Annotated in this window: 48 protein-coding genes (2 of these 48 cut by a window edge); 33 read left to right on the top strand and 15 right to left on the bottom strand. The window is 71.4% G+C overall.

Features of this window, described 5'->3' with window-relative positions; all coding sequences use genetic code 11:
• Positions 1-124: the start of a hypothetical protein gene (locus tag PPSIR1_RS06120; RefSeq protein ID WP_006970130.1), read on the bottom strand. Its footprint begins 641 nt before the window's first position; only the first 124 of its 765 coding nucleotides appear in the window; the start codon lies at positions 122-124; its stop codon lies beyond the left edge, outside the window.
• A gap of 421 nt (positions 125-545) precedes the next feature.
• Here PPSIR1_RS06120 and PPSIR1_RS06115 point away from each other — a divergent pair, with 421 nt between their 5' ends.
• The 6 genes from PPSIR1_RS06115 to PPSIR1_RS06090 are packed head-to-tail and all read left to right on the top strand — an operon-like array spanning position 546 to position 7344.
• Complete coding sequence (locus PPSIR1_RS06115) at positions 546-2276, top strand: alanine/glycine:cation symporter family protein (RefSeq protein ID WP_006970129.1); 1731 nt, start codon at positions 546-548, stop codon at positions 2274-2276.
• Between the two features lie 3 nt (positions 2277-2279).
• Complete coding sequence (locus PPSIR1_RS06110; RefSeq protein WP_006970128.1) at positions 2280-3308, top strand: Glu/Leu/Phe/Val dehydrogenase dimerization domain-containing protein; 1029 nt, start codon at positions 2280-2282, stop codon at positions 3306-3308.
• A gap of 3 nt (positions 3309-3311) precedes the next feature.
• A complete protein-coding gene (locus PPSIR1_RS06105) occupies positions 3312-4724 on the top strand; it encodes a M24 family metallopeptidase (protein ID WP_006970127.1) in 1413 nt (470 codons plus the stop codon).
• 19 nt (positions 4725-4743) lie between these two features.
• Complete coding sequence (locus tag PPSIR1_RS06100) at positions 4744-5763, top strand: ABC transporter ATP-binding protein (protein WP_006970126.1); 1020 nt, start codon at positions 4744-4746, stop codon at positions 5761-5763.
• Positions 5760-6554 (top strand): ABC transporter permease, encoded by a 795-nt coding sequence (locus tag PPSIR1_RS06095; protein WP_006970125.1) that lies wholly within the window; start codon positions 5760-5762, stop codon positions 6552-6554. The genes PPSIR1_RS06100 and PPSIR1_RS06095 overlap by 4 nt, the downstream gene beginning before the upstream one ends.
• Entirely contained in the window at positions 6547-7344 is a 798-nt protein-coding gene (locus PPSIR1_RS06090; protein ID WP_006970124.1) for an ABC transporter permease, read from the top strand. Before PPSIR1_RS06095 ends, PPSIR1_RS06090 begins: the two co-directional genes overlap by 8 nt.
• On the opposite strand, the gene PPSIR1_RS06085 is transcribed toward PPSIR1_RS06090, so the two are convergent.
• Entirely contained in the window at positions 7341-8954 is a 1614-nt protein-coding gene (locus tag PPSIR1_RS06085; RefSeq protein WP_006970123.1) for a tetratricopeptide repeat protein, read from the bottom strand. The two genes, PPSIR1_RS06090 and PPSIR1_RS06085, sit on opposite strands and share 4 nt — an antisense overlap.
• A gap of 82 nt (positions 8955-9036) precedes the next feature.
• Between PPSIR1_RS06085 and PPSIR1_RS06080 the strand changes: the two genes are divergently transcribed.
• The 3 genes from PPSIR1_RS06080 (at position 9037) to PPSIR1_RS06070 (ending at position 12897) form a co-directional block, all read left to right on the top strand.
• Entirely contained in the window at positions 9037-9795 is a 759-nt protein-coding gene (locus PPSIR1_RS06080; RefSeq protein WP_006970122.1) for a hypothetical protein, read from the top strand.
• A gap of 97 nt (positions 9796-9892) precedes the next feature.
• Complete coding sequence (locus tag PPSIR1_RS41945) at positions 9893-11707, top strand: serine/threonine-protein kinase (RefSeq protein WP_006970121.1); 1815 nt, start codon at positions 9893-9895, stop codon at positions 11705-11707.
• A 92-nt stretch (positions 11708-11799) separates the two neighbouring features.
• Complete coding sequence (locus PPSIR1_RS06070) at positions 11800-12897, top strand: hypothetical protein (protein WP_006970120.1); 1098 nt, start codon at positions 11800-11802, stop codon at positions 12895-12897.
• On the opposite strand, the gene PPSIR1_RS06065 is transcribed toward PPSIR1_RS06070, so the two are convergent.
• Positions 12898-13515 carry a hypothetical protein gene (locus PPSIR1_RS06065; protein ID WP_045115462.1) on the bottom strand — a complete coding sequence of 206 codons (618 nt, stop codon included), beginning with the start codon at positions 13513-13515 and terminating at the stop codon, positions 12898-12900.
• 230 nt (positions 13516-13745) lie between these two features.
• Here PPSIR1_RS06065 and PPSIR1_RS41940 point away from each other — a divergent pair, with 230 nt between their 5' ends.
• Positions 13746-14948, top strand: coding sequence for a M23 family metallopeptidase (locus PPSIR1_RS41940; protein ID WP_006970118.1), 1203 nt, complete (start codon positions 13746-13748; stop codon positions 14946-14948).
• 216 nt (positions 14949-15164) lie between these two features.
• Here PPSIR1_RS41940 and PPSIR1_RS49165 read toward each other — a convergent pair whose 3' ends face one another.
• The gene (locus tag PPSIR1_RS49165; RefSeq protein WP_006970117.1) at positions 15165-16478 is read right to left on the bottom strand and encodes a Glu/Leu/Phe/Val dehydrogenase dimerization domain-containing protein; all 1314 of its coding nucleotides are present in this window, start codon (positions 16476-16478) and stop codon (positions 15165-15167) included.
• A 72-nt stretch (positions 16479-16550) separates the two neighbouring features.
• Here PPSIR1_RS49165 and PPSIR1_RS49160 point away from each other — a divergent pair, with 72 nt between their 5' ends.
• Positions 16551-17768 (top strand): hypothetical protein, encoded by a 1218-nt coding sequence (locus tag PPSIR1_RS49160; protein ID WP_198154469.1) that lies wholly within the window; start codon positions 16551-16553, stop codon positions 17766-17768.
• Between the two features lie 7 nt (positions 17769-17775).
• Here PPSIR1_RS49160 and PPSIR1_RS06045 read toward each other — a convergent pair whose 3' ends face one another.
• From PPSIR1_RS06045 to PPSIR1_RS06030, 4 genes are all read right to left on the bottom strand, one after another.
• Positions 17776-18762, bottom strand: coding sequence for a hypothetical protein (locus PPSIR1_RS06045; protein ID WP_006970115.1), 987 nt, complete (start codon positions 18760-18762; stop codon positions 17776-17778).
• 123 nt (positions 18763-18885) lie between these two features.
• A complete protein-coding gene (locus PPSIR1_RS06040; protein ID WP_006970114.1) occupies positions 18886-21591 on the bottom strand; it encodes a carboxypeptidase-like regulatory domain-containing protein in 2706 nt (901 codons plus the stop codon).
• Between the two features lie 47 nt (positions 21592-21638).
• On the bottom strand, positions 21639-22028 hold the full coding sequence (locus PPSIR1_RS06035) for a DUF3127 domain-containing protein (RefSeq protein WP_006970113.1): 390 nt from the start codon (positions 22026-22028) through the stop codon (positions 21639-21641).
• Positions 22029-22198: 170 nt separating this feature from the next.
• A complete protein-coding gene (locus tag PPSIR1_RS06030; protein WP_006970112.1) occupies positions 22199-23452 on the bottom strand; it encodes an LIC_10091 family protein in 1254 nt (417 codons plus the stop codon).
• A 326-nt stretch (positions 23453-23778) separates the two neighbouring features.
• Here PPSIR1_RS06030 and PPSIR1_RS06025 point away from each other — a divergent pair, with 326 nt between their 5' ends.
• From PPSIR1_RS06025 to PPSIR1_RS06005, 5 genes are all read left to right on the top strand, one after another.
• On the top strand, positions 23779-24525 hold the full coding sequence (locus tag PPSIR1_RS06025; RefSeq protein WP_006970111.1) for an ABC transporter ATP-binding protein: 747 nt from the start codon (positions 23779-23781) through the stop codon (positions 24523-24525).
• Positions 24525-25379 (top strand): ABC transporter permease, encoded by an 855-nt coding sequence (locus PPSIR1_RS06020; RefSeq protein ID WP_006970110.1) that lies wholly within the window; start codon positions 24525-24527, stop codon positions 25377-25379. The genes PPSIR1_RS06025 and PPSIR1_RS06020 overlap by 1 nt, the downstream gene beginning before the upstream one ends.
• Before the next feature lie 2 nt (positions 25380-25381).
• Positions 25382-27385 carry a GldG family protein gene (locus PPSIR1_RS06015; RefSeq protein ID WP_006970109.1) on the top strand — a complete coding sequence of 668 codons (2004 nt, stop codon included), beginning with the start codon at positions 25382-25384 and terminating at the stop codon, positions 27383-27385.
• Between the two features lie 50 nt (positions 27386-27435).
• Positions 27436-28872 carry a DUF4340 domain-containing protein gene (locus PPSIR1_RS06010; RefSeq protein ID WP_006970108.1) on the top strand — a complete coding sequence of 479 codons (1437 nt, stop codon included), beginning with the start codon at positions 27436-27438 and terminating at the stop codon, positions 28870-28872.
• A 70-nt stretch (positions 28873-28942) separates the two neighbouring features.
• A complete protein-coding gene (locus PPSIR1_RS06005; RefSeq protein WP_157595241.1) occupies positions 28943-29749 on the top strand; it encodes a hypothetical protein in 807 nt (268 codons plus the stop codon).
• A 61-nt stretch (positions 29750-29810) separates the two neighbouring features.
• On the opposite strand, the gene PPSIR1_RS41935 is transcribed toward PPSIR1_RS06005, so the two are convergent.
• From PPSIR1_RS41935 to PPSIR1_RS05980, 5 genes are read right to left on the bottom strand one after another with little or no spacing between them, the layout of a single operon-like run.
• Positions 29811-33983, bottom strand: coding sequence for a S8 family serine peptidase (locus PPSIR1_RS41935; RefSeq protein WP_086001047.1), 4173 nt, complete (start codon positions 33981-33983; stop codon positions 29811-29813).
• Between the two features lie 43 nt (positions 33984-34026).
• Positions 34027-34476 carry a PASTA domain-containing protein gene (locus tag PPSIR1_RS05995; protein WP_006970105.1) on the bottom strand — a complete coding sequence of 150 codons (450 nt, stop codon included), beginning with the start codon at positions 34474-34476 and terminating at the stop codon, positions 34027-34029.
• Entirely contained in the window at positions 34473-35003 is a 531-nt protein-coding gene (locus tag PPSIR1_RS05990; RefSeq protein ID WP_157595240.1) for a hypothetical protein, read from the bottom strand. The genes PPSIR1_RS05995 and PPSIR1_RS05990 overlap by 4 nt, the downstream gene beginning before the upstream one ends.
• Before the next feature lie 23 nt (positions 35004-35026).
• Positions 35027-35476, bottom strand: a complete 450-nt coding sequence (locus tag PPSIR1_RS05985) for a hypothetical protein (protein ID WP_157595239.1) — start codon at positions 35474-35476, stop codon at positions 35027-35029.
• Complete coding sequence (locus PPSIR1_RS05980) at positions 35473-36144, bottom strand: hypothetical protein (RefSeq protein ID WP_006970102.1); 672 nt, start codon at positions 36142-36144, stop codon at positions 35473-35475. The genes PPSIR1_RS05985 and PPSIR1_RS05980 overlap by 4 nt, the downstream gene beginning before the upstream one ends.
• A gap of 371 nt (positions 36145-36515) precedes the next feature.
• Between PPSIR1_RS05980 and PPSIR1_RS05975 the strand changes: the two genes are divergently transcribed.
• The 10 genes from PPSIR1_RS05975 to PPSIR1_RS05930 all read left to right on the top strand — a co-directional run bounded on the left by PPSIR1_RS05975 (position 36516) and on the right by PPSIR1_RS05930 (position 49841).
• Positions 36516-37658, top strand: coding sequence for a TMEM43 family protein (locus PPSIR1_RS05975; RefSeq protein WP_157595238.1), 1143 nt, complete (start codon positions 36516-36518; stop codon positions 37656-37658).
• A gap of 94 nt (positions 37659-37752) precedes the next feature.
• Positions 37753-38643 carry a hypothetical protein gene (locus PPSIR1_RS49155; RefSeq protein ID WP_198154468.1) on the top strand — a complete coding sequence of 297 codons (891 nt, stop codon included), beginning with the start codon at positions 37753-37755 and terminating at the stop codon, positions 38641-38643.
• Positions 38644-38762: 119 nt separating this feature from the next.
• The gene (locus PPSIR1_RS05965) at positions 38763-41057 is read left to right on the top strand and encodes an amino acid permease (protein ID WP_006970099.1); all 2295 of its coding nucleotides are present in this window, start codon (positions 38763-38765) and stop codon (positions 41055-41057) included.
• Positions 41058-41070: 13 nt separating this feature from the next.
• Entirely contained in the window at positions 41071-41994 is a 924-nt protein-coding gene (locus PPSIR1_RS05960; RefSeq protein ID WP_006970098.1) for an NAD(P)-dependent oxidoreductase, read from the top strand.
• A gap of 36 nt (positions 41995-42030) precedes the next feature.
• Complete coding sequence (locus PPSIR1_RS05955) at positions 42031-43071, top strand: tyrosine recombinase XerC (RefSeq protein ID WP_006970097.1); 1041 nt, start codon at positions 42031-42033, stop codon at positions 43069-43071.
• 87 nt (positions 43072-43158) lie between these two features.
• Entirely contained in the window at positions 43159-44835 is a 1677-nt protein-coding gene (locus tag PPSIR1_RS05950; RefSeq protein WP_006970096.1) for a hypothetical protein, read from the top strand.
• 182 nt (positions 44836-45017) lie between these two features.
• The gene (gene dnaK / locus PPSIR1_RS05945) at positions 45018-46847 is read left to right on the top strand and encodes a molecular chaperone DnaK (RefSeq protein ID WP_006970095.1); all 1830 of its coding nucleotides are present in this window, start codon (positions 45018-45020) and stop codon (positions 46845-46847) included.
• Between the two features lie 98 nt (positions 46848-46945).
• Positions 46946-47920, top strand: a complete 975-nt coding sequence (locus PPSIR1_RS05940; protein ID WP_045115460.1) for a hypothetical protein — start codon at positions 46946-46948, stop codon at positions 47918-47920.
• On the top strand, positions 47869-49176 hold the full coding sequence (locus PPSIR1_RS05935) for a hypothetical protein (RefSeq protein ID WP_006970093.1): 1308 nt from the start codon (positions 47869-47871) through the stop codon (positions 49174-49176). Before PPSIR1_RS05940 ends, PPSIR1_RS05935 begins: the two co-directional genes overlap by 52 nt.
• A gap of 8 nt (positions 49177-49184) precedes the next feature.
• Positions 49185-49841 carry a glutathione S-transferase family protein gene (locus tag PPSIR1_RS05930; protein ID WP_006970092.1) on the top strand — a complete coding sequence of 219 codons (657 nt, stop codon included), beginning with the start codon at positions 49185-49187 and terminating at the stop codon, positions 49839-49841.
• 5 nt (positions 49842-49846) lie between these two features.
• Here PPSIR1_RS05930 and PPSIR1_RS05925 read toward each other — a convergent pair whose 3' ends face one another.
• Together PPSIR1_RS05925 and coaE are read right to left on the bottom strand one after the other, a co-directional pair.
• Positions 49847-50992, bottom strand: coding sequence for a CaiB/BaiF CoA transferase family protein (locus PPSIR1_RS05925; RefSeq protein ID WP_006970091.1), 1146 nt, complete (start codon positions 50990-50992; stop codon positions 49847-49849).
• A complete protein-coding gene (gene coaE, locus PPSIR1_RS41925) occupies positions 50989-52155 on the bottom strand; it encodes a dephospho-CoA kinase (RefSeq protein WP_006970090.1) in 1167 nt (388 codons plus the stop codon). The genes PPSIR1_RS05925 and coaE overlap by 4 nt, the downstream gene beginning before the upstream one ends.
• Before the next feature lie 70 nt (positions 52156-52225).
• Between coaE and yihA the strand changes: the two genes are divergently transcribed.
• The 7 genes from yihA to asd all read left to right on the top strand — a co-directional run.
• Positions 52226-53020, top strand: a complete 795-nt coding sequence (yihA, locus tag PPSIR1_RS05915; protein WP_006970089.1) for a ribosome biogenesis GTP-binding protein YihA/YsxC — start codon at positions 52226-52228, stop codon at positions 53018-53020.
• Positions 53017-53514, top strand: a complete 498-nt coding sequence (locus tag PPSIR1_RS05910) for a GNAT family N-acetyltransferase (RefSeq protein WP_006970088.1) — start codon at positions 53017-53019, stop codon at positions 53512-53514. The genes yihA and PPSIR1_RS05910 overlap by 4 nt, the downstream gene beginning before the upstream one ends.
• Before the next feature lie 130 nt (positions 53515-53644).
• A complete protein-coding gene (locus PPSIR1_RS05905; RefSeq protein WP_198154467.1) occupies positions 53645-54427 on the top strand; it encodes a dihydroorotate dehydrogenase electron transfer subunit in 783 nt (260 codons plus the stop codon).
• Entirely contained in the window at positions 54424-55428 is a 1005-nt protein-coding gene (locus PPSIR1_RS05900; RefSeq protein ID WP_006970086.1) for a dihydroorotate dehydrogenase, read from the top strand. Before PPSIR1_RS05905 ends, PPSIR1_RS05900 begins: the two co-directional genes overlap by 4 nt.
• A 17-nt stretch (positions 55429-55445) precedes the next feature.
• A complete protein-coding gene (locus PPSIR1_RS05895; RefSeq protein ID WP_045115478.1) occupies positions 55446-55784 on the top strand; it encodes a P-II family nitrogen regulator in 339 nt (112 codons plus the stop codon).
• Positions 55785-55866: 82 nt separating this feature from the next.
• Entirely contained in the window at positions 55867-57288 is a 1422-nt protein-coding gene (glnA, locus tag PPSIR1_RS05890; RefSeq protein WP_006970083.1) for a type I glutamate--ammonia ligase, read from the top strand.
• Positions 57289-57430: 142 nt separating this feature from the next.
• On the top strand, positions 57431-57671 hold the beginning of the coding sequence (gene asd / locus PPSIR1_RS05885) for an archaetidylserine decarboxylase (RefSeq protein WP_157595237.1). The gene runs 659 nt beyond the window's last position; the window shows 241 of its 900 coding nt (coding positions 1-241); it begins with the start codon at positions 57431-57433; the stop codon falls past the right edge of the window.

The following is a 57671-nucleotide window of genomic DNA, read 5'->3' as shown; positions in this document are numbered from 1 at the left end:
TGAACACGCTGACCGTGGAGGTCGTGCGCCCGTTGAACAGGTCCTCGAGGCCGCAGCCTGAGGTCATCATCGCCGACAGGCAGAGGGTCGAGGCGAGGAGCGTGGGTCGGCGCGCGTGCAGCATTGGGGGCGCCGGAAAACTAACAGGCCGAACACGGCGACACAACGGTCTCGAGGTGGGGAAACTGGTCTTCGTGCCAGGAGCAAATTGCAGAATTGCGCCGAATTCGCACGGTTTCGACGGCGCGCGCAATTTTGATTCATCCACTTTCTGTAATCCAGCACCACACCAGTGAGCCTTGGTGAGTGGTCTTCGAAGCGGCGGGCACAGAGCAGCCGATCTGAAGCCGAGGACACGCTTTTTGCTCTGGTAGAGTCCGCCGGTGTCGAAGACGCTGACGGTTTCAGAGTCCAGCGTGGCCCCGCGCCCGCGTCGGTCCTGGGAGGGGGTCTGGGGCCGCCTGTGCGCGCTGCTCCTCGCCCTCACTTGTGCCCTGAGCCCGCTGCAGGCGAGGGCGGCCCCACCTGCAGAAGAGGAGGAGGGCATGGGCTTCGAGGAGGCCGTGGACGCCGGCTTTGGGGTCGTCGTCAATTTCCTCGGCACGGTGCTGTTCTTCCCGCTGTTCGCGGACTCGGAGACCGCGAGCACCGACGAGGTCCTCGACGAGGTCGCGGACCTGCCCAAGCTCGAGGCCCTCGTCGACGAGCTCGAGCAGCAGGGCCTGGCCGTGCCCAACGCGAGCCTGACCGTGACCCTGCCCGCAGACGCGGTCGCCGAGGAAGAGCTCGAGGCGCTGACGAAGGCCTTTCAGGAGGGGCTGGTGCCGAGCGCTCCGGTGGGCACGCGGACCTTCACCCTCGTGCTCGACGAAGAGGCCACGGGCACGACGATCACCGGCAACACCGGCGGCGTGCCCTTCATCGCCCTGTGGCTGCTGCTCGGCGCGATCTTCTTCACGCTGCGCATGGGCTTCATCAACATCCGAGCCTTCCGCCACGCCATCGACGTGGTCCGCGGCATCTACGACAACCCCGAGGACGAGGGCGAGGTGTCCCACTTCCAGGCCTTGGCCTCGGCGCTGTCGGCCACGGTCGGCCTCGGCAACATCGCGGGCGTGGCCATCGCGGTGGCCATGGGCGGGCCCGGTGCGATCTTCTGGATGATCGTCGCCGGCTTCCTGGGCATGTCCTCGAAGTTCGTCGAGTGCACCCTCGCCCAGATCTACCGGACCAAGCGCGACGACGGCCGGGTGCTCGGCGGGCCCATGGCCTACCTCGACGCCGGCCTGACCGAAAAGGGCATGAAGCCCCTGGGCAAGGTGCTCGCGGTGATGTTCGCGGTGATGTGCATCGGCGGCTCCCTGGGCGGCGGCAACACCTTCCAGGTCAGCCAGTCCCTGGGCATCCTGCGCACGCAGTTCCCGGTGTTCGACAGCCACCCGTGGATCTACGGCGTGGTCATGGCCGTCGCCGTGGCCATCGTGATCCTCGGCGGCATCCAGCGCATCGCCTCGACGGCCGAGAAGATCGTCCCGCTGATGTGCGGCATCTACGTCGTCGCCTGCCTGTTCATCCTGATCATGAACGCCTCGGCCATCCCCGGCGCCTTCGGCCGGATCTTCGCCGAGGCCTTCACGCCCATGGCCGGCTTCGGCGGCTTCGTCGGCGTGCTGGTCACGGGCATCCGCCGGGCGGTGTTCTCCAACGAGGCCGGCGTGGGCTCGGCGTCCATCGCCCACTCGGCGGCGAAGACCGAGTACCCCGTGCGCGAGGGCGTCGTCGCCCTGCTCGAGCCCTTCATCGACACCATCGTGGTCTGCACCATGACCGGCCTGGTCATCGTGATCACCGGCGCCTTCGAGGACGCCGCCAACCACGACGTGATCGCGGCCTCCGAGGGCGCGGCGCTCACGGCCCGGGCCATGGGCGGCGAGATCAGCTGGTTCCCGTGGGTGCTGACCATCGCCGTGGTCCTGTTCGCCTACTCGACCATGATCTCGTGGTCCTACTACGGCGAGCGCTGCTTCGTATACCTGTTCGGCGACGGCTCCTCGACGGCCTACAAGATCATCTACGTCGTGTTCGTGTTCCTGGGCTCGGTCATCACCGCGACCAACATCCTCAACTTCGGCGACTTGATGATCCTGTCCATGGGCTTCCCCAACATCCTCGGCCTGGTGCTGCTGAGCGGGAAGGTCCGCGGCCAGCTCGATGAGTACATGGACAAGCTGCGCTCGGGGAAGATGAAGCGCTACGAGCCAGCGAAGGAGGGGTGAGCCGTGCTCTTTGGCCAGGGAGAGGGGCCCGAGTGGAGCCGCGTGTTCGCGGTCCACGACGCGGCCAGCGGGCTGCGGGCGATGATCGTGATCCACTCGACCGCGCGGGGCCCCGCGCTCGGGGGGATTCGACGCATGCGCTACGCCAGCGAGGACGAGGCCCTGCTCGACGCGCGCCGGCTGGCCGAGGCCATGAGCCTCAAGTGCGCCCTGGCCGAGCTGCCGGCGGGCGGGGCCAAGGCGGTGATCCTCGATCACGAGGGCCTCGACCACGACGCCGCGTACGCGGCCCTCGGTCGCGCCGTCGAGGAGCTCGGCGGGCGCTACGTGTGTGGCCCCGACGTGGGCACGAGCGCGGCGGCCCTGGACCTCGTCCGCCAGCACACGCGCTGGGTCAACCCGGCGGGCAACGACGCGGGCGCGTCGACGGCCGCGGGGGTGCTCGCGGGTCTGCGCGGGGTCTGTCGGGTGGCCTTCGGCGACGCCTCGCTCGGGGGGCGGCGCTACGTGATTCAGGGCCTCGGCTCCGTGGGGGGGGGCCTGGCGGCCGCGCTCGTCGAGGCCGGGGGCGAGGTCGCGGGCTGGGACCCCGACGCGGCCGCGCGGGCTCAGGCCCAGGCCCTGGGCGTCGAGATCCTCGAGCCCGGTGATTGGCCGCTCGAGCGCGAGCCCTGCGACGTGTTCATGCCCTGCGCCCTCGGCCAGACCCTCGACCGCGAGACCTGCGAGGCGGCCTCGTGGCGGGCGGTGTGCGGCTCGGCCAACAACCAGCTCGTCGACGCCGAGGCCGGGGCCATCCTCCACCGCCGCGGCATCGCGTGGGCGCCAGACTTCGTCGTCAACGCGGGGGCGGTGATCGAGGGGGCGGAGACCCTGCTGGGGGAGGCCGAGGGCTGCCGCGAGCGCGCGGCCCAGGCCATCGCCGCCATCGAGGGGCGCTGCGCGTCGATCCTCGAGGCGAGCCGGAGTCAGGACGCGCCGCCGGCCGAGGTCGCCATGGCGCGCGCTCGAGCGCTGCTGAGGGAGGGCTGAGCCGTGGCGCGTGGACCAGGGAGTGGACTGGGCCGGCGAGGCTTTCTGAGCGCCTGCGCGGGCGCGGGGGCCCTCGGGGTCGCGGCCGCGACGGGCTGCGCTCGGTCGCGCTGCGAGGCGGTCGAGGTCCCGGAGCTGGAGAGGGTCGAGGGGCCAAAGACAGACGCGTCGACGCCCGCTCCCGAGGTCGCTCCCTACGCCGAGCTCGAGGGTTTTTGCGAGGGACTCGAGCCCGTCACCGTGGCCGAGTACGAGGGCCGCATCGAGGCCCTGCGCCGACGCATGCGCGCGGCCGGGCTCGCGGGCGTGGTGCTCGAGAGCGGCGCCGACATGCGCTACCTCGGGGGCCCGCGCTGGCGCCGGAGCGAGCGACCGCTGCTCCTCGCCGTCGGCCTCGAGGGACCGCCCGCGCTGATCGGCTCGGCCTTCGAGCGCCACACCTACGCCGGCCACCCCAGCCCCCTCGCGCTCGAGCTGCGCACCTGGGAAGAAAACGAGGACCCCTACGCCCGGGCCCTGGATGCTCTAGTCGCCCTGGGCGCGGGCCGAGGCAGCGCCCAGGTGGCCGTGACGCCCGACACCCGCGGCTTCGTGATCGCCGGGCTGCAGGCCGCCGGCAAGGGAAAGGTCGAGGTCCAGCTCGACAGCGCCGTGGTCGAGGCGGGGCGCCGGGTCAAGAGCCCCACGGAGCTCGCGCTGCTGCGCCGGGCCAACGAGGCGACCAAGGCGGCCATCGCCGCGGCCGCCCAGACCCTGCACGTCGGCGTGACCGAGGCCGAGTTCGCGGCCCAGATCCGCGCGGCCCAGCGAGCCGCCGGCCTGAGCACGCCCTGGGTGCTCGCGCTGTTCGGCCCCAACGCGGCCTACCCCCACGGCAACCCCCACGGCGAGGGCGAGCGGGGCGCTCGTCCCCTGGCCGAGGGCGAGCTGGTGCTCGTCGACACCGGCGGCTTCCTGCACGGCTACGCCAGCGACATCTCCCGGACCTTCGCCTTCCCCGAGCCCTCGGTCATCGACGCCGATCGACGCCGCGCCTGGGACACGGTCCGCGCCGCGCAGCAGGCCGCCTTCGAGGCCATCCGCCCCGGGGTGACCTGCGGCCAGGTCGACGCCGCGGCCCGGGCCGTGATCGCCAAGGCCGGCTACGCCGAGGGCTACGGCGACTTCACCCACCGCCTCGGCCACGGCATCGGGCTCGAGGTCCACGAGCCGCCTTACCTCGTCGACGGGGCCTCGCGCGGCCCCGGGCGGGCGGGCCCCGAGCGCGTGCTCGAGGCCGGCAACACCATGTCCAACGAGCCCGGCATCTACCGCGTCGGGGCCTTCGGGGTGCGCATCGAGGACATCGTCGCCGTGACCGAGACCGGGGCCGAGGTGTTCGGGCCGTGGTCGGCCTCCCTCGACGAGCCCTTTTGAGCGGCGGAGGGGTTGAGCCATGTCTGCGCCCGAGCCCGCCATCGTCCTCGACGGCCTGAGCAAGCGCTTTCGGGTCAACCAGCGCGACCCGGGCCTGCGCTCGGCGATCGCGGCGCTGTTTCGCCGGGAGTACGTCGAGGTCGACGCGGTCCGCGAGCTCAGCTTTTGCATCGACGCCGGGGAGCGCGTGGGCTTTTTGGGCCCCAACGGCGCGGGCAAGACCACGACCCTCAAGATGCTCGCGGGCCTGCTGCACCCCACGGGCGGCCGCGCCCAGGTGCTCGGCCACGTGCCCGCCCGGCGCGAGCCCGAGTTCTTGCGGCGCGTGGCCCTGGTCATGGGCCAAAAGCGCCAGCTGAGCTGGGACCTGCCGGCGCTGGACACCTTCGAGCTCAACCGGGTGGTCTACGAGGTCGAGCGCGGGACCTACGACGCGCGCCTGGCCGAGATGCGCGAGCTCCTCGACATCGACGCGGTCGTGCGCAAGCCCGTGCGGACCCTGTCACTGGGCGAGCGGATGAAGTGCGAGCTGGTCGCGGCCCTGCTCCACGGGCCCGAGGTGCTGTTCCTCGACGAGCCGACCATCGGCATGGACGTCGCCATGCAGCTGGCGATGCGGGAGTTCGTGCGCGAGTACAACCGCCGCCACGGGGCGACGATCGTGCTGACCAGCCACTACATGGAGGACGTGGCCGCGCTGTGCGATCGCATCCTGGTCATCGACGAGGGGCGGCTGCGCTTCGACGGCTCCATCGACGCCCTGGTCCGGCGGATTCGACCGCTGCGCCGGGTCAGCGTGCGCGCCGCGGTGTCCGAGGCTCTCGACGTTCTGGACGCCCTCGGTGAGCGAGTCGAGGCGCAGGTCGGCAGCGTGGCCTACGACGTCCACCCCGACCGGGTCCCCGAGGCCGTCGCGGCCCTGCTCGCCCTGCCCGGCGCCCGGGACCTGCGAGTCCGCGACGCGCCCCTCGAGGAGGTGATGCGCGAGCTGTTCAGCCGCAACGAGCGCCTTGGCCTCGACGAAGAGGAGGGCGGGTGAGCCTCGGCCCCAAGCTCGGCGCGCTGTGGCGATTGGGCGTCGCCGAGGCCACGGCCTACCGGGCCTCGCTGCTGGTCTGGGTGCTGACCACGGCGCTCCCGCTCGTCAGCTTGGTGCTGTGGCACGCCCTCGCGGCCGACGGGCCCATCGCCGACTACGACCAGCGCGCCTTCGACAGCTACTTCGTCGCGGCCTTCTTGGTCCGCCAGCTGACCGCGACCTGGATCGTCTGGGACCTCGACCGGCAGATCCGCACGGGCGAGCTCAACGCCCTGCTGATGCGCCCGGTCAGCCCCGTGCTCCACCACGCGATGTTCAACCTCGCGGCCATGCCCCTGCGCGCGGGCCTGGCCGCGCCCGTGGCCGCGCTCGTGCTGATCGCCACGGGCGGCATGAGCCTGGCCGACTCGGCGTCGAGCTGGCTCTTGTTCGTGCCGGCGCTGATCCTCGCGTGGCTGCTGGCCTTCTCGATCCAGCTGTGCATCGCCTGTTTGGCCTTTTGGCTGACCCGGGCGAGCGACCTCTACGACCTGTGGATCAGCGCCTACATCGTGCTCGCGGGCTACCTCGTCCCGACCAGCCTGTTCCCCTCGGGCTTCGGCGAGGTCGCCCGGGCGCTGCCCTTCCACGCGACCCTGGGCTTCCCCGTGGAGCTGCTCATCGGCCGCCTCGACACCGCCGAGGCCTTGACCGGCATCGGCATCCAGCTGGCCTGGCTGGCGCTGTTCATGACCCTCGGGGCCTGGCTGTGGCGCCGAGGCCTGCGCGCCTACGGAGCCTTCGGTGCCTGAGCTGGGAAGGAACCTGCGCTACGTCGCGGCCGCGCTGCGGGTCTCGGTGCTCGCCGCCCTCGAGTACCGCGTGGGCTTTTGGACCGAGGCCGTGCTCGGGGTGATCTGGAGCCTCGCGGGGGCGGCCCCGCTGGTCGTCGCCCTCGAGCACCGCCCGGACATCGCCGGCTGGACCCCCTGGGAGGTCGTGCTGCTGTCGGGCTTCTATCTGATCTTCGCGGGGGCCTTCGGCGCGCTCATCGAGCCGCCGCTGTTCGAGACCATGAACCACATCCGCCGGGGGACCCTCGACTACGTGCTGCTGCGCCCCGTCGACAGCCTGCTGGCGTGCATGGTCAGCGCCTTCCAGCCCTGGCGCAGCCTCGAGATGTTGGCCGGGGCAGCGCTTGTCGTAGTCGCCGCGCTGCGCCTCGAGCTGCGCCCGGGGCCCGAGCAGCTGGCGATGCTGGCCGGGGCGCTGGCGTGCGGGTTCACGGCGCTCTACGCCCTCGGCGTGCTCGCCCTGAGCCTGAGCTTTCGGGCGATGCAGCTGCAGAACCTGGCCTTTTTGATGGAGTCGAGCATCGAGCTCGCGCGCTGGCCCATCTCGGTGTTCCGCGGCCCGCTCAAGGCGGTGTTCACCTTCGTGATCCCCTTCGCGGTGATGACCAGCTACCCGGCCCAGGCCCTGCTCGGGCGCCTGGACCTGGGCGCGGCCGTGGGCGCGCTGGTGACCGCGGCGGCGCTCGCTGGGTTGGCGCGCGTTGGCTGGGCGCGCGGCGTGAAGAACTACACCTCGGCGTCGAGCTAGTCGCTGGATTCAGCGGCGGCTTCGAGCTGCTTGGTGACGACGCGCAGGCGCTTTTGGGTCGTCGCGTTGTCGGGTCGGGCGTCGAGGGAGGCGGCGTAGTGGGCCTGGGCCTGGGCCAGCGCGCCGATGGCCTCGCTGATGCGGCCGAGGTTGAACAGCAGGGCGCCGCGGGTGCGCGGATCGTCGGCCACGCGCAGCCCCTGGAGGCAGGCCGCCTCGGCGGACGCGTGGCGATCGGCCCGCATGTGCTGGACGCAGAGGTTGCCCCAGTCCCTGGCGGAGAGGCCCTGAGCGCGGTCGAAGCTCCCGCCCGGGCACTGGTCGAGGGCCACGGTCGGCGGCGAGACCTGGCTCGGCTCGCGGCCGAGCTTGGGGTTGGCGGCCACGGCGTCCTGGAGCGGGCGCAGGTCCGCGTGCACGCGCACGCCGAGCACGTCGAAGGTCGCGTCGAAGCCGGACAGTTTGAAGCGGTGCGCCGGTTCCTTGGTGCCGGGGCGCCACAGCTCGTAGCGGGTCCCGCGGGCGAACAGCCCGGTGCTGCCGTCGGTGGCGATCCAGTACTCTCGGCTCTGGCGAGCGAGCTGGGCGTGGGGCTTGAAGGGGTCGGGCTCGCCGCAAGGATCGTTGACGCTGGGGCAGCGATCCGGGCGGACGCGCATGCGCCGGACCCCCCGCGTGCCGCCAGCGTGGTGGATGTTGTCCTCGACGCGATGCAGCGAGCCGCGGCGCAGGACGAAGATGTCGGCCTCGCCGTAGTAGTCCGGCTCGCACAGGTTGGGCATCTCCTCCATGTCGAGGTAGGGCCAGGGCAGGGTGATGGCTGCGGGCTCGAGGTCGAAGCACTCGATGCCGCCGAGCTGGCCGTCGACGAACGCGGACAGGGAGGGCGGCTCGTGGATGAGGTCGGCGCTGCTATCGAAGGCGTCGTAGATGCTCAGGGCGCCGTAGCAGGCCCCGTTCCAGTCCCAGCCCAGGAACTGCAGCCGCCCGCCGACGATGGCGACGGGGGCGTCCTCGCCCTCGCCCTCGCAGGGCTCGTAGACCTCGCCGTCGACCCACTCGGGATCGGGGGGCGGGTAGCCGGACCGGTCCTCGGGGTAGAGGCACCCGCAAGGACGCGCGTCCTTGGCCTCGGGGGCGAGCTCGCGGGTGGTGAGGCTGCCGTAGGTGCAGGCGTCGTCGGCCGTGAGGCAGGGGCAGGGGGGCAGGTCGAGGGTGCGCGCGCGGTCGTGGCTGAGCACCGTGGTGTGGCGCAGGGCCGGCGGGGAGCTGCGGTCGTCTTGGATCCACAGGCCTTCGGCGACGAGGGGCGGGGAGCCGTCGAAGGGGATCAGGGCGCTCTGCTCGACGGTGTAGACGACGAAGCCGGGGACCGCGTGTGCCGGGTCGAGCTCGAGGTCGAGCTCGAGCTCGAGCTCGGGTTGTTTGGGCTCGGGCTCTGTGGGCGCCTCGGGGACGGGGTCGATCGGGGGCGCCTCGGCGGCCTCGGGCAGGCCTTGTGCGGGGCTGGACCCGAGGGTCGGCGCGGGCCCTCGCGGGGTGCAAGCGGACGCGAGGGACACCAGCGCGATCAGCTGGAGCGAGGTCGAGGGAGAGGTCGCGTCGCGCATGGTCGAAGGGGTGTCCGGTCTGGACCCAAAAACGGCTCACCCATGGTCTCACCCCCGGACTCGATGGCGCTATGATGCCGCCATGAGCCCCTCGGAGTTCGCCACGCGGCTCGCCAGCCTGACCATGCTCGTGTCCGCGGGCTGTGCCCGGCCGCCGGCGACGCTCTCGCCGACCGCGGGGTCCGAGCCCGCTCGCACCGAGACCGACGCGAGCTGCCCGGACACGCCGACGACCCCGCAAGCGAGCGAGGGGGACGGCCTCGCCCCCCAGGTCGTCGACGCGCGCTTCGTCGCTGGAGATCGCGTCATGCTCACCTTCAGCGAGGCCCTCGCGCCGACAAAGGGTGTCAACCCGCGACAGTTTCGACTCAGCTGGGCCTACTCCCTCGTCGACCTCGAGGAGGGCTACGCGGCGGTGTATTACCAGGAGCTCGGCGGCACCGACCTCGACGAGGTCCCGGTCGTGGTCCAGGCCCTGGTCGAGTACGCCGATCGCCCCGAGGTGCTGGGGCTGCGCCTGAACCAGGGCGTGCCCGTGGACGTCTGCACGGAGCTGGCCGAGCTGAAGGCCGACTTCGACGAGGGGATGGCCGAGGCAGACGCCACCGAGCGCGGCGAGGTCGGCCTGTTCTTGCACTACACCGAGCGGGGCAGCGTGGTCGTGCGCGACCGCTCGGGGGTGCCGCTGGGAGACATCGGCGGGGCCTGGGCGCTGCACCACGGCGCCCGCCATCACCAGGCCTACGGCGCCGAGCCGGTCGCTCGCCTCGATCTCCTGGTCCGCTTGGATTGCCCCGTGAACGACGGGCTCATGCGTGACACGCCTCCAGGACCGACCTGAATGAGCCGGCCTTTGGGCGGGCCCCGCAAGCTCGAGGGCTCCGCGTGGAGGGGTTCCCCGGTTTGACAGCGCCTGAAACACGCCGGAAGCTCGCCCGGTGAGACGCCTCGGCCCCTATACGCTGACCCAGCGCCTCGGCGCGGGGGGCATGGGGGAGGTGTGGAAGGCCCAGCGCGACGCCGTGGGGGGCGCGGCCAAGCACGTCGCGGTCAAGACCTTGCTCGCGGGTCGGGCCAGCGACGACAAGCTCCGGCGCATGTTCCTGGCCGAGGCCCGGGTCTCGATGCTGCTGAGCAACTCCAACATCGTGCAGGTCTTCGACGCCGCCGAGGCCGAGGACGGGACCTGCTACATGGTCATGGAGTGGATCGACGGCGTGGACCTGGCCCGCATGGTCCGCAGCCTCCAGGGCGAGGGGGAGCCGCTGCCCGTCGAGCTGGCGGCCTTCGTGGCGGGGGAGGTGCTCAAGGCCCTCGCCTACGCCCACGAGTTCGAGGCCAAGGGCGAGGTCCAGACCCTGGTCCACCGCGACATCTCGCCGCACAACGTGCTGCTGTCGAGCACCGGCGAGGTCAAGCTCACCGACTTTGGCGTGGCCCGGCTGGTCTCGGAGGATACGAGCGGTGTCCACGTCAAAGGCAAGCTGCGCTACATGTCGCCGGAGCAGATGAACGGCGAGTCCAAGGACCCGCGCATCGATCTCTTCGCCGTCGGGGCGCTGCTTCACGAGCTGCTCTCGGGGCGGGTGTTCCGGGCCGAGGTCACCGAGGCCGCCCAGCTCTACGGGGTCGTGCTCGGGGGCAAGTACGCGCCGCTGGACCCCGAGCTGGGGCTGCCGCAGGTCCTCGTCGATCTGGTCGACGCGCTGCTCGCCGCCGATCCCGACGCGCGCCCGAGCTCGGCGCGGGAGGCCTACCGCAGCCTCGCGCAGTGGCCGGGCTACCGGGACGCGCGCTTCGAGCTCGAGGTGGTGGTGCGGCGCTTCAAGGAGCGCCGGGCTGAGGCGACGCGCCACGGCGAGGGGGCCACGCCGACACACGCGGACGCCTTGGGCCTGGGCGAGAGCGACACGGAGCTCGGGGTCGGATCCGGAGCGGCGCGCTCTGGCTCTGGCTCTGGCTCTGGCTCTGGCTCTGGCTCTGGCGAGGTGCCGGGGCTCGGGGACGCGCCGACGCTGGCCTCGACGCCGCGGCCGGGGAGCGCCTCTGCGCCCCTGGGCAGCCTCGTCGCGGTCCCCCAGGGGGAGCTGGGGACCCACTCCTCGACCTTGATCACCGAGAGCTCGCGCTGGGGCTTGCCGCTGGCGCTGCTCGGGGTCGGGCTCGCGATCGCGTCGATCGTGTTCGCCGTCGGTGTGGCCCAGGGCTGGTGGTTGCGACCCGTGACTTCGGCGACGGGGACCAAGACCAGCGCGGCTTCCATCAACGGGAGTGAGACGGGCGGTACCACGGGCGGCGAGGATGGACTCGCCGCGCCCGAGGACGCGACGACGGAGACGGAGACGGAGACCGGGACAGAGACCGAAGCGACGGTGGACGCGACGGACACGGGCCTGCCCGAGGACACCGGCGACACCGGGGCTGGGACCGAGACGGGCTCGGAGACGCCGGTCGCCCGCCCCAGCGGCGGCGGCCGGGTCCAGTGCGCCTTCCTGGCCGGGACCTCCTCGGGCACCAAGCTCCAGTCCCGCGGCACCCCGCACCGCCGCTGCGAGGAGCTGCGCGGCGAGGTCCGCAGCCTCGGCGTGGCGGGCTCGCAGCTGCGCCTGCGCGCGGGGGGCAAGGTCCTGAAGCTCGAGCCCGGCAAGGCCCTGCGGCGGGACGGGCCCAAGGAGTGTTGGCGCATCCAGGGCGACCTGGCGGCGCGCTACGTGTCTTTGTCCGTCACCCTGGGCAGCCGCAGCTGCGGCTGATTCGGGCTACCATCGGCCGCCGACCCCGACTCATGCTCCGCCACGCCTCACCCTCTCCGCGCACGCGCGGCGCTGCCTTGCTCGCGCTCTCCATGGCGAGCGCGCTGGCCTGCGCCCCCGCGCAGCCCGAGCCCGTCGAGCCCCCCGCGCAGGCGCCCCTGCCCGCGGCCGAGGAGCTGGTCGAGGCCCGGGTCCTGTCCCGCCGGGTCCGGGCGCCCAAGCGCCCCGAGGTGCTCTACAGCCAGCGCATGCTCGACTTCGTGGGCGGCGACGAGGTCACGGCCGTGCGCCTGGCCCTGGGCCTGCAAGAGACCGCAGGCATCCTGTCCCGAGCGCGCTGCTCGAGCGCCAACCGGGCCGAGCCCGAGGCCCTGCGCGCGGCCATGGAGCCCGTCGAGGGCTACCTGCTCTACGTGGCCTTGTTCGCCCTCGCCTACGAGTTCGACTTTGGCGGGAGCCCGCGGGTCGAGGACGGCCGCCGCCAGACCCTGGCGATCCTCAACGCCCTGTCCGAGCGCCTCGACAGCTCCGAGGTGCTGTTCCCCAAGCTCGAGCTGCTGACCCCCGAGGACGCGGCGCTGATGGTCGAGAGCGAGGGCGCCAGCGACCGCAGCTTGTTCCCGACCTACGTCGAGCTGCTCTACTCGATGGTCCAGGCCAACGCCGACCTGGCCGACAAAAAGTCGCGCATCGCCGCCAAGGTCGAGGAGCTGCGCGAGGCCGTGTCCGTGCTGCTCCGACGCAAGCGCCTCGACGCGACGGATCTATGCCTGGCCATTGCGAGCCTCGACGACGCGGCCCAGAGCGCCCAGGCCTGGGCCGTGGGCGCGCGTCAGCGCGGGGGGGCGCCGAGCCTCGCCGCGGTCTACGAGGTCGAGGTGCGCGTCGCCTTGACCAACGTGTCCTCGGCGAGCGCGAGCCCGGAGCCGGTCATGGTCCAGCCCTTCGCCACCTTGCGCGCCCTCGACGGCAGCGAGGCGCCCTTCGAGGTCGAGCTCGAGGACCTTCGGCTCACGGAGCCCGAAGGCTCGGGCGCGCCCCTCGACAACAACCTGCCCCCGGGCTTTACCCAGGTTCGGACCTTGCGCGGGGTATCCAACCGCGGCGTCGCGCAGCTGTGCGCCGTGGAGGGCGAGCTGCTGGTCGGGGGACACACGCTGCCCCTGGCGGTCCCCCTCGACGGTTGTTAGCTACTGCACGACGTGCACCCGGCAGTTGCCGAGCACGTTCTGCTGCATGTTCGCGGTGAAGGTCAGCTCGACGATGCCCTCGCCGTGGCCGGTGATGGTGTAGGTCCAGTGGAAGGGCCCGTTGGGTCCGTCGCTGGTGATCGACTCGTTGCCGGCGCTCGGCGATCCGACGCCCTCGAGCTGGGTCGCGCTCATCCCGATGTGGACGTGGCCGACGTCGTCGGTGAACTGGGCCGTGAGCGGCTGGCCGACGACGGCGGGGTTGGGCTGGATGAGGTCGAACTTCGCCGCGCAGGGCAGCTCGGGCAGGCCGGTGTCCGTCGACTCGGAGGACGCGTCCGTGGTGTCCTCGCCGCTCGACTCGTCGGTCGAGCCTGTTTCGGTCGTCTCGGACTCGGACTCGGTCTCGGATTCGGTCTCGGTCTCGGTCCCGGTCTCGCCGACCTCGTCCTCGCTGTCGCCGTCGTCGCCTCCGTCGGCAGACGGCGTCCCGGCCGAGATCACGAAGCTGTCCGCGCTCTCATCGTCGCCCACCGAGCACGCGAGGGGAGTCAGGGCGAGGGAGAGCGCGCACGCCCCCACGGGAGCCCACCGGGCTTGCCAGGATTTGATCGCCATGGTGGGTCGAGACTATCGACACTTTGCTGCGAAAGGGTCACGAGGATAAAACGGCGCGCTAGCCGCCGCTGTCTGTTGGCCGTTTGTCCGTCGATGACTGGACTTTGGGTGCCAATGTCTACACTTCGCGCTGCCACCGATGGTGCTATGGTCGAATCGCAATGCACGTCAATGGTGGTGGGAAGCCGTGGAAGGTGGTCAGCGCAGCCTTGGCCGTTTGTGCGAGCTTGGTGGGGTCGGGCTGCAGCGACGACGAGGGCCGCGATCCCTTCTCGCCCGGCATCTCGACCCTGGGTGCCGACGCTGGCTCGACGGGCTCCGGCGCGGACGAGGTCGGCACGGAGACCGCCGAGGGCACGGGGGAGAGCTCGAGCGACGCGAGCACGGGAACGAGCGAGGACGACTCGGACAGCTCGAGCACGGAGTCGAGCTCGGACTCGGACTCCGAGTCGAGCGAGGGCACGGACAGCACCTCGACGGGCGTCGACGGGGGCGAGCCCATGACCACCGACGGCGGCGGCAACGGCGGGCCGAGCTGCGCCGATCATGCCGCGGGTCAGAACTGGGGGACCTTCTACTGCGACAACGGCAACGGCGTGTGCGAGGGCGAGGGCGTCGTGTCCGACGACTGCGACCTGTGCTGCTCGGGGCCCTCGTGCGGGACCTACGCGGGGCTCCAGGGCTGGGACGAGGCCTACTGCGAGTGGAACGACAACGGAGCCTGCGGCGGCCAGGGCACCCCGACCTGGGACTGCGAGTTTTGCTGCGGCGTCGTGTTTGGCGGCACGACCACGGGCACGACCACCGGGGGCGGAGGCGGCGACGGCCTGTTCAGCTACCCCGTCGGCGATCAGACCAGCTACCCCGCCGGCGGCTGGCTCGTCTGGCAGGTCATGGGCCACTACTGGGGGGCCTGGGGCGGGCGCCACCTCGCCCAGGACATCGCCGCGCCTGGGGGCGGGCTGGCGAGCATCGACGCCCCGGTCTACTCCGTCGCCGACGGGGTGGTGCGCTACGCCGGGACCAATGGGAGCAGCTACAAACACGTCGTGCTCATCGAGCACGACGACGGGGAGGGCGGCAAGGTCTGCTCCTTCTACGGCCACGTCAACGCGCCCCTGGTCAGCACCGGGCAGCAGGTCAGCCGCGGGCAGCAGATCACCAGCGTGCGCGACTGGGCCCAGTGCATCAACGGCGGGTCGTCGTCCAACACCCACCTGCACTACGTCCTGCTGTCCAAGCCGCTGTGCGATCTGTCGGCCAGCAACGGCGGCGGATCGATCTGCGGCTACGACAACGGCGGCGAGAACGACATCGACACCATCGCCGAGGAGCCCTACTTCTACACGGCGATCGCCGACGACTGCGGGGTGTGGCAGTACCCCGACGGCTTCATCTCACCGACGAAGTTCATCGAGGATCACAAGTTTTAGCCCCCGCAGGCGCTTTGGACCGGGGCCGCTTCGTCGCTGTCCGCTCCTTCGCTGAGGCTGGTCCTCAGTGGGGGTCGTGCCTGCGAGGGGGCATGTGGTCGCCCCCAAGGGGGGCGCTCATGGGGTGGAGCAGGCGGGATGTCGGGGCGATGTCGGGAAGAGACGAAGCGTCGTCTGGTCGACGAGGCGTCAGAGCGTCGCTGGTTGTTGGGGTCGCTAGGCGCCCCAGCCGTCGGCGAGCAGCCCGGCGACGATGGCCTTGCCGCGGTGGCCCCAGATGGGGTGGGGGACGGTGCAGAACTCGTCGGCGAGGCGGTTGGCGGCGGTCGAGGAGGTCACGCCCTCGGCGGCGGCGAGCTCGAGGATGCGCTTGGTGATCACGAACACCGCGTTGTCCCACTCGCGGCCGAAGTGGCGCTCGATGGCGGGGTCGTCGGGGATCTTGCCGTATTGCTCGTTGGCGCAGTTGACGATGCCCATGCGGTTGGCGGCGAAGTCGGGCACGTAGACGATGCCGCGCTCGGCCAGGGCCGAGTCGTCGCGGCGGTCGTCGAGGAGCTGGTTGTTGGCCGCGCCGCACACGATCGGCGCCTGGATCATCGGGATGGTCTCGGGCCCGAGCACGCCGCCGAGGGCGTTGGGGGCGAGGACGTCGCAGGGCTCGGCGAAGATCGACAGGTCGCCGCGCTCGCTCAGGCGCAGCTCGACGCGCGCGCCCGCGCCGGCCTCGGCGAACTGGGCCCGCAGCTGGTCGAGGCGCTCGGCGTTGATGTCGGTGGCGACGATCTTGGCGACGCCGCGGGCGAGGAGCTCCTCCATCATGAAGGTCGCGACGTTGCCGGCGCCCTGCATGGCGACGGTCTTGCCCTCGAGGCTGCCCTTGCCGAGGTGGTCGAGGGCGCCCTCCATGGCACACACCACGCCCTTGGCCGTGGCCCCGGAGGGGTTGCCGCTGCCGCCCACGGCCGCGGGCACGCAGGTCGCGAAGCGGGTGGTCTCGAACACGGCGGCGAGGTCGGGCGGGGTGGTCCCGACGTCCTCGGCGGTGACGTAGACCCCGCGCAGGGAGGTCGTGAACGCGCCGTACTCCCGGTAGAGCTGGCGGCGGTAGGCGGGGTCGCGGTAGCGGTCGCCGGACTGGCGGGCGACGATGCCCTTGCCGCCGCCCCACCACAGCCCGGCGAGGGCGTTCTTGCGGCTCATGCCCTCGGACAGGCGCAGGCCGTCGCGGATCAGCCCCTCCATGCGCGCGTAGGGCCAGTGGCGCAGGCCGCCGGCACCCTGGCCGCGGACGGTGTTGTGGACGAAGGCCGTGTGCAGGGCTCCGGTCTCGGGGCCGACGGCGAAGAACAGGCCCTCGTGGCCGTTGAAGTCGCGCTCGTCTAGGCTCAGCTCCGCGGCGAGCTCCTCGAGCCACGGCTGGCTGGCGACCAGGCGGCGCTGCTCGGCGTCCCATGTCAGGCACGCGCGGCCACCCTGCTCGTTGAGGCGTGCGGCGAAAGCGACAGGATCGAGGTCCAGGAGGCTCACGGAGCGCAATCTAGGGGGAGCCCTCGCGTGGGCGCAACCGCGTAAAAAGCTGCGCGCTGCTACCCTCGTGGGGTGCATCGTCGAAGCCTCGCCGTCCCCCTGGTGGGCGCCGCCCTGGTCGTGTGCGCGGGGGTCTACGCGTGGCTCGACGAGCGCACGGACGGGGAGGGGAGCGCAGGGAATGCCGAGCGCTTTCGCGTCGATCTGGACGTGCCCCCGGTGGACGCGGCGCTGTGGTTCGTCGACACCTTTCCGGACTACGTGACCCGCGGCGAGGACGGCCTCGAGCCCTGGCTCGAGGGTCTGGATCCCCGGGACCGTCGCTTCGTGCTGGCGATGGCGCAGACCCTGACCTGGGCGTGGGTCGAGCACGAGCTCGAGGGCCTCGCCGACGTCAGCCCCATCGAGGATCAAGCCGAGATCGACGCGCTGGCTCAGGCGGCGACCCTCGCCGTGCGCCTCGAGAGCCTCAACCAGCTCGAGGTCTCCCTCGACGCCTTTGGCGAGCAGATGGGCGGGCGCCTCGACGCCTACCGCGGCGACCCGAGCTTTGCCCAGGGCGTGTTCGCGCGCCTGGTTCGGGGGGCGACCAACTGCGACGGCCAAAACCACCTCGCCCTGCTGGTGCTCGAGGCCGCCGTCGAAGAGCGGGAGCTCGGCTACGCGGTCGAGCTCGTCGGCATCGAGGTCGGCCACGAGGTCGTGCACGTGACCGGGCCCGAGCTGGGGCGGGGCGTCTACGTCGACGCGTGGGCGAACCTGGAGCCCTTTGCCCTGGAGGACGAGCACCCCCGCGGCGTGCCGAGCCTCGGCGAGCAGGGCTGGGCGCCGGGGCTGATGACCGGGGAGACCATCGACTCCGTGCCCGGCGTGCCCTGGGCCGTGGTCCCGGCGCTGGCACGTCGGGCGCCGCATCCACCACGAATCTATGCCGCGGCCGTGGGCCAGCGCGTCGAGCTGCACCCGCCCCGGGACGCGCCGACGCGACCGGTGAGCCTCGAGATTCGCGCGCCTTCGCTGACTCCGGAGGCCCTCGAGCGCATCGACGATCCCTGGCGCTTGTATCTCTACGCGCGGGTCCTCGACCTGTTCGACGATCCCCGCGCGCCCGCGCTCTACACCCGCATCCTCGACCGCAGCTGTCCTGCGCGCGGCCGGCCGAAGAACCTGGTCTGCGCCGGCTCCATCTTGTTTCACGAGCGCGCGACGACGCCGGTGGACGGGCTCGCGCCCTACTCGGGTCGGGACCGGCCGAGGACGCCGCCGCCGCCGGGTCCGGACTCGCCCTAGCGCGGCTTCAGGGGGCGGGCGCTTCGTCGCGGCAGCGCGAGTGGATCATCGGCTCGCAGTCCGCCGGGTGCACGTCGCAGCGCGCTTCCTTCTCCTCGTGCTGGACTTGCTGGTAGCGCGCGCCGTCGAACTCGTAGACGAAGTCGAGGGCGCCCTCGTGCGGGCCCCGAGGGTCCTCGCGGGTGGGCAGGGCGACGAGCCCACCGACCATGCGGACCGGCGGGGGTCGCCAGAGGTTGGCGGGGTCGCCCTGGATGTGCCCCACGAAGTGCCCGCACGCGCCCCGGGTGACCCACAGATCCCACTGCACCTCCGTGGGGCAGGTGCTCGCGTCGGCGCGCGTGGGCACCATGAGATCGAAGAAGCCGTCTCGATCGAGGTCGAGCTCCGGGCGCGGGCCGAAGCTCCAGCGGTAGTCCTGCTCCACGTCGACCCTGCGTTCCGAGTAGTCGTTGTAGCCGTGCCCCGAGCGGTGCTCGATGATCGAGAACGCGCGGGTGTCGATGGGCGTGCAGTCTCCGGGGAGCTCGACGGGGGCGCGGGCGAGGGACGGAATCAACGCTCCGCGCGTGGCCTGTTCGCCGTAGGCGCTCAGCCACAGCGCGTGGCGATCCCCCTCGGCGCACGGATCCAGGCACAGCGAGGCCGTGATCGCGCCTCCGCTTTCGTCGACCGCTTCGAGGGCGACGCCGGCCTCCTCGAGGCGTGGCCGCCAGGACGCCCAGGTCTCGGCGAAGGGGCGGTGGAGCATGAAGGTCACCGGGTCGAGGGCACCCGAGGCCTCGCCTTCGAGGGTGAAGCCCTCGGGGGTCGGGACCGCGGCGGGCCAGGTGGCGGGCGGCTCCGACTCTGGCGGGTTCGGGCTGGGGTCGGGTTCGGGCTCTGGCGCTGGCGTGGGCTCGGCAGGGGCTGGGGGCGGCTCGCTGGTGCCGATGCAGCCGCCGAGGACAGCCAGGGCCGCGCCGAGGGTCTCCGCGATGAAAGGCCGCGCCACCTGCGTAGTGTCCCACGCCCGGCGAGGTCTGTGCGGCTCTCCGAAGACGCGGCTCAATCGTCGAGCGCGAGGGCCAGGACGGGTCGGGCGTGGGTGGCGGCCATGGCGGGCTCCCGCCCCAGACTACCCCGCCGGCGTGAGCGCGAAGTCGCCGAGGTCGTGACCCTCGGCGGGCGCGTCGGCGGGGACGTCCAGACCCTCGCGCAAGACCTCGTGCGCCCGGGCGTCCACGCGGCCCGCGGGGATGACCTTCATCTTCAGCGACCCCACGGGCACGCCCGGCAGGGTGAAGCGGCCCTCGGCGTCGGTCTCGACCCAGGGGATGAAGCCGACGCCGTAGTGCTCGGCGCCCGGGGCCTCGACGCGGACCTCGGCCCCGGCCACGGGGGCCTGGCTCTCGGCGTCGACGATGCGGCCGCGCGCGGGCACGCGGGCGTCGAGCTCGACGCGGAGATCGAGGACGGACTGGCCGGGGGCGAGCTCGACGCTGGCCTGGCCGTCGGCGGTGGGCGAGGTGACCTGGACGGTGTAGCTGCCCGGGGCCAGGGCCTCGAAGCGCCAGCGCCCGTCGCCGCGGTCGCGCCAGTGCTCGCGCCGCTCGGCGCCGCCGGCCTCGGTGAGGATCACGGCGTAGTCGCGGACGCTGCCCGCCTCGGCGGCGCCGCGCAGGGCGACGGTGCCGGCGAGCTCGGCGGGGGAGTCGATGACGAGCTCGACCTCGGTGTCGCCAGGCTCCACGTCGACGCGGGCCGCCTCGCCGCCTTGAGGCACCTTGGCCTGGACGGTGTAGAGCCCGTCCGGGAGGCCCTCGAGGGTGAAGCGGCCGTCGAGGTCGGTGAGCACGGGGCGGCCGGGGCTGTCGCCGTAGCGCAGCCGGCCGGCGGGCGGGAGCTGATCGGCGAGGGCCTCGGACTGGCGGGTGATCGCTATGAAGGCGTCGCCCAGGGGCGTGCCGCCGTCGTCGACGACCCGCCCGGCGATGCGGCCGGCGCTGGCGCGGACCTCGATCTCGATCTCCGCCTCGCCGCCCGAGTCGAGGGCGACGGTGGCCTCGCCGACCTCGATCTGCCAGCGCCCGTCGAGGGCGGCGACGCGGTAGCGATCGGGGCCGAGGCCGGTGAGCTCGAAGCGGCCCTCGTCGTCGCTGTGGGTGTCTCGCCAGCCCCCGGCCTCGCCGTAGGCGGTGACGGTCAGCGAGGGGGGCACGCCGCCGTCGCTGCCCACGACCCGCCCGCGCACGGTCCCGGCGACCGGGGCCTCGATGCGCACGTCGCCGACTCGGTCGCTGGCGACGACGACCTCGACGGGCTCGGGCAGCTGGGGCGCCGCGCTGCCGCCGAGCTCGAGCTCGTAGGTCCCGCGCTCGAGCCCGCGGATCACGAAGCGGCCCTCGGCGTCGGTGGGCTGGGAGCGGACGCTGCGTGCCGTGGGTCCGCTGTCGTCGTCCTCGTCGGCGAGGCGCTTGCCGAGCACGAGCATCCGGGGCAGGGGCCGGCCCTCGCCGTCGACGACGAGGCCCTCGATGGTCGCGCCGGCGGGCACGGTCCAGGTCTGCTCGGGCACCTGCCCGCCCTCGGCGGGGACGCTGAACTGGCCGATGCGCTTGACCATGCGCCCCCAGCAGTGGGCGTTGACGCGGTAGTCGGCGGGGCGCAGGGCGCCGAGCTCGACGTAGCCCTCGTCGTCGATGGTCGCGTTGTAGAGCTCGAAGGGGGCCGGCGAGGCGGTCACGCTCTCGCCCGCGCAGGTCGGCTCGCCGTCCTCGTCGACGATGCGCGCGCGGACTCGGCCGGCACGGCGGGCGCGGATCTCGATGGTCTCGCTGGTCTCGCCGAGGGCCAGCTGGGCGCTGTCCTCGGCCCGGCCGAGGTAGCGCGGATCGACCAGGAAGGGCCGGTAGCTGCCGGGGTCGATGCCCGCGATGCGGAAGTAGCCCTCGGCGTCGGTGCGCGTCATGCCCTGGCCGACGACCACGTAGTTCATGTCGATGCCGGCGCTCATGCGGCCCTCGGACACCGGCACGTCGGGGAGGCCCGCGCCGGTCTCGGCGTCGACGACCCGGCCGACGAGCACGGCCTCGGGCACGAGGTAGAGCTCGACGGTGGGCCCGGGGGCGGAGCTGAACAGGTTGCGGGTCGCGTAGCCCTCGGCGCCCGCGTAGAGGTGCACCCGGCCCCGGCGGACCCAGGCCAAAAAGCGCCCCTCGGCGTCGGTCTGGACCAGCGCGCGGCCCTTGGGATCGCCGCTGAGGCCGTCCCCGCCGACCGCGATCACGGCTCCCTCGATCACCCCGCCGGACAGATCGCGGACGATGCCGCGCAGCCGCACGGCGCCCGGGAGCAGCTCGAGGTCGACGCGGGCTGAGCCGCCGGGGGCCAGGCGGGCCTCGCCCTCGTGGGGCTGGTACTCGGCCTTGCTCGCAAACACCTCGACCTTGCCCGGGGTCACGCCGTCGATGGCGTAGCGGCCCTGGGCGTCGCTGCGTTCGCACAGCGGGGTCCCGGCGACGTGACGGATGAAGCGGGGCCGCACGCACACCCGGGCCTCGGCGAGGGGCTGGCCGTCCAGGTCGGTGATGGTGCCCTGGACGCTGCCGAGGGCGCTCGGGGCCGGGCCCTCGCGCCCCACGAGTCCGCCCTGGCCATCTCCGCGCCGGGAGCCTTCGCCGCCCTCAGGCCGCGCCTGCGCGTCGCCAGCTTCGTCGGTGTCGGTGCCCCCGCGGAGCAGCCAGGACGCGCCGATCGCCAGGCCGAGCAGCGCGGCGAGCAAGACGGCGAGGCCGGTGCGCGAGCGCTCCGAGTTCGGGGGCGAAGCGTCGGGGGAGGGCATCGCCCCCGATCTACGCGCGGGGTCGCAAAGCGATCAACTCGGACGACTCAAAAGGGGATGTCATCCGGTGGCTCGGAGCTGCCGTAGCCGTTGGGGCCGTCGGGCAGGGGCACGTCGCCGAAGTCCGAGGGAGCGTCGGGGCCTCCTCCCTCGGGCTGGTCGGCGACGAGGGGGTCGATGCGCCAGCCCTGGATGCTGACGAAGTATTTCACGTCGCCGCGCGGGCTCTTCCACTCCCGGCCCCGGATGTCGATCTGGATGCGGACCTCGTCGCCCTCGGACACGCGGTCGAGCAGGCTGATCTTGTCCTGGGTGAACTCGACGAGGATCTGCTGCGGGTAGCGCTCGTCGGTGACCAGGACCAGCTCGCGCTTGCGGAACTTGGCGCTGATGTTCTGGGTGTCGAAGAGGACCTTGATCTTGCCGGCGAGCTCCATGGCGCCCCCAGGCTCGACTCTGGGCGGGGGGGAGTCAAGGGCCGGCGGGGCACGTGATCGGGACGGGATCGAGTCGGGGCCCGGGCGCTGGCGGTGACACCCGCCGCAAACCAGTGAGAACGCCCCCGCGGTCTCGCGGGGGCGTTCGAGCGGGCAGGGTCGGCCCGGGCTCAGCCGGGGTCGGCCGCTTCCGGGGCCGCCTCGGCGGCGCCGTCGAGCATGGCCATGTTCAGGTGGCTCAGGCCCTTGACGCCCTCGGCGTCGCGCTGCAGCTCGCCGGCCTTCTCGGCGATGCGCATCATCGGGTTGCGCGAGCCGCCCAGGGCGCGATCCTCGAGCCGCGCCTGGTAGTCGGCCAGGGGCTGGACCTGGTAGTTCCACAGCGAGTCGGCGTGCACGAACTTGTCGCCGTAGATGGTGCGCAGGACCACGGAGTCGTCGGCGATGGGCAGGGCGCGGACGTTCTCGCGGTATTGCCCGGTGTAGCTGTAGTACTCCTCGGCGTTGCTCAGGTAGAGCAGCTTGACGGGCACGCCCAGCTCCCCGCTGACCTTGGCGATGGTCTGCACGGTCGTCGGCCCGGTCAGGTTGCCGACCAAAAAGCGCACCCGGTCGGCGAGGTAGAGCTCGCGGATGTGGGCGTAGTACTCGGGGTTGGACAGCCAGCTGGTGTTGACCCCGCCCTCGTCCCGGGCGATGACGTTCTTGAGGTGGCGGTACACGGTCTCCCGCGCCGAGGTCCAGCTCATCATGGTCTTGCGCAGGTGCTCGGGGGACAGCTCGTCCTTCAGCGCGTTCTCGATCAGCGCGTAGGACTCGTCCTTGTTGTCCTTGTGCCAGCGCTGGTGGAGGGTCTGGGGATCCTCGCTGGCCTCGATGAGCACCTCGTAGGCGCGGTGCAGCTCGGCCACGCGCCAGTCGAGGTCCATGAGGAACACGTACTCGGACTTGGCGACGGCGATCAGCGTGTAGTTTTGGTCGGCCGCGACGCCCACGTAGGCCCCGCCCTTGTCGGCGATGTAGGGGAACCACACGTCGTGGCGGCGCTCGTTGGTCTTGATGTAGTGCTCCTCCGTGGAGATCCACTCCTCGGTCTCGCCGGCGAGGAACACCGCCTTTTGCTCGTCGGTCAGGGGCGCGTAGAGGTCGACCTCGAGCTCCGTGTCGACGCCCTCGTCGGACTCGTCGTCGTCCTCGACGACCAGCTCTTCCTCTTCCTCGCCCTCGGCGGCCCCGGCCTCGGCCGCGCCGGCGTTGGGGTCCGCGGCGTTCGCGGCGTTTTGATCCGCGGGCGGCTGGGCGGCCGCCGGGGAGTCGGGCGGGGCCCCTCCGCAGGCGTGGAGGCCCATTCCCAGGCCGACACCGAGGGAGAGCGCCAAGACGGAGGCTGCAGAGGCGGACAGGGTCAGCCGGGCGAAGCTCATGGGCGGAGTCTAAACACGGCGTCGCAAAACGAGCGAGATTGCGGCGGTTGTGGCACCGCACGGCTGATCAGTCCCGCGGCGCGATCTCCAGGGCTTTGGCGGAGACCGTCGCTGCGAGCGAGCACACACGCAAACGCCGCTTGAAGTGCCGAAATCATTGGAATAGAACCCGAACCGACCAGTTCGCGGCCGCCGCCGACAACTGCACGTGTCCCGTCATCACCGCGGGGGCACGCAGGGAACCCACGAGAGAGCCCATGAGCACCAACGCTGCATCGAAAGAAGCACCACCTGGGGACGCTCCGGTCACCATCCGCGTCAGCGGAGTGTCGAAGATCTACGGAGACTTCGTCGCCGTGAACGACATCTCCTTTTCGGTCCGCAAGGGCACCGTCGCCGCCTTCCTCGGCCCCAACGGCGCCGGCAAGTCGACGACGATGAAGATGTTGACCGGATACCTCGCGCCGACCAAGGGGAGCATCGAGATCCTGGGCAAGAACCCCGGAGATCACGGCGCCCGCCTCGAGCTCGCGCGTCGCCTCGGCTACCTGCCGGAGAACGGCCCCCTCTACCTCGACATGACCCCGGCGGAGCTGCTGGCCTTCTACGCCGAGGTCCGCCAGCTCGGCTCGGTCAACAAGGCCATCGACCGGGTCGTCGCGCAGTGCGCGATTCAGGACGTGTTCCACAAGCCCATCGGCAAGCTGTCCAAGGGCTACCGCCAGCGCGTCGGCATGGCCCAGGCCCTGCTCTCGGACCCCGACGTGCTGATCCTCGACGAGCCGACCTCGGGCCTGGATCCCCTGCAGATCCGCGAGGTCCGCAAGCTCATCCGCGAGCTCGGCGAGCAAAAGACCATCCTGCTGTCCACCCACATCCTCCAAGAGGTCGAGGCCGTGGCCGACTCGGTCATCATGATCCACGAGGGCCGGCTGGTGTTCGAGGGCTCCTTCGAGGAGCTCGACGAAGACGGCGACGGCGACATCGAGCGGCGCTTTTACGCCCTCGCCGGCGCGCCCCTCGACGATGAAGAGGACGAGGACGAAGACGAACACGAAAGCGAGGCGAACTGATGGACTTCAACGTCGTCAAGGCCATCGCCCGGCGCGAGCTGAGCAGCTACCTCGGCAACCCCGCGGGCTACGTATTCCTGACCCTGTTCATCGCGGCGACCGGCGCCGGGGCCTTCCTCCAAGAGGGCTTCTTCGCCCGCAACCTCGCCGACCTGGCCCTGCTCAACAAGGTCATGCCGGCCATCTTGATGCTCTTCGTCCCGGCCGTGACCATGGGCGTGTGGGCGCAGGAGCGGCGCCTGGGCACCGACGAGCTGCTGCTGACCATGCCGGTGCGCGACACCGAGGTGGTGCTCGGCAAGTACTTCGGGGCGCTGGGCGTGTTCACCGTGGGCCTGGGCTTTAGCGTCGCGCACGTGCTCGTGCTGCGCTGGCTGGGCCAGCCGGACCTGGGGCTGATGCTCTCGACCTACCTGGGCTACTGGCTGATCGGCGCGACCTTCGTGGCCATCGGCCTGCTCGCCTCGATGTTCGCCGGCAACGCGACCGTGGCCTTCATCCTCGGCGCCCTCGGCTGCGCCGGGATGGTGTTCGCGGGCACGGAGCCGTGGGCCAGCGGCATCGTCGGCTGCGCGGTGTTCGCGGGGCTCATCTCCTTGCTGTGGACCGCGGTCCAGGGCAACACCGAGGGCGCCGGCCTGCTCGGCCTCATCGGCGCCGTGGTCGGCGTGTTGGTCTGGCTCGGCGGCGCCTGGAAGGGCTTCGAGGAGGCCTTCGGCAAGCTCGGCGTCGACCAGCACTTCTACGGCTTCGGTGAGGGCGTCGTCCGCCTGGGCGACGTCGTGTTCTTTATCGGGATCGCCGCGGTGGTCCTCTACCTGTGCGTGTTCATGCTCGGCCGGAGGCACTGGTAATCATGCAGCCCCGTCACCATCACCTGATTCGTCTGTTCGCCCTCGCGGCGACGGTCGGCTCGCTCACCTACATGGCCCAGCGCAGCAACGCGCGCGCGGACCTCACGGCCGAGGGGCTCAGCCAGATCACCAGCGGGACGCGCAAGCTGATCCGCTCGATCGGGACCACGGTGCCCAGCACCGAAGACGGCGGCGAGGCCGTCGAGATCCCGCCGGTGGTCGTCACCGCCTACGTGTCCAAGGAGGTCCCGCGGCCCTACGTGCCCGTGCGCAGCCGGCTGCTGAACATCCTGCGCGAGATGGAGGCCAGCGGCGGGCCCGGCCTGTCGGTGCGCATCGTCGAGCCCGAGACCTTCTCCGAGGACGCCCAGGAGGCCATCGAGAACTACGGCATCGCGCCGCGGCCCCTGGTCAGCACCGAGGGCGACCGCGTCGACACCCTGCCGGTGTTCCTCGGGGTGGCCTTCACCTCGGGTCCGCGCGAGGAGGTCGTGCCCTTCTTCGACCGCGGCCTGTCCGTCGAGTACGAGATCGTCCGCGCCCTCGAGGTCGTCACCCAGCCCGAGAAGAAGGTCGTCGGCATCATCCGCGACGACACCAAGATCATGGGCGACTTCGACCTGCAGTCGCGCCGCCGGATCCCCCGCTGGCGCGTGGTCGACGAGCTCGAGAAGCAGTACGAGGTCCGCAGCCTCAACCCGGGCTCGGCCATCCCCGAGGACGTCGACGTGCTCTTCGTCCCCCAGGTCTCGAGCCTCAACCAGGCCAGCGTCGACGCGGTCCAGTCCTACCTGCTCGCCGGGCGCCCGGCGCTGCTGGTCGCGGACCCGCTGCCCTTTTTCAACCCCAAGCTGGCCCCGAGCCAGCCCATGCTGCCGCCGCCCTCCCAGGGCATGATGGGCGGCGGCCAGCCCCCGGAGGAGAAGGGCAACTACCGCGCCCTGCTGGCGACCATCGGCGTCGACTGGCCGGCCGAGCACGTGTCCTTCGACCTCGAGAACCCCGAGGCCCAGCTGGCCGACGCGCCGCGCAGCATCGTGGTGTTCGGCGAGCGCGACGGGAAGAACACCTTCACCGGCGGCGACGAGAGCGTCGACGGCCTGGCCCAGATCATCACCCTGTTCGGCGGCGAGCTGCGGCCCTTCCCCGCGGTCTCGACCACGTTCGAGCCCATCCTGGTCACGGGCGAAAAGGGCGGCTGGGACCCCTTCGAGCAGTTCGTCGACGACAGCAACTTCCTGTTCGGCCTGCAGTTCCGCGGCGTGCCGCCCACGCCCACGCGCATGGCGGCCCAGGACGGGGTCAAGGAACTGGTCGTCGGGGCGCGGATCAGCGGCGGCGGGGGCGGTGGCGACACCGGCTCCAACGCCAACATCAACGCCATCGTGCTCGCGGACCTCGACATGTTCGCGGACAGCTTCTTCCAGTTCCACGAGCGCGGCGGTGACCTCGACGGCGACGGCCTCATCGACATGCGCTTCGACAACGTCACCTTCTTGCTCAACACCATCGACAGCCTGCTCGGCGACGATCGCTTCATCGAGCTGCGCAAGCGCCAGCCGGTGTTCCGCCGGCTGAGCAAGGTCGATGACATGACCAAGAAGGCCAACGAGGAGCGCCAGGACAAGCTGACCGCGGCCAACGACGCCGCGAAGGCGCAGATCGAGGTGGCCCAGGCCAGCCTCGACGAGTCCGTCGCGGCCATCAGCCAGCGCGCCGACCTCGACGAGACCACCAAGCAGATCATGATCCGCTCGGCCCAAGAGGCCGAGAACCGCAAGCTGCAGGCAAAGACGGAGCAGATCGAGCGGGACAAGTCCCAGGAGATCGACCGCGTCGAGGCCGAGCACGCCCGGGCCGTGGACGAAGTCCGCGACCGCATCCGCGTGGCCGCCATCTTGTGGCCGCCGGTCCCGGCCCTGTTCATGGGCCTGCTGCTCTTCCTGCGCAAGCGTAGGCGGGAGAGCTCGACCATCCCCGAGAGCCGCAAGCGCAAGGACGCCTGAGGACCCCCGACAAGGAGCCAGACATGGACATGAACCGTACGACCGGAATCATGGTTGTCGTCGCCGCCCTCTCGGCGGTCGGCGCCCTCTCGATGCGGCCCAAGACCATGGCGCCGCCGACCTTCGAAGACACCGGCGAGCAGCTGTTCCCCGAGTTCGAAGACCCGACCGCCGCGGCCTTCCTCGAGGTCAAGGAGTACGACGAGAAGGAGGCCCGGCTGACGAGCTTCTCCGTCAAGCTCGACGAGGGCGTGTGGGTCATCCCCAGCCACAACAACTACCCCGCCGACGGCACCGAGCGCATGGGCAAGGCCGCCGCGTCCTTCCTGGGCGCCAAGAAGGACCAGGTCCGCAGCGACGACGCCAAAGAGCACGCCGAGTTCGGCGTGGTCGACCCCGAGGGCGACGCCGACGTCGACGCCGAGGGGGCCCGGGGCCAGCGGGTGACCATCCGCGACGCCGCCGGGACCACCCTCGTCGACCTGATCATCGGCAAGGACGTGCCCGACAAGCAGGGCTACAAGTACGTGCGCTACCCCGGCAAGGATCGGGTCTACGCCGTCGAGCTCAAGCCCGAGATCTCGACCTCGTTCACCGACTGGATCGAGGACGACCTGCTCAAGATCGAGCAGGACAACATCGTCGCGCTGCTCAGCAACAGCTACACCGTCGACGAGGAGAGCGGCGTGGTCGAGGGCGACAACCCGCTCTACTTCGAGCTCAAGGCGCCCACGGCCTTCGGCCCCGAGGGCGAGCCCATGCCCGCCGGCGCCCCGGAGTGGACGCTCAGCGAGCCGGCCATCGTCGACGCCGAGGGCAAGCCCATCGACCGGGCGACCTACACCGGCGAGGTTCCCCTGCCGCCCCCGCCCTCGGCCCCCGCGGGCAAGGAGCTCAACCCCAGCAAGGTCAAGCAGATCGTCGGCAGCGCCGACCGCCTGAAGATCGTCGGCGTGCGGCCCCAGCCCGAGCGCCTGTCGGCCCTCGACCTGCTCGGCAAGGGCTTCTTCGTGGGCGGCGAGCCCCCCAACCAGCGCCTGTTCGGCAACGAGGGCGAGGTCCGCCTGTTCGCCAACGACGGCGTCGTCTACACCCTCTACTTCGGCGAGATTACCTACGCGACGGGCGAGACCCTGACCGCGGGCGGCGAGGGCGAGGAGCAGGCCGAGGTCGCCGAAGGCGAGAACGCCCGGGCCAACCGCTACATGTTCGTGGCCGTGGGCTACGACCCGACCCGGGACCCGGGGGCCGCCGACGCGCCCGATCCCCTGGCGCCGCCGCGGGGCAAGGCGCGGGCCGAGATGCTCGCGAAGCGCTTCAACCAGTGGTACTACGTGATCGCCGACGCCAGCTTCACCCAGCTGCACAAGGCCGCGGACGACTTCTGGCGCGACGCTCCGGACGCCCCCGCTGGGGCCGGCGCTCCAGAGGGCATGCCGGCGATGCCGGAGGGCATGGCCTTGCCCGAGGGCATGCCCATGCCCTGAGGCTCCACAGGCTGAACGCGTCCCAGCGCGGGCCCGGCTTTGCTAGGCTCGCGCTGTGTACGTCGTGGCCGTGACGCGCTGGGGACCGGGGCTCCAAGCGCAGCTCCCCGAGCTCGCCGCGATGCTCGGGCTGTTTCCCTACGATCTGCGCATGCGCCTCAACGGCCCGCTGCCGGTGATCGTCGCGCGCATGCCCGAGCAGGGGCCGGCCTCAGAGCTGATGGCCAAGCTGCGCGGGTGGGGCCACGGGGCGGTCGGCTGCGCGCTGAGCACGGTGCCGAGCGCCAGCGAGATGTTCACGCCGCGGGAGTTCGCCTTCGACGAGGCCGCGGGCACCCTCGAGCTGCGCGGGGCCGGGCGCGCGCTCTCGGTCCGCCCCGAGCAGGTCTACGCGCTGATCCACGCCATGGCGCTGACCGAGACCCGGACGACGCGGGAGACCACGAGCAAGAAGTTCAGCGCGGCGCGGGCCGTGGCCACGGGCGGGATGGTCATGCGCAAGAAGCAGACGCAGACCTCGACGAGCACCGAGTCGGAGTGGGGCGAGCAGCTCTACCTCGTGCTTCAGTCCAAGGCGGCCAAGGCCGCGCCGGTGCTCCTGACCCAGCACGGGCTGCGCTACGCGGGCCTGGGGGAGGCCAAGAGCCACTCGAGCCTGACGAGCTTCACGACCCTCGTCGAGCGCCTGCGCGCCTTCGCGCCCCACGCCTTTTACGACCGGCGGCTGGTCGAGTCCCGGCGCAAGCCCGGCTTCGTCGGGGCCTCGCGCTCGAAGGTCGGCAAGGCCAAGCAAGAGGCGGTGGCCCACTCGAACGCCGGCGGGGTCGACCTGGCCGCGCGCTTGCTGCTCATCGCCCACTCGCGCGGGCAGCTGTGAGTCGTGGACGTGGGGCAGGGAGGGCGTGGCGTCGTCCACGACGGCTAAAATAGACAGAGGGTTAGAGCCGAGCCCCGTGGAGGGTCTTGGTGGTCAGGTTCGTCCCGCTCGAGTCCTTGAACGAGGCCTGGATGCCGGCGGCGAGGTGCGCCTGGAAGGCGGCCGCGTCGTCGCTGGCGCTGGACCGGCGCAGGGCGTGGGCGACGGCCGCGGTCGCGCTGCCCGGCCGGTTGTTGTAGCTGGCCTGGAACATGCCGCGGATCACCGCTGATGCGTCGTAGTGGTTGCGGAAGCGGGCGGTCTCCGAGGCCGCGACGCCGCGCTCGCGCAGGCGGTAGGCGAGACCTTTGAGCTGCCTGCCCAGGACCTCGCGGGCCAGGGCGAGCTCGGCGATGACGGCCCCGCGCTCGAGCCCGGCGAGGTAAAAGCGCTCGCCCCAGCCGCCCCAGCGCAGCACCTCGGGGTCCGGCGCGCCGCGGATGGCCTCGACCTTCCAGCGGTAGCGCAGGGCCGGGTCGAGCTCGATGCCGTGGCGGGCGAAGGCGGTCGGGGCCAGGCGGATCCACTCCTGGATCTTGCCGTGGCGCAGGGTCCACTGCATGAAGCCGATGCTGACCACGGCGTTGTCCCAGGTGTTGAGGGTCTGCATGCGCCCGCTGGTCTCGATGTTGGCGACGCGCTGGAGGGTGTCGATCTCGGCGTCGGTGATGGTCGTCAGCCCGGCGCGGCGCATGGCCAGGACCGTGCGGTCGAAGCGATGGGCGCTGCGCCGGACGAGGCCGCGGGACTTGCTGTCGGTCCGAAAGCCAGCGGGGACGCGGGGGCCGTCGAGCTCGGGGAGCCCCGGGAGCCGCCGGTCCTGGGCCGCGAGCCACGGCCAGTCCTCGCGCAGGCCCTCGAGCATCTTGGCGCGGGTGGCCGCGTCGAAGCGGGCGCTGGTGTCGAGGCCCTCGTCGGCCTGGAAGCGGAGCAGGGCGTCGCGGGTGCGCGCGTCGAGGGTGCCCGTGGGCGCGAACTCGGTGCCTGGCGCGAGGTAGCCGAGGCCGGCCTGGACCAGGGCGGTCCGAGTCGGGGCGTCGACGCGGCCGTGGTCCTCGAGGCCGGCGCGGGCCTGGAAGCGGCGCAGGGCCTCGCGGGAGCGCTCGCCAAAGCGCCCGTCGGCGACGATGCCCGCCCCGTCGGCGCGGGCGAGGATCAGCTGGGCCCACTGCGCCGACTCGGCGTCGAGGCCCGAGGACGCGCGGGCCTCGGCGCTCCCCGTGCTCCCGATACCCGGGACGAAGGGCAGGAAGGGGAGGGGCGCGGGTGAGGCCAGCTGGAGCATGGTCTGGCCCACGCTCAGCGCGGCCTGGCCGAGCACGCCGCCACTCGCGACGTGGCTGAACAGGGCCTCGAGGGCCGCGTCGAGGCGCTCCCCGTCGCCCCGCAGGGCGCTGCCCTCGACGCCGGCGAAGCGGGCCAGGGCCTCGTTGGTGGGCCGGTCGTGCTTGCCGGTCTGGCGCAGGCCGAGGACCTCCTGGACGAAGCGGAAGGTGGTCGAGTCGTGGGTCCGCCCGCGGCCGCGGTTCATGTCGCCGTGGAAGTGGTCGCGGTGGTCGCTGCGCGAGTAGTCGATGACCCGGTCGAAGGACAGGCGCAGGCAGGCGTTGATGCGCACGAGCAGCCGGCGCTCGTTGGCGTCGGACAGGTTGGGGTCGCGGACGATGGTCTCGCGCAGGCGCCCCGCGGGCGCGCCCTGGCCCCAGCGCACCCCGACCAGGTCGAAGGCCTCGCCGCGGGCGTGCTCGCTCATCCGGCTGGTCCCGCCGATGCACCGGCACACGTAGGAGCCGCCGGTGAGGATCGCGTCGATGGGCATGCCAAAGCGCCGCATGTTGCGGACGAAGGCGCGCACGGCCTCGTGGGTGGGGGGCACGAAGCGCTGGCGCCGGAGCGCCTGGTGGGCGGTGTAAAAGCGCAGCCCGGTGCCGGGGTCCAGGCGCGGGGTCGACTCGGCCTCGATGTGCCACACGTACTCGAAGGGGACGCCTTGGACGCCGCGCACGGCGATCATGTCGGGCAGCGCCGGGCACTCGTCGTCGGACTCGTCCACGCAGCGCTTGGTCGGTTTTTTGGCCGCGCGCACCGGGGACGGCTGGGCGGCGAGCTGCGCCGGGTCGACGCGCGTGGGCGAGTAGGGCAAGCGCGCGGCGACGGTCGGCCAGACCAGCTCCTCGCGGATCGCCAGCCACTCTTTGATCAATGCGCGCTCGCCTTTTTTGATGCGCGCGCCCTGACGCTCGGGGTGGCGATGGTGGAAGATCAGCGAGCTGAGCGCGCTCGGGTCGCGCTTGCCCTCGGCCAGGGCGGCGGCGAGCAGGCGGCGCTCGGCCGCGGCCGTCGATTGGGCGCGGCCGTGGGCCAGGGTGGAGGGCGGCAAGGGGAGGTTCATGGTCGACTCCTGAGCTTGGGCACGGTCGTTGGGTTGAAGGAGGTCGTCGAGGGCGTCGAGGGCCGCGGCCGGGTCGACGAGGCCCCAGCCGACGAAGGCGCGGGGGCCAGGGACGGGCCGGGCCGAGCGGCGCAAGAGCGCGCGGACGGTCTCGACGTCGAGGTGGGGGGCGCGGGCGAGGAGCAGGGCGACGGTGCCCGCGACGTGGGGGGCGGCCATGCTCGTGCCGGACTTGCGAGTCAGCCGGGGCGCGGCGCCGCCGGTGAAGCTCGCCGCGGCCAGCTGGTCGACGCCGGGGGCGAGGAGCTCGGGTTTTTGCCGGCCGTCTCGGGTGGGTCCGCCGCTCGAGAAGGTCGCGGGTGCCCCCGTCTTGGGGTCCCAGGCGCCGACGGCGAGGGTCGCGTGGCCGTTGGCGATGGTCCCCGTGGTGCCGCGGCGATCGACGTCCTCGGGGACGAAGCGAGACTGCTGCTCGGCCCCGCCGGCGTCGCGCTCGATCCATGCGTGGTAGCGGCCGTCGACGATGTGCTCGGCCTCGAGCTCGAGGGTCCACGGGCCCGCCGGGGCCTGGGGATCGAGGAAGAGGTTGAACAGGTGGTCGCCGTTGTTGGGGTCGTCGGCGCGGTGGTAGGCGCGGCCCCATACGGTCCGAGCGAGACCATGGCGGCGGGGATCGACGATGGCCCCGCGCTCACCCAGGCGCCACGGCCCGTGGACGTGGCCGTGGGGGTCGACGAGCTGGACGCGCAGGCGGTCGGCGCCCGGGTACCACAGCTCGAGCTCGTCGCCGGTCGCGTCGCCCGGGCGCAGGGTCCAGGTCAGCTCGCGCCGCGCCCCGAGTTCGCCGGGCTCGAAGCGCCCGGAGCCGTGCGCCGCGGCGTCGGCGTAGTTGCCCGCGCTGTTGACGATGACCAGGCCCGGGCGGCTGCGCACGGCGGCGTCGAGGGCCATCTCGACCAGGGTGCGCGCGTCGTGGGGCCCGGCCTGGCGGCCCATGCTCATGTTGATGACCAGCGGGCGCGAGCCGGCGGCCGCGATGGCGAAGTGGACCGCCTCGAAGACCGCGAGCTCGTCGCCAAAGTTGTACACGCCGGCGGTGTTCGAGGGCCCCATCTCCACGAACACGAGCTCGGCCCCTGGGGCGACCCCGCCGGGTCCCACGACGGGTCGGCCGGCGGCGATGTCGAGCACGTGGGTGCCGTGGCTCCCGCCCCGGGGCGCGACGCGGCGGGGGTCGAGGTCGAGGGCGGCGAAGGGGTCGGCGGTCTGCAGGGCGGCGTCGAGGGTCCGGCGATCGAACACCCGACCGCGGCCGTAGGGGTTGGGAGAGGTCGGAGCGGCCGCGCGTCGGGGGGCGCGTTGGTCCCACAGCGCGAGCAGCCGCGTGCCCCCGTCGGGGCGTCGAAAATTGGGGTGGAGCAGGTCGAGGCCCCAGTCGAGCACGGCGACGACGCAGCCGGCACCGCGCTCGTCTCGAGCCTCGGACGCGCCCACCAGCGAGCGCACCCGCGGCGTGGACTGGCGGGCGAGGGGCCCCCGCCGCTCGATCTTCCCGCGCTCGTGGCTGGCGATCGGGCGGGGAGCCTTGAGGCTGAGCACCCCCGGCGCGCGGCGGAGCTCGGCGATGCGCGCCCGGGGCAGGCGGACGCTGGCGATGTCGCCGATGCGCGCCACGACGCGCATGGCCGGGGGCGCGGGCAGCCCTGGGGCGAGGCGGGCGAGGGCGGCGACTTCCGGTGCCCCCACACCTTCGGCGAGCTCCCACAACCCCGGATCCATCTCCGTCCTCGTCGCCGTGGTCATCGCCTCGCCCTCGCTCGCCTCACCCGTCTGGCCTCAGTCGCGCTCAGCTGTTTTGGAACACCGGGATGGGGTCGGCCGGATCGGCCGGGTCATCCGGGTTGTCCGCCGTGGCCATCTTCACGACCACGTAGCCCCCAGCCGCGACGGCCTCACCCGCGGCGGGGTGTTGGCTCTCGATGGTCGGCGCGAGCTCGTCGGCGACGAAGGCGACCGCGAGGGAGACCCCGCGCTGAGCCGCGAGGGCGCTGGCCTCGTCGAGGCTCATGCCGACGAAGCTGGGCGCGGCGGCGCTTCCGGGGACGGGCGCGGGCGGGGCCGCCTCGGCGACGCGCCGGGCGTTGAGCTGCTCCTGGACGATCCAGGCCATGGCCGGGTTGCCCGAGTTGCCGATCAGGGCCTGGCTCATGGCCGCGTCGAGGAGGGCGTCGCGGGTCGAGAGCCCGCGCTGCTTGCCGAGCATCACGCCCATGAGGGTGTTGGTGTCGAGCTTCACTTCGCACCTCCGAGGCTCATCATGAGCAGCAGGGGGGTCAGGTCGTTGGCCTTGGCGCCGCTCGACGAGCCCCCGAGGGAGCCGCCGCTCATGAGCATGGGCAGCAGGGTGGTCAGGGGGTCGCCGGCGTCGGACAGGACCAGCTCGGTGTTGACCAGATCGCCGAGCTTGCTCGACTCGACCTTGACGGTCCGCTTGCCGCCGCCGAGCAGGGTCATGAGCAGCTGGGTCTGGCGCTGGGACTCGAATTCCCGGCGCAGGGCGGCGATCTCCTTGCTCTGGCGGGCGTTGACCTTGGCCACGCGCCCGAGCTCACCGCGGGTGGCGTAGCCCCGGGGGCGGCGGGCGCTGCCGCCGTAGCTGCGCCGGCTGGAGCGGCCGCGACGGCGTCGGCGTCGGCGCTCGGCGTCCTCGTAGTCCTCGCCGTCGTAGCTCTCGAGCAGGTCGTCCAGCTCGTCCAGCTGGTCATCGCCCGCGTGCTCGAGCATGTCCAGCGCCTCGTCTTCGTATCGTTCGATGTCGGTCATGGTGTGTCCTCGTTGGTCCTTGGTCATTGCAGGTGGTTGGAATCGTCTTGGTGGCAGGAAGTCGTGGTCGGCGGCGGGGCGCCGCGTCGGGTTCGGGCTCGGGCGAGGCGCCGGAGCGCGGGCCCGACGAGCTCGTTGAACAGGGCGCGGTCGGGCTCGAAGTGCCCCGCCTGCCCGTGGCCCTCGCAGCCCTCGCACTCGGGGTCGCTGCCCCAGCAGCGGTCGCAGGCGCCGAGGGCCTCGGCGAGCAGGGCGTTGGTCTCCGACAGGGCTCGGTGCTCGGCGCGGAGCCGGGCGATGGACTGGCGCAGGCGCTCGCGTCGGTCGGCGCGCTCGGCCTCGTCGGGCTGAGCTTGCTGCTCGAGCAGGGCGCGGAGCAGGGGCACGCGGGGGTCTTCGCCGGCCTCGGTCGCCTCGGTCGACTCGCTCCCTTGGGCGTGGGCGAGCTGGCGCAGCAGGGCCTCGGCGTTCACGTCCACACCTCCCACAGCTCGTCGTCTTCGACGTCGGCGTAGTCGTCGTAGTCGTCGGCGTGGTGGTGGTGGTGGCCGCCGTGGTGCTCTTCGACGGCCTTGGCCGCGAGCTGGGCGAGGGTCGTGGCCACGGCCACCGGCGAGACCGGAGCCTGGCCCGGAGCGCCCGGCGTCTGCGTGGCGCCGGCGCGACCCATGGCCAGGGCCAGCAGGGCCTGGGCGAGCTCGGGCCGCTGGAGCAGCTGGAGCAGGGCCACGGACGCGCTGGGTTGACCAGGCGCGGTCGCGGGGGGAGCCGCGGTCGTGGGCGTCGTCGCGGGTATTGGGGTCGTCGTCGCCTTGGGCTGACCGGCCGCGCCGAGCAGGGCCCCCGCGGCCGCGCCGATCCCCGTCCCGATGGGCCCGAAGGCCGAGCCCGCCGTCGCGCCGGTGAGCGCCCCGCTGGCCATGCTCGCGCCGTTGCGCTGCAGGAAGCCGCCGATGTCCCCGAGCAGGCCCTCGGCCCCGTGATGCACCTGGGCCAAGCCGTCGACCCCGAGCTCGCGCTCGAGCAGCGCTTGCAAGCTCGCGTCGTCGTGGTGGCGCAGGGACTCGTGGACGAAGGGGCGCAGCTGCTGGGCGCGCAGCGGCGAGGAGTGGGGATGCAGATGCGCTCGGCAACGACACATGATTCAGCCTCTCAATCACCGGTCGAGGCGGGCTCGGAGGCGAGCGCGTCGACCCGGTTCACTCGAGTTGTGCCCGCGTCGAGACGAACGGATTAAGTCCGCGAAAGAAAAATTTCATTTCAGAGTCAGGTTTTATGCGAGCCGACTTTTGGGTCGAGGTCGCGAGCAGTCGTGGACGTGGGCAGGGAGGGCGTGGCGTCGTCCAGGCCGGCGAACGAGACCGAGAGTCGCAAGAGCGCGCTCAGGGCAGAGCTGCGGGTCGACCCAAAAGTCGTTTTGCGAGGCCAAAGGCCCCAAACCCTCGCGCCTGGCGAGCACGCGCACGCCGTGGACCCCACCCGCGCCAGAGCCCTTCGTGGTAGGTGATCGCCATGGCCGTCACCGAAGTCGAGCACGAGTCCGGGTTCAGTCGTTTGATCTCATCCATCGGCAGCGTGCTCATCGGCGTCGTGCTGTTCCTGGTCGCCTTCCCCGTGCTGTTTTGGGGCGAGGGCCGGGCGGTCAAGCGCGCGGCGGACCTCGAGGCGGGCTCCTCGGCGGTCGCGACGGTGTCCGTCGACAGCGTCGACGGGGGTCAAGACGGCGAGCTCGTCCACTGCGTCGGCGAGGCCGCGACCTCGGACAACCTGACGGACTCGGTCATCGGCCAGAGCGCGGCGGCCCTCCGGCTCCGGCGCAGCGTCGAGATGTACCAGTGGATCGAGACCTCCGAGTCGACCAAGCGCAAGAAGCTCGGCGGCGGGACCGAGACGGTCACGACCTACACCTACTCGACGGACTGGTCCGCGTCCTACGAGGACTCGACGGAGTTCGCCGAGCTCGGCCACGACAACCCGCCCATGCCCGCCGAGGGCGAGACCCTCGACGCGCAGACCGTGACCCTCGGCGCGCGCAGCCTCTCGCCGGAGCTCGTCTCGCAGATCGACGACTTCACCGTGCTCGCCCCGGACACCGAGGCGATCGCCTCGGTGACCCTCGGGGATCGCAGCGCCTCGGTGTCCGGGGACTACATCTACTTCGGCGTCGACCCGGCGATGCCCGAGGTCGGGGACGTGCGCATCAAGCTCGAGACCGTCGCCTCGCCGACCCAGGTCTCGATCGTCGCGGGCCAAGCGGGCGAGACCTTCGGCTCGTGGACGACCCCCGATGACCGCGAGCTCGAGCCGCGCCTCGAGGTCGGCAACCACAGCGCCGACGAGATGTTCGCCCAGATGAACGACGAGAACACCATGATGACCTGGATCATCCGGGTCGTCGGCTTTGGGATGATGTTCATCGGCATGATGATGACGCTGCGCCCGCTGGTGGTGGTCGCCGACGTCGTGCCCTTCATCGGCAGCTTCATCGAGGGCGGGGCCTTCCTGATCAGCTTCGCCGTGTCCCTGCCGCTGACCCTGGCGACCATCGCGGTCGGCTGGATCTTCTATCGCCCGCTGTTGGCGATCGGTCTGCTCGCCTTGGGTGCTGGCATCCTGTTCCTGGGCATCAAGATGAAGCGCAAGTCCAAGGGCTAGGTCCCGACCAGCTGGCTTGGCTGGAAGTCTGGGAGGGCAGGGCGCCGTGCAGATGGCTGCGGATGCCACGCGCTCGCTCTGCTAGACCGTTGACATGGGTCGCGTCCGCTTCGGTTGTCTGGTTGCTGCACTGCCTTTGATCCTCGCGCTCGGCTGCGATGGTGACGGCGAGGATGGGCAGGCCTCCGCGGACGAAAACGGTGGCGACAGCGAGTCGACCGCGGCCGCGGACGTCGACACGGACACGAGCAGCTCGGAAGAGTCGAGCAGCTCGGAAGAGTCGAGCAGCTCGGAAGAGTCGAGTACGGAGGAGAGCAGCTCGGAGGACACGAGCAGCTCGGAAGAGTCGAGCGCTGAAGAAACGGGGACGGAGGAGTCGAGCTCGGAGGAGACGGGGACGGAGGAGTCGAGCTCGGAAGAGTCGAGCTCGGAAGAGTCGAGCACGGAGGAGACGGGGACTGAGGAGTCGAGCTCCGAGACCGACACGGGCTCGGACTGCGCCGACAACGACGCCTACGAGCCCAACGCCGTGCCCGAGGACGCGCCGACCATTCCGTGGACGAACATCTCTTTCAGCACGGCCGTCGCGCACCTCGAGGGCGGCTTCTTGTGTCCGGGAGAGGACGACTGGTACCGCTACGCCGGGAGCGAGATCGACTTTGGCCTCGAGCCCAACTCGCCCTACATCTTCAGCTTCAACCTGCTTCACGAGGACTCGAGCTGGTGCGGGATGCCCTGCGGCAACCAGGACCTCCCCGACGCCCCGGAGAACACGATCACCGTCGAGGCCTACGACGCCGATACCCTGGAGCTGCTCGGATCGAGCAGCTCCACCCACGGCCGGGTCAAGCTGACCGGGGTCGGGGTCGCGTTCGCGGGCGACGTCTTGATCCGGGTGTTCTCGCCCACGCCCGACGCGAGCTTCGGCTACTCGATGTCCTACTTCCTCCAGGACGAAGCGGGCGAAGACGAGTGCGAGTGTTGAGTCGGCGCGCCGTTGCCTCCGCTCGCCCAGGACGCGGCTAAACCCGGTCCCGTCCCCCGCGCGCGCAACCTGGGGGCAGGCCTTGCGGCTTTTTGGGGCCTCGGGCATACAGCGCCCAAATGAGCGCGGGGGGCAACGAGCACACGCAGCGGCTGAGCTGGAAAGAGGGCCTGTTCCTCGTCGGTCCGGACCCGCTGACCTCGCCCTACTACAGCTCCGGGGCGCTGATCGCCGCGGGCGTCGGCTACGCGACGCCGGTGTTTCAGATCGGCCTCTACGCGCTGCTCTTCCTGCTCGCGCCGCTCTACGTCGAGGCCGTGCTGTTGACCCTGAGCAACGGCGGGACCTACGTGATGACCCGCTACGCCCTGGGCCACCTGGGCAAGCTGGCGATCATGGCCGCGGCCATGGTCGGCATCGTGATCAGCTTCTCCTACGTGGCCACGGCCATCGTCTCGCTGCTCGCCTACTCGGACTACGTCTACTCCCTGGTCGCGGGCATGCGCGGCCCGGCGACCCTCGCCGCGATCGGGCTGTCGATGATCCCCTCGATCGGCTTTGGCGTGTGGGTCATGCCGCACCAGTGGCGCCGGGTGGTGTTCACGGTCCTGGCGACGGCGGCGGCCTCGGTCATGCTCAGCGCCGTGATGACGCCGGGCGCGGTGATCATGTTCCCGCCCCTGGTCATGCTCTTCATGCTCAACAACGAAGGCCTCAAGGAGAGCGTGCAGGTCAGCAAGACCATCTTCTTGATCAACCTCGGCGTGATGGCCGTGACCATCGTGATCTGCGTGGTCTCGCTGTTCTTCTCGGGCGTGGACTGGACCCGCTTCCTGGACGGCGGGGCGCTGATGGGCTCGGGCGAGGCCGACCTCGACGCGCTCCGGGCCCTCTACGCCCAGCTGCCCGTGGAGCTCGGGGGCGGCCAGGCCGGGCCCGACGGCCTGCCCGTGCCCGATCCGGTCAGCGACGACACCCACGAACACCACGGCATCATCGAGTCGCTGCCGGGCTTCGCCAGCCTCGGGGCGCCGCTGATCCTCGCCGGCGCGGGGGTGTCGATCCTCGGGGCCTCGGGGGTCGAGTCGGTGATGAACATCCCCGAGGAGCTCGAGAACCCGCGCCGCGACATCGGCCGGATCTACAAGTGGATGCTGAGCCTGCTGCTGGTCATCGGCGGCTCGCTCAGCGTGCTCTTGTTCCTGGTCCTCGAGCCCCACCAGCTGGCCGGGAGCTCGAGCTACCTGCTGGCGGTGCTCGGCCACGAGGGCGTGCTGCGGGTCACGGGCTCCATCGCGCTCGCGCGGGTGTGGAAGGTGGTCATCGTCGCCAACGCGGCGCTGATGCTGATCGGCGCGTGCAACACGGGCTTCGCCGGCGCCCGCGGCCTGTGGCTGACCATGGCCCGGGACAACCTGCTCCCGCGCCTGGTCCTCGACACCAACGAGCGCGGCGCCTTCTCGCGCATCCACTGGCTGATGCTCGCGGCCATCTTGCTGCTCGCGATCGAGGGCGACTGGAACCTGTCCAAGCTCGAGCGCTGGTACGGGGTGACCTTCGGCCTGGTGATGTTCTCCGGCGTGATCGCCTTCATCTTGCTGCGGCGCTTCCGCGGGGACGATCGCCGCGTGTATCGGGCGCCGCTGAACCTCAGCGTGGGCGGGGTGCAGGTCCCGGTCGCCGCGCTGCTGGGCCTGGTGGTGCTCGGCTACGCGCTGCTGAGCATGTCGACGAGCTACTCCGGCGAGCTCGGCGAGCTGCGCACGCTGGTGGTCATCGTCGCCGTGGGGGTCGCGGGGGTGATCTTGATGTACAACCATCGCCAGCTGCTGCGCGCGGCCCACAGCTACTTCCGCCGGACCATCGAGACCGTGGAGTCGACCGCCATCGAGACCGAAGATCGGACCGTCGTGGTCGCCGTGGGCTCGGTCCGGATCGGCCGCCTGGTCGAGCAGGCCGTGGGCCTGGCCAAGGTCCAGTCCAAGGTCACCGGCATCCCCTACCGCCAGATGGTCGTGTTCCACATGAGCGCGGCGGTCAGCGAGGAGCAGGTCTACCGCGTCGACCGCAGCACCATGCGCCCCGCCGGCCTGTCCACGGACGCGCTGCGCATCTTCACCCAGCTCACGGAGCTGGCCGGGAGCAGCAGCGTGGTCGGGCCCGCGCCGACTCGGGAGGGGGAGGGGGCCAGCCCCGAGCTGACCGTCTACCTCGCCGTGGTCCCGCCCAGTGACCCCGAGGAGCCCGACGACCTGACCGCGGCCCTCGACACCCTCGTCGACTTCCACGACCGCCACAACTTCACGGGGCACATGGTCCTCGTCGGCACCTACGGCATGGAGCCCGAGCGCATCTCGGCGCTCGACGAGCGCCTCGAGGGCTCAACCTTGGTGCCCGTGCCGCTGTACGGTTGATACCCTCCCGGCGATGAGCGTCATCGCCTTTTTGGGTACGGGCACCATGGGTGCGGGCATGGTCCGCAATCTCGCGGCTGCGGGGCACGAGCTTCGCATCTACAACCGCACGAAGAGCCGGGCCGAGGCCGCGGCCGACGTGGTCGCCGACACCGTCGATCTATCGAGCGGCGGTTCGGTGCGCGTCGTCGACGAGCCGGTCTACGCCGCGCGCGGGGCCGAGTTCATCATCGCCTGCGTCGGCAGCGACGCGGCCACCTTCGCCGTGCTGCTCGGGGAGGGGGGCGCGCTCGCGGGCGTGGGCCAGGGCGCGCTGGTGATCGACTGCGGGACCACGAGCCTGAAGCTCACCGAGCAGCTCGCGGCGGCCTGCGAGGGCGAGGGCGCGAGCTTCCTCGACGCGCCGATCACCGGGAGCAAGCTCGGGGCCGAGGGCGGCAAGCTGACCATCATGGTCGCCGGCGAGGAAGAGATCGTCGCCCGGGCCATGCCCTTGTTCGAGATCATGGGCAAGCACACCGTGCACGTCAGCGAGCGCCTCGGCGACGGGCAGCGGGCCAAGTACTGCCTCAACATGACCCAGGCCGTGGTCCTCCAGGGCCTGCTCGAGGGCTACACCCTGGCCAAGCTCCTCGACGTGCCGCTGACCAAGATGGCCGAGATCCTCGAGAACAGCGCGGGCAAGACGGGGCTCGGGACCTTCAAGACGCCCTACCTGCTCGCCGGCGACTTCGAGCCCCACTTTCGCCTCGACCTGATGCACAAGGACCTCCACCTCGCCCTGCGCCACGCCGAGAACGAGCGCGTGCCGCTGCCGGCGGCGACGGTGGTCCGCGGGCTCTACGACCAGGCCGTGGCCGAGGGCATGGGGCCCCGGGACTTCCTGGCCATGGCGACGCTGCTCGAGCGCTGGGCCAAGCTCGAGCTGCGCGAGTAAATTGGTCGGGCCGCGGGTCCGCGCTACCATCGAGCGATGCGCGAGGCTCTGGCCAGTTTCCTGGTGCACCTGGACAAGGAGCGCCGGCTCTCGCCGAACACCTGCCGCGCCTACGCCCGGGACATCGAGGGCTTCATCGACAACGTCGAGGCCCGGCGCGATCGCCCGGCGAAGCTCCGCGACCTTCGCCTGCGCGAGGTCCGGGCCTACCTCGCCGAGCTCCACGGCAAGCGGGCCGCGAGCACCGTGGGGCGCAAGCTCTCGGCCCTGCGCACCTTCGCCGAGTACTGCCGCCGCGAGGGCTGGATCGCCGAGAACGAGGTCGCGCTCATGCGCCGGCCCAAGCTCGGGCGCAAGCTGCCGGTGGCCCTGCCCGTCGAGGATCTGACCGAGATGATCGACGGGGAGCAGCGCCCCGGCGCCGTGGGTCTGCGCGACCGGGCCCTGCTCGAGGTGCTCTACGGCGCGGGCTTGCGCGTGTCCGAGGCGGTCGCCCTGAACCTCGCCGACCTGCGCTGGGAGGGCTCCGGCGACGCGGCGCGCTTGACCCTGCGGGTCCTGCAGGGCAAGGGCAACAAGGACCGCGTGGTGCCCCTGGGGCGCAAGGGCGCCGAGGCCATGCGCGCGTGGCTGGACACCCGCGAGGGTCTGCTGGCCCCCACACCCAGGGAAGGGATGCGATCGCCGGCGCGGATCGACGCGGGCAAGGCCGTGTTCCTCGGGGCCCGGGGCGGGCGCTTGTCGACCCGCGTCGCCCGCGAGGTCGTCTACCGCCGCTGCCAGGCCAGCGGAGCCCGGGCCGTCGTCGGCCCCCACGGCCTGCGCCACAGCTTTGCGACCCACCTGCTGCAAAGCGGCTGCGATCTCCGCAGCATCCAGAGCATGCTCGGCCACGCGAGCTTGTCGACGACGCAGCGCTACACCCACCTGGACATGGGTCACCTGTTCTCGCTCTACGAGCGCGCACATCCCCGGGCGAGCTTGGCCGCGGATGCTACAGGGGCAGAAGCTGCGGGGCGTTCTGGGACAGGTCGCCCGACCCCGAAGTCGACGCCCACGTCGAACGAGGGAAAGTGAAGCCCCGCTGAGTCGTGGACGTGGGGCAGGGGGGCGAGGCTGCCGAGCATTTGTTTGCGGCGCAGACGCTGCGCTACCCTGCGGACCATGGCTCTGGCGCCCACGCTCAGGCTCGCGGTCAACCGCGACCAGGATCTGCGTGCGCTGCCCCTGAGCCCCCAAGACTTCTACGTGTTCAGCCGCGTCGAGGCCTTGTCCGGCGGCGACGGTCCGAGCATCGAGGACATCGCCTCGGCCTCGGGTCTCGACAGCGACACCGCCAACGCGATCGTCGAGCGACTCATCGAGCTCGGCGCGCTCGTCGTGCGCGAGGCTCAGCCCGCACCCAAGGCCCGCAAGCACGGGCGGCCGGCTCCGGCCGCTGGCAACCCCGAGCTGCGTGAGCGCGCTCGAGATCGTCGACGGCGCTTGCTCGAGGCGCAGATGCGGATGATTCGCGAGGCGGGCGGTTCGGGGGCGCCCGAAGGGCCGCCGCCCGAGGGCGAGCCCAAGCGCAAGCCAAAGGCCAAGTCGACCTCGACACCCCAGCGGTCGTCGAAGACCGCCGATGGATCTGTCGTGGGGCCCGCCGCCGGGATGGGCGCGGAGAGCCAGAACTTGCCCACGGCAGCGGCCGCTTCGGAGCATGAGGGGCGGCCCATCCTCGAGGCCGTTCGGCCGGTCGCGCTCAATGACACGCGCCTCGACTCGGCCCTGGCCGTCCCCCTCGAGAGTCAGCGGCGGATGCTGGCGGTCCACGATCGCCTCGGCCAGATCGGCCACTTCGAGCTCCTCGGCCTCGCGCCCACGGACGATCCCAAGGTCATCCGCCGGGCCTTCCACATCACCAGCCGGGAGTTCCACCCGGACGCCTTCTACGGCAAGGAGCTCGGGTCCTTCCGCAAGATCCTCGACGACCTCTTTCGTCGCTCGCGGGCGTCCTACGAATTCCTCATGGACGCCGAGCAGCGTCGGACCCTCGTCGACGCTTACCTCGCGCGCTTGCAGCGTGAGCACGAAGAGACCCAGGCGGTCGCGCGGGCAGAGCAGGCCCGCAAGGAGGCGGAGGAGGCCGAGGCCCTGCGCCTGGCCGCCGAGGCCGAGAGCGAGGCCAAACGCGAGGCGCGTCGGGAGCTCGACGAGCGCATGACCGTCGTCCGCACCGAGCAGCGCGCGCGCCTGGCGCGACGTGAGCAGAAGCGGGTCGAGGCCACCCGAGAGCAGCGCGAGGCCCAGGCCGAGAACAGCCGCAAGGGCGCGGTGTTGGCCGGGCGCGCCGAGCTCGAGCAGGCCCAGGGCCGCCACGGCGCGGCTGCAACCTTGTACAGGCTCGCGCTCCAAGAAGATCCTGGAAACACCGAGTACGAGCGCCTGTGGCAGGAGTGCCTGGCTGTGGCGCGCAGTGACCGGGCCCAAGAGCAGCTCGAGCGCGCCCGGGAGCTGCGTCGGGACGGGCGGACCCGGGAGGCCGCAGAGGCCTACGGACAGGCGGCGGAGGCCCACCCCTCGCTGGGCAACCTCGCCGAGGCCATCCCGCGCCTGCTCGACGTCGACGAGGACGAGCGCGCCCACGAGCTCGCCCTCAAAGCCGTCGAGATCCTCGATGGACCCAACGAGGACGTGAGCCTGAGTCAGTCCGAGCGAGGCCAGCTGCGCGCCGACTGTGCGCGGGCTTTCCTGGCCGCTGGGGATGGGGCGCGCGCCCGGACGCAGGCCGAGCGCGCGGTCGCCATCATGCCCACGGCGGAGACCCGCGCGCTGCTGAGCAAGGCCAAGCAGACCTGAGCAGACGCTCGGGGTGGCTGCTCGAGCTGCCATCGGCGCAGCGATCGGCCCACTGGGGGTTTGGCGGCCCCACGGGCGCTCGCTGGGGAACCACGTTATTTAGCTTGCAGATCGCGGACCCGGGACACTAGCCTGTTCTGGCCGCGAACGAGGTCCGCCGACCTCTGCGGCACGCGGACAGCATGGAGAACGTCGTCGGAATCGACCTCGGGACCTCGAACTCGGTCGTAGCGATCGTCGAAGAGGGTGTCCCGACCGTGATCCCCAACAAGGGGGGCTACAAAACCACACCTTCGATGGTCGCCATCTCCGAGAGCGGGAAGCGGCTGGTGGGCCACATCGCCAAGCGCCAGGCGGTGACCAACTCGGCCAACACCGTCTACGCGGCGAAGCGGCTGATCGGGCGCAAGTGGGACTCCCCCGCCACGCGCACGGTCGGCGACTCGTGCCCCTACACCATCGTTCGGGGCCCCCACGGCGACGTCCGCATCGAGCTGCGCGAGCAGGTCTACTCCGTGCCGGAGGTCAGCGCCTTCGTGCTCCAGGAGCTCAAGATGGTCGCCGAGCAGTACCTCGGCAGCGCGGTCGAGAAGGCGGTCATCACCGTCCCCGCCTACTTCAACGACAACCAGCGCCAGGCCACCAAGGACGCCGGGCGGATCGCCGGCCTCGAGGTCATCCGGATCATCAACGAGCCCACGGCGGCGGCGCTGGCCTACGGCTTCGGCAAGGACTTCGAGCGCCGGGTCGCGGTCTACGACCTGGGCGGCGGCACCTTCGACGTGTCGATCCTCGACATCGGCAACGGCGTGTTCGAGGTCGTGTCCACGGCCGGCGACACCTTCCTGGGCGGCGAGGACTTCGACATCCGGGTGATGAACTGGCTCATCCAGGTGTTCCAAGAGCGCACCGGCGTCGACGTGCGCGACGATCGCATGAGCCTCCAGCGCCTGCGCGACGCCGCCGAGAAGGCGCGCTGCGAGCTGTCCTCGGTCCGCGAGACCCTCATCGATCTGCCCTTCCTGTACACCACGGCCTCGGGCGAGACCCACCACCTGCAAGAGACCCTCAGCCGCGATCAGCTCGAGGACCTGACCCGCGATCTGGTCGATCGCACCGTCTCGATCTGCGAGCGCACCCTCGAGGACGCCAGCGTCGGGGTCGGCGAGATCGACGACGTGGTGCTCGTGGGCGGGATGACGCGCATGCCCCTGGTCCAGCGCGCGGTCGCGGAGTTCTTCGAGCGCGAGCCCTGCAAGGGCGTGCACCCCGACGAGGTCGTGGGCCTGGGCGCGTCGATCCAAGCCGGCGCGCTGCTCGACGAGAACCCCGAGCTGCTGCTGCTCGACGTGACGCCGCACAGCCTCGGCATCATGGTCCACGGCGGCAACTTTCACACGCTGATCAACCAGAACACCACGGTGCCGACGAGCGCCGGGCACATCTTCACCACGGTCCGCGACAACCAGACCTCGGTGAAGATCCTGGTGCTCCAGGGCGAGAGCGAGAACGCCACGCAAAACGAGCTGCTCGGCGAGTTCATCCTCTCGGGCCTGCGCGAGGCGCCCAAGGGCCACGTCGAGGTCAAGGTCACCTTCTCGATCTCCGCCGACGGCATCGTGTCCGTCGCCGCCCAGGACCTCGAGACCGGGCGCGAGCAGTCGATCACCGTGACCGCGACCTCCGGCCTGACCGAGGAGGAGCTCCAGCGCCTCGTCGAGGCCAGCCAGGGCTACATGGTCGAGGTCCGCGCGAGCGAGGAGTTCGAGCGCGAGCGCCAAAAGGTCGAGGGCCTGGTCAAGGAGGTCGACACCTTGTTCCCGCAGGTCGAGGGCATCATGAGCGGCACGAGCTTCGGCCGCGACGCCATCGCCAAGGCCCAGGGCGTGCTCGAGCGGGCGCGGCGCGAGATGAAGGGCAACGATCTTCGCGCCCTCGGCGAGGTGACCGAGAGCCTCGAGCGCACCCTCAACATGTTCCGCGGCGTGGTCACCAAGACCAACCTGTCCTGAGCCGGCGGTGAGCGAGCGGGTTCATGAGCGCGTGGTCCCGTGACGATTCAGGCTCGGCCCGCCCCCGGTGGCGGCTGGCGCTCGCTTGCGTCGCCGCCTTGAGCTTGGGCGCGAGCGGCTGCTTCGAGCCCCGAGCCAAGCGCGACCTGCTGCCCGAAGAGATCGCGCTGGCCGAGTTTGGCCCGGAGCAGACGGCGGCGACGGGGGCCTGGGTGCTGAGCCTGGCGGGGGAGCTGGGCCTCGGCGCGGCCGGAGAGGGCGCGAGCGCCAGCGGAGACCCCGGGGCGCTCGCGCGGCTTCGAGAGCAGCGCGCGCCCAAGGAGCTGCGCCGCGGTCGGGGGGCGGCCTACGTCGCCCTGCGCGGCCAGGGGGTCTTGCTGGCCGAGGCCTGGGGCCCAGAAGGCGAGCTCGACGAGAGCGTGCGCGTGGCCCTGGACGACGCGGTGTCGGCGTGGCGCGCTGGGAAGGGCGGCGATGGCTCAAAGCCCGCCCCCGACACCATCGAGCTCGACCTGGCCCACGCCTTCCACGTCATCGAAGGCCCGACCCTCAAGAACATCCGCGCCCAGGTCTCGAACCGCAACCTGGGCATCCGCGGCCTCGAGCTGCGCATGGGCGAGGAGCACTTCGAGCGCTGGGCGCCGACGATGATGATCGCCCGCAACCTCAAGGTTCGCCACGGCGTGAAGCACTTTTGGAAGCAAGCCGGCGTCGACGAGCAGCAGTTCGTCGTGCGCGGCGCCCAGGCGCGGTGGTTCGAGGCGCACCAGTTCCTCGTCTACTTCGACGGCGACGGCCCCGGCCCCGGCACGAGCAGCGTCGCGGCGGCGGAGTCGGACGCGGGCGAGGTCTCCAAGCCCCGGCGTGGTCGCGCCCGCAAGGTCGAGCGACGCCACTGGGCGCGGCCTGGGGGCGAGAGGGAGCGGGCGCCGACGCGGGCCTGGCCGCCAACCCCGAGTCCGCGGCCGCCGACGCGTCGACGAGCCGACAGGTCACCAAGCTGTTTCGCGGCAACGTCTACGTGCCCCCCGGCGCCGTCAGCCAGGCCGCGACCGAGGAGTCCGCGGCGTTGATGCGCGACTGGATGCTCCACCACCTCCACGAGGACGGGCGGATGAGCTACCTGTGGCTGCCCTCGCTGGACGTCGAGGGCGACGGGAACAACATGATCCGCCAGTGGATGGCCACCAACGCGCTCATCGAGATTGCGCAGCGGGAGGACGACCCCGAGCTGTGGGCCCGGGTGGCTCAGAACATCGACTACAACCTCGAGCACTTCTACCGCCAAGAGGGCGAGCTCGGGATCATCCAGTACGCGAGCACGGTCAAGCTCGGCGCCATGTCTCTGGCCGCGTTGGCGATCATCAACCATCCCGAGCGGGCGCGCTGGCAGACCCAAGAGCACGCGCTGCGCCGGACCATCGCCTCGCTGTGGTCGGAGAGCGGCGAGTTCACGCTCTACTACCGCCCGCGCCACAAGCGGGACAACGCGGCCAACTTCTACCCGGGCGAGACCTTGCTGCTGTGGTCGCAGCTCTACGCCGAGACCCGCGATCCCGAGCTGCTCCGGCGCTACGAGGCGAGCTACCGCTTTTACCGGACCTGGCACCTCGACCCGGCCAACCGCCGCCCGGCCTTCGTGCCCTGGCACTCCCGCGCGAGCGTGGCGATGTGGCGGGTGCTCGGCGAGGAGGCGCCGACGCCCACGGACGCGACGGGGGAGACCGGCGAGGGGGAGGGCGAGGCCGGCGAAGGCCAGACGCCGCCGCCGACTCCGGACGCGCCCGAAGCTGGACCCGCCGGCGGGCCGGAGGCCGAGGGCAAGGCCGAGCGGACGCCCGAGGGCTGGCCCGTCGGGACCGCCCCCGAGTCTCCCTCGGGCCTGACCCGGGCCGAGCTCGCCGAGTGGGTGTTCACCATCAACGACTGGCTCATCGACGAGATGGCCGTGTGGGACGAGGCCCTCTACGACGACGAGAAGGGCCGCTTCTACACGCGCAAGAAGAACTACGGCATCCCCCACGCCTCGGCCACCGGGGTGTTCATGGAGGGCCTCGTCGACGCCTACGTGCTCGCCGGGGAGCTCGGCGACCAGCTCCACGCCGAGCGCTACCGCCGGACCCTGGCCCGGGCGCTGCGCAGCGTGATGCAGCTGCAGTACGTCGACGAGGTCGACCTCTACTACGTCGTCGACCGCGAGGCCGCCCGGGGCGGGCTGCGGACCTCGATCTTCCACAACGACATCCGCGTCGACAACGTGCAGCACGTCCTGATGGGCGTCCTCGACCTGCTCGAGGTGTTCGGTCCCGACGACTACTCGACCCAGTGAGGACAACCATGATCGACCTCTACACCGCAGCGACCCCCAACGGCTGGAAGGCCTCCATCGTCCTCGAGGAGCTGGGCCTCGACTATGAGGTCCACCGCCTCGACCTGATGGGCGGCGAGCAAAAGCAGCCCGCCTACCTGGCCATCAACCCCAACGGGCGCATCCCGGCCATCGTCGACCGCGACAACGAGGGCTTCGCGGTGTTCGAGTCCGGGGCCATCCTGGTCTACCTGGCGGAGAAGGCGGGGGCGCTCTACGGCGAGGACGCGAACGAGCGCTCGGAGATCCTGCAGTGGCTGATGTTCCAGATGGGCGGGGTCGGGCCGATGATGGGCCAGGCCAACGTGTTCTTTCGCTACGCGCCGGAGAAGATCCCCTACGCCATCGAGCGCTACCAAAAGGAGTCGCGGCGCCTGCTCGAGGTCCTCGACCGGCGCCTGCAGGGCCGGGACTACCTCGTGGGCGACTACTCCATCGCCGACATCGCCAACTGGTCGTGGGCGCACACCTACGAGTGGTCGGGGATCACCATCGACGGCCTGGACGCGCTCTCGGCCTGGATCGAGCGCGTCCGCGAGCGCCCGGCGGTGCGGCGCGGCCGCGAGGTGCCGGCGCGCGTCAAAAAAGAAGACATCGCCAAGGCCGGCTCGAAGCTGGTCGAGTAGGGGTACTAGAGCCCGAACTCGGCGATGATGGCTTGGTCGTGCTCGCCCAGGCTCGGCGCCGGGCGGCTCGGCGTCTTGCTGACGCTGGGCAGGGCGGGCCCGGGGACGCTGAGCTGACCGCCGCCGGGCATGGGCGTGTGCTCGAGCAGGCCCGCCGAGGCGATCAGCGCCTCGCTGCGCGCGGCGTCGAGGTCGTGGACCGGCGCGACCGGGAGGTTGGCGGGGGCGAGCAGGGCCATCCACGCGTCGACCGGCTTGGTCGCAAAGCGCTCGGCGGTGGCGTCGGCGGCGGCTTGCCCCCGGGCCCCCAGATCGAGGCCCGCCGCGGCGAGCTCGGGCTGCTCGAGGAGCTGGCACAGGCTCACCCAGAACTTGGGCTCGAGGCAGCCCACGCTGATCAGCTTGCCGTCGGCGCAGCGGTAGCAGCGGTAGCAGGCGACGCGCCCGGCGAGCACGTTCTCGAACATCCCGCCCATGCTGCCGACGCCCGCGGCCTGGTCGGCCCACGGCCAGGTCAGGAAGGGCAGGGGGGCGCTGAGCAGGGACTGGCTGACCCGGCGACCGCGGCCCGTGGCCCCGCGCCCGACCAACGCCGCGAGGATCGAGCTGCCCGCGAGCAGGCCCGTGGTCACGTCGGCGATCAGCATGCGGGGGATGTCCGCGCCCGAGCCGTGGGTGAGGAGGTTCCCGGGCAGCTGGCCGAGGAAGCCCGTGAGCCCGGTGAGGTTGAGGTCGTGGGCGACGCGCTTGTCGTCGTCGGCGATGGCCGGGAGGGTGCAGCTGACCAGCCCAGGGTTGCTGGCCTCGACGGCGTCGAGGTCGAGGCCCCAGCGGGCGAGGGTGCCCGGGCGGAAGCTCTCCATGAACACGTCGGCGCGCTGGAGCAGCTTGGTCAGCCGGGCCATGCCGAGGGGGTCGCGCAGGTCCAGGCGCAGGGACTCGGCCCCGCGAAAGTAGACGCAGTAGCCCACGCCGACGCCTCCGACCAGGGGCGGGGCCGTGCGCATGAGGTCGCCGCCGCGGGGGGCCTCGATCTTGATCAGCCGGGCGCCGAGGTCGAGGAGGGTCCGGGCGAGCACGGCCCCAGGGACCAGGCGCGTACAGTCGACGACCAGCAGGCCGTCGAGGGGCGGGGGGGCGGCGGCGCTCACGAGGGCTCTTCGCTGGAGTCACCGCCCGTGGCCGGCGGCGGCTTGACGTCGGGGACGCTGATCTGGCGAATGGTGCCAGTTCGCGGTCGCGGCGGCTTCTTCCGGGCCGCAGGCGCGGGCGCGGGTCGGATGGGGTTGGGCGGCCCGATGGGGTTGGGCGACCCGATGGGGTTGGGTGCGTTGGGCGGACCGATGGGGTTGGGCGGCGGCGGGATGGGCTTGGCCGCCCGCCCGCTGTCGCGGACGAGCTCGACCTCGAGCTCGTGGCTCGCGGCGGGGGCAGGGCCGCCCGCGCTACCGCCCGCTCCACCCACCGGAGGCGGCGGGGCGACGACCGGGTTGGGGGCCGTGGGTGCTGCGCGGGCCTGCATCTGCGACTCGATCTCGGCGCGCGGCGTCTCGGCGGTGGGCTCCTCGTGGGGGTCCGGGCCAGCTTCTTCGGGCTCGAGGGTCTCGACCGCGTCGGCCTCCTCCGGAGACAGGGTGTCGATGTCGGACTCGCCCGCGGGGGCGACGACCGAGATGGGCTCGCTGGGGGCCGCGCCGAAGCTGCGGTTGGGCGGCAGCCGGAGGTAGCGGGAGATCAGGTGCTCGACCTCGACGCGCAGGTCGTCGAGGTGGCCCTCGTTGTGGATGATGTAGTTGGCCCGGCGGCGCTTCTCCTCCTCGGGCATCTGCGCGCGCATGCGGGCGAGGACGTCCTCGGTGGTCAGCGCGTCGCGGGCCTTGACCCGGGCGATGCGCGTGTCGGCCGAGGCGGTGACGAGGATGACGCCCGCCATCTCGTCTTGCTGCTCGAGCTTCTTCTCGAACAGCAGGGGCACCTCGTAGACCATGACGGGGTGCCCGGCCTTCTCGAGGGCGTCGAGGACCTGCTCGTAGCGCTCGCGGATGCGCGGGTGGAGGATGGCCTCGAGCTCCTTGCGGCGCTCGGGGCTGGCGAAGACCACGCGCCCGATCTTCTTGCGGTCGAGCTCGCCGCGATCGTCGAGGACCTCGGCGCCGAAGGCCTGGACGACGTCGGCGAGTCCGACGCTCCCGGGCGCCACGACCATGCGCGACAGCTCGTCGGCGGAGACCACGGGGATGCCGTACTCCTCGAGCATGGCGGCGACCGTCGACTTGCCGCTCCCGATGCCGCCTGTGAGTCCGTAGACCTGCATTGGCCCGAGGATAACACCGCTCGCCGCGGCTGTGAGCGCGCCCCGTGGCACAGTGGTAGGGTCCGCGGCCATGGCCAAGTCGAAGTCCAAGGCGGGCAAGGCCAAGACGGGCAAGGGCAAGCGCCCGCGCTGGTACGTGCACACGGCACGCTTCGAACTCAGCGCGCCCAAGCTCGCCGACTGCCCGCCGGCAGACCTGCCCGAGATCGCCGTGGCCGGGCGCTCGAACGTGGGCAAGTCGAGCTTGCTCAACGCCTTCACCGAGCAGCGCGGTCTCGCTCGGGTCAGCCGCACGCCCGGTCGCACCCGCTTGCTCAACTTCTTTCACATGCAGCTCGCCGGGCCCCGAGAGGCCCAGGTGTCCCTGCGCTGGGTCGACCTCCCGGGCTACGGCTTCGCCAAGGCCCGCCGCGAGGTCCGGGACTCCTTCGGGCCGATGATCGAGAGCTACCTGCGCCAGCGCGACGCCCTGGGCGGGCTCTTGGTGCTCATCGACGCGCGCCACGGGCCCAAGGACAGCGACTTCGAGCTGCTCGAGTTTTGCCGCGAGATCAGCTTGCCGAGCCTGCTGTGCGCGACCAAGTGCGACAAGCTCGGGGCGGCCGAGCGCGGCTTGTTGCCCAAGCGTTTCGCCGAGGCCATGGGCATCGATCCCCGGGACGTGCTGCTGACCTCGGCGTCGAGCGGGCAGGGGCTGACCGTCGCCGATCGTCGCGGGACCCTCGGTGACGAGCTCGCCCGCCTCGCCCGGCGAGCGACGGAGCCCATCGAGGTCGTGCCGCCGACGGCCACGCCCCTGGCCCCGGAGTCGGAGCTGCCCAAGGCGCCGGCCCTGGAGCCAGATCGCAAGTCGGATCCCGAGTGACGCGGCCGCGAGGCGCGAGCGCGGCCGACCTCGAGATCCTCGCGCGCCTCGACGCGCGCTGCTTTCCCCGACCGTGGACCGGCGCGGCCTGGGAGGCGGAGCTGCATCCGCGGGTGGGGGAGGGGCTCGTGCTGATCGCCTCGCTAGACGGCCGGGACCTCGGCTTCGCCTGCGCTCCATGCACGCCCGCCCTCGATGGTCGCTGCGAGCTGCGCCGGATCGGGGTCGTCCCCGAGGCGCGCGGCCAAGGCCTGGGCCGAGATCTCCTCTTGGAAGTCATCGCACGCGCGGGAGCGCTCGGCTGCGAGCGAATCGGCCTCGAAGTCGCCGCCGACAACGCGCCTGCGGTCGCGCTCTACGCCAAGCTCGGCTTTGATACGGTCGGGCGCCGTCCTGGGTACTATCCGGCCATCCCCGGCGTTCGCGCAGGGGTCGTCGACGCCCTCCTCATGGACCGCGCCGGGATCGCCCAGACCATGAAAATTAACCAGTAATCAACGTTCTGAAGCAGGTTCAGCGCCGCGAAAGATCGTTCGCAGGAGCTAGACGGCCGCCCGGGTTTCGCATATGAAACGCGCCGTGGCCATGGCCCAGTTTCAGGTCGAAGTTGTCGCAAATCGCGCGTTGACCGGGGGCTATTTCGTGCTCGAGCTCGCCTCGGAGCAGGACAACGCTGTCGGCGGGGCACAGCCCGGGCAGTTCGTCATGCTCCGCGGGGAGTGGGGGCGCGATCTGCTCAACGGACGCGCCTTCTCCGTGCTCGAGGCCATCGACGCGCGCCGGTTCACGGTGATGCTCAAGGTCTTCGGGCGCGGGACGGGCAAGATGCGCGAGATGCAGCCCGGCGAGCGGATGACCGTCACCGGTCCTCTGGGTCGGGGCTTTCCGCAGCCAGACGCCCAGCCCGATGGTGGGGCGGGGAGCGGGCGCAAGCAGCTGCTCGTCGCCGGCGGCGTCGGGCTGCCGCCGCTGCACTTCCACGCGCGGCGCCTGGTCGGACGCGGCAAGGCCGACGCGGTCGAGATGTTCTACGGCGGGCGCAGTGCCGCGGAGCTCGTGCTCACCGAGGCCCTCGACGAGTGGGGCGTGCAGACCGTGCTGGCCACCGACGACGGCAGCCGCGGCGTCGAGGGCCGGGTCACCGTGCCGCTGACCGCCCGCCTGGACGCCGCCGCCGAGGCCGGTGAGGCCGTCGAGATCCTCGCCTGCGGGCCCACGCCGATGCTCGCGGCGGTGCGCGAGCTGGGCCTGGCCCGCGGCGTGCCGACCTCCCTGTGCCTCGAAGAGATGATGGCCTGCGGCTTCGGGGTGTGCCTGGGCTGCGCGGTCCCGGTCTACGGACCCAAGCCCTACAAGTACTGCTGCACCGACGGCCCGGTGTTCGACGCCAAGGAGGTGCGCTGGTGAGCGCCCCGACCCCCACGGCCACGCCCGTGCCCCTCGAGTCCGTCGAGCTCGCCTGCGACTTCGGCCCGCTGAAGCTGCGCTCGCCGATCCTGACCGCCTCGGGCTGCTTCGCCTACGGCCAGCAGTTCGCCGAATTCATGGACCTGCGCCAGATCGGCGGGCTCTCGACCAAGGGCATCTCGCCGCTGCCGCGCCACGGCAACCCGCTGCCGCGCATCTACGAGACCGCCTCGGGGATGATCAACTCCATCGGCCTCGAGAACGTGGGCTGCGAGGCCTTCCTGACCGAAAAATTGCCCTTCCTCGCCGACCTCGACGTCAGCGTGTGGGTCAATTTCTTCGGCACGGACTTCGAGACCTACGTCGACTGCGCCAAGACCCTCAGCGAGGGCGGCGAGGGGCGCATCGACGTGCTCGAGATGAACATCTCCTGCCCGAACATCAAAAAGGGCGGGATCGAGTTCGGGACCGTCCCCGAGGTCGCGCATCGCCTGACCAAGGCCTGCGTCGAGGCCTCGGAGGTGCCGATCGTCGTCAAGCTGACGCCCAACGTCTCGGACATCGTGGCCATGGCCCAGGCGGTCAAGGAAGCCGGCGCCATCGGGGTCTCGCTGATCAACACGATCACCGCCATGGCCATCGACGTCCGCTCGAGGCGCTCGCGCATCGCGACCACCTACGGCGGCCTCTCGGGCCCGGCGATCAAGCCCGTCGCCCTGCGCATGGTCCACCAGGTCGCCAAGGCCCTGCCGGGCTTCCCGATCTGCGGCATGGGGGGAATCCTGACCGGCGAGGACGTGCTCGAGTACTTCATCGCCGGGGCCCACTGCGTGCAGCTGGGCACCATCAACTTCTCCGAGCCTGGGGCCGCGCTGCGCGTGACCCGGGAGCTGCGCGAGCTCATGGCCGAGCTGGGCATCGAGCGCGTCCAGGACGCGGTCGCGACCTTGGGCGGCTACGAGGCCGAGCCGGCCCACGCCGAGGTGAGCCCGTGGGCGTAGACATCGACGCCTTCGAGCTGGTGAAGGTGGAGGCGATGATCCGCCCCTTCAAGCTCGACGACGTCAAGGAGCGCCTGACCGAGCTCGAGGTCGGCGGCATGACGGTCACCGAGGTCAAGGGCTTTGGGCGCACCGGCGGCAAGACGGAGTTTTACCGGGGCTCGGCCTACGTCATCGACTTCGTGCCCAAGATCAAGATCGAGGTCGTCGTGCCCGCGGCCCGCTCCGAAGAGGTCATCGCGGCGATCCGCGAGGTCGCGGCCTCGGACCGCATCGGCGACGGAAAAATCTTCGTCACGCCGGTCCTCGAGGCCGTCCGCATCCGCACCGACGAGCGCGGCGAGTCTGCGCTCTGAGCCCACGTTTTTTGTTCATCTGAACCCTCCGCTTCTGCGCCACCCAGATTCCGAGCGCCCCCAACACTCCCGGATCAAAACCATGAGCCAAACCACTCCCCAGGAAGTCATCGACCTCATCCGCGAGCAGGAGATCCGCATGGTCGACCTGCGCTTCATCGACATGCTCGGCGCGTGGCAGCACTTCACCGTGCCTGCCCACGAGCTGAGCGAGGAAGCCTTCGCCGAGGGCTTCGGCTTTGACGGCTCGTCGGTGCGCGGTTGGAAGACCATCAACGCCTCCGACATGCTGGTCATGCCCGACGCGACCACGGCCAAGGTCGACCCCTTCATGCAGGTCCCGACCCTGGTCCTGCTCGGCAACGCCGTCGAGACCATCACGCGCGCCGACTACGAGCGCTGCCCCCGGTCGCTGGCCGCCCGCGCCGAGGACTACCTGCGCTCGACCGGCATCGCCGACACCTTCTACGTCGGCCCCGAGGCCGAGTTCTTCATCTTCGACGACGTCCGCTACCGCAGCGACAAGCAGACCAGCTTCTACGCCGTCGACTCGGACCTGGGCCACTGGAACACGGACCGCGAGGAATTCCCCAACCTCGGGTACAAGGTCCGCGCCAAGGGCGGCTACGTCCCCGTGCCGCCCACGGACAGCCTCCAGGACCTGCGCACCGACATGGTCCTCGCGCTCGAGGATCTCGGCATCGTCGTCGAGCGCCAGCACATGGAGGTCGCGACCGGCGGACAGGCCGAGATCGACATCCGCTACGACTCGCTGCTGTCCCAGGCCGACAAGCTGGCCTGGTTCAAGTACGTGATCAAGAACGTCGCGCGCCAGGCCGGCAAGACGGTCACCTTCATGCCCAAGCCCCTGTACGGGGACAACGGCAACGGCATGCACACGCACATGTCGCTGTGGAAGGACGGCCAGCCGCTGTTCGCCGGTGAGCAGTACGCGGGCCTGTCGCAGATGGCCCTGCACTTCATCGCCGGCGTGCTCCGCCACGCCCCCGCGCTGTGCGCGTTCACCAACGCGAGCACCAACAGCTACAAGCGCTTGGTCCCGGGCTTCGAGGCCCCGGTCAACCTGGCCTACAGCTCGCGGAACCGCTCGGCGGCGATCCGCATCCCGACCTACTCGAGCTCGCCCAAGGCGATCCGCATCGAGTTCCGGACCCCGGACCCGGCCTGCAACCCCTACCTGGCCTTCTCGGCCCTGCTCATGGCCGGCCTCGACGGCGTGCAAAAGCGCCTCGATCCCGGCGAGCCCCTCGACAAGGATATCTACAGCTTGTCGCCGGAGGAGCTGGCGGGGGTGCCCTCGGTGCCCGCGAGCCTCGACGGAGCCCTCGAGGCCCTCGAGGAGGACCACGAGTTCCTCCTGCAGGGCAACGTCTTCTCCCGCGACCTGCTCGAGGCGTGGGTGGACTGGAAGCGGGACAACGAGGTCACCGAGGTCCGCGGCCGCCCGCACCCCCACGAGTTCGCGCTCTACTTCGACACCTGACCTGAGCCGGTCGGGCACCGTGCTGAACCTTGCACGGTGAAGGACTGAACGAACGGGCCCCGTTTCGAGCGCTGCCACGCGGCGCTCAAAACGGGGCCTCTGCTTGCCCGCGGGGCTGGGGCCCGATAGCATTTTGCTGCTCATGCGCGCGTCGGACCTCTCGCTGCGGGACCGCCTAGCGGTCAAGCTCATCGAACGCTCGCCCCAGTGGTCCGCCATGGCGGTGACCCAAGCCATGGGTGCCGTCGCGCGCCTGCCCCTGCCCAAGGGGGTCTCGAAGGCGGCGGTCCAAACCTATGCGCGAGCCTTCGGGGTCAACCTCGAGGAGGTCGAGCCGGACTCCCTCAACCGGGGCTACGCCAGCTTCGATGCCTTCTTCACCC

Source organism: Plesiocystis pacifica SIR-1, assembly GCF_000170895.1.
GTDB lineage: Bacteria > Myxococcota_A > Polyangia > Nannocystales > Nannocystaceae > Plesiocystis > Plesiocystis pacifica.
This window is presented reverse-complemented; position numbering and strand designations above follow the sequence as displayed.

Coding starts and splice junctions, on each gene's coding strand:
- PPSIR1_RS06115 (WP_006970129.1), top strand. CDS start 546: ATGGGCTTCGAGGAGGCCGTGGACGCCGGCTTTGGGGTCGTCGTCAAT.
- PPSIR1_RS06100 (WP_006970126.1), top strand. CDS start 4,744: ATGTCTGCGCCCGAGCCCGCCATCGTCCTCGACGGCCTGAGCAAGCGC.
- PPSIR1_RS06085 (WP_006970123.1), bottom strand. CDS start 8,954: ATGCGCGACGCGACCTCTCCCTCGACCTCGCTCCAGCTGATCGCGCTG.
- PPSIR1_RS06080 (WP_006970122.1), top strand. CDS start 9,037: ATGAGCCCCTCGGAGTTCGCCACGCGGCTCGCCAGCCTGACCATGCTC.
- PPSIR1_RS06070 (WP_006970120.1), top strand. CDS start 11,800: ATGGCGAGCGCGCTGGCCTGCGCCCCCGCGCAGCCCGAGCCCGTCGAG.
- PPSIR1_RS06065 (WP_045115462.1), bottom strand. CDS start 13,515: ATGGCGATCAAATCCTGGCAAGCCCGGTGGGCTCCCGTGGGGGCGTGC.
- PPSIR1_RS06040 (WP_006970114.1), bottom strand. CDS start 21,591: ATGCCCTCCCCCGACGCTTCGCCCCCGAACTCGGAGCGCTCGCGCACC.
- PPSIR1_RS06035 (WP_006970113.1), bottom strand. CDS start 22,028: ATGGAGCTCGCCGGCAAGATCAAGGTCCTCTTCGACACCCAGAACATC.
- PPSIR1_RS06030 (WP_006970112.1), bottom strand. CDS start 23,452: ATGAGCTTCGCCCGGCTGACCCTGTCCGCCTCTGCAGCCTCCGTCTTG.
- PPSIR1_RS06020 (WP_006970110.1), top strand. CDS start 24,525: ATGGACTTCAACGTCGTCAAGGCCATCGCCCGGCGCGAGCTGAGCAGC.
- PPSIR1_RS06015 (WP_006970109.1), top strand. CDS start 25,382: ATGCAGCCCCGTCACCATCACCTGATTCGTCTGTTCGCCCTCGCGGCG.
- PPSIR1_RS06010 (WP_006970108.1), top strand. CDS start 27,436: ATGGTTGTCGTCGCCGCCCTCTCGGCGGTCGGCGCCCTCTCGATGCGG.
- PPSIR1_RS41935 (WP_086001047.1), bottom strand. CDS start 33,983: ATGACCACGGCGACGAGGACGGAGATGGATCCGGGGTTGTGGGAGCTC.
- PPSIR1_RS05990 (WP_157595240.1), bottom strand. CDS start 35,003: ATGACCGACATCGAACGATACGAAGACGAGGCGCTGGACATGCTCGAG.
- PPSIR1_RS05980 (WP_006970102.1), bottom strand. CDS start 36,144: ATGTGTCGTTGCCGAGCGCATCTGCATCCCCACTCCTCGCCGCTGCGC.
- PPSIR1_RS05975 (WP_157595238.1), top strand. CDS start 36,516: ATGGCCGTCACCGAAGTCGAGCACGAGTCCGGGTTCAGTCGTTTGATC.
- PPSIR1_RS49155 (WP_198154468.1), top strand. CDS start 37,753: ATGGGTCGCGTCCGCTTCGGTTGTCTGGTTGCTGCACTGCCTTTGATC.
- PPSIR1_RS05965 (WP_006970099.1), top strand. CDS start 38,763: ATGAGCGCGGGGGGCAACGAGCACACGCAGCGGCTGAGCTGGAAAGAG.
- PPSIR1_RS05960 (WP_006970098.1), top strand. CDS start 41,071: ATGAGCGTCATCGCCTTTTTGGGTACGGGCACCATGGGTGCGGGCATG.
- PPSIR1_RS05955 (WP_006970097.1), top strand. CDS start 42,031: ATGCGCGAGGCTCTGGCCAGTTTCCTGGTGCACCTGGACAAGGAGCGC.
- PPSIR1_RS05950 (WP_006970096.1), top strand. CDS start 43,159: ATGGCTCTGGCGCCCACGCTCAGGCTCGCGGTCAACCGCGACCAGGAT.
- dnaK (WP_006970095.1), top strand. CDS start 45,018: ATGGAGAACGTCGTCGGAATCGACCTCGGGACCTCGAACTCGGTCGTA.
- PPSIR1_RS05930 (WP_006970092.1), top strand. CDS start 49,185: ATGATCGACCTCTACACCGCAGCGACCCCCAACGGCTGGAAGGCCTCC.
- coaE (WP_006970090.1), bottom strand. CDS start 52,155: ATGCAGGTCTACGGACTCACAGGCGGCATCGGGAGCGGCAAGTCGACG.
- yihA (WP_006970089.1), top strand. CDS start 52,226: ATGGCCAAGTCGAAGTCCAAGGCGGGCAAGGCCAAGACGGGCAAGGGC.
- glnA (WP_006970083.1), top strand. CDS start 55,867: ATGAGCCAAACCACTCCCCAGGAAGTCATCGACCTCATCCGCGAGCAG.